Source organism: Paraburkholderia caffeinilytica, assembly GCF_046030355.1.
Lineage (GTDB): Bacteria > Pseudomonadota > Gammaproteobacteria > Burkholderiales > Burkholderiaceae > Paraburkholderia > Paraburkholderia caffeinilytica_B.
The window spans coordinates 1-55,879 of record NZ_JAQQCQ010000004.1 but is presented as its reverse complement, the minus strand read 5'-3'; the positions used below and the strand labels follow the sequence as shown (position 1 = coordinate 55,879).

Genomic DNA, 55,879 nt, shown 5'->3' with positions numbered 1-55,879 from the left:
CCGTTTGGCCAGTAGGGCGGCGTGCATCTGTCACAACCCCGGCACGCAGCATGACACAGTGATGGACTACTCACGATGTCATCGCAATACGGAACGCGCGGGAATCATCTGCGACACGCCGTATTGAGTGCCGGGCTCATCAATTCCATTCCCCGATTTTTTCTTATTCCCAACCTGCCTTTGGAGACATGACATGAACTTTCTCGACGGTTCGCTTTACCCCGAAAACCAGCAACCCCTGGTTATCACAGCCGCGCCCTATGCACCATCGTGGGTGCCCTCCGACTTTCCCGAGGATATTCCCGTCACGATGGAGCAGCAGATCCAGAAGGCCGTGGACTGCTACAACGCTGGTGCTACGGTGCTGCATCTGCATGTACGTGAACTCGACGGCAAGGGCAGCAAGCGCCTCTCGAAGTTCAACGAGCTGATCGCCGGCGTGCGCAATGCGGTACCGGAGATGGTCATCCAGGTGGGCGGCTCGATCAGCTTCGCACCGGAAACCGAAGGGGCCGCGGCCAAGTGGCTATCCGACGACACGCGCCACATGCTGGCCGAACTCGATCCCAAACCCGACCAGGTCACGGTGACGATCAATACCTCGCAGATGAATGTCGTGGAACACTGGGAGGATGCTGACGTCAAGGGAACTTCGATGGAAGACCCCGAGGTCTACAACGCCTACAAGGAGATGACGGTGCCGGCGCAGCCCGGCTGGGCCGAGGAACACATCCGGCGCCTGAACGAAGCGGGCATCCAGAGCGCCTTCCAGTGCTACAACATCAACAGCTTCGAATCGGTGGAGCGGCTGATCCGGCGCGGCATCTACAAGGGTCCGCTGGTCATGAACTGGGTGGCTATCGGTGGCGGCATGGACGCACCGAATATCTACAACCTCGCCAACTTCGTGCGCGCCGTGCCGGACGGCGCGGTGCTGACAGTGGAGAGTTCGATGCGCAACGTGCTGCCGGTCAATATGATGGGCATTGCAATGGGGCTGCACGTGCGCTGCGGAATCGAGGACAACCTGTGGAACCAGGCGCGCACGAAGAGGATGAGCACGGTCGAGCAGATCGAGCAACTGGTGCGCATCTCGCGCGAGTTCGGCCGCGAGGTGGCCACGGCCCAGCAGGCGCGCGCGATCAGCAAGATCGGGGTGTTCTACGACACGGTGGAAGAGACTTTGCTGGCCAACGGTTTCGCGCCCAACCGTAACGGTGGCAATCAGGGCTTTCTGCGCAAGGCCGGGTGAATTGTTGAGCGCAGGTCGGTTTGACGGAGGCGCGCGCCCCAGGTGATGCGCCGGACCGACGGCGGGTTGACTTTCATCATTCGGTCGCAAGGAGAGTCACTCGTGACCCGTCCGGTGTGGGCCACATGGGTATCACGGCTGAGAACCTGGTGACCAAATGGGGCATTACGCGCGAGCAGCAGGACGCGCTGATGGTGGAGTCGCCCCGCTGGGCGGCGCAAACGATCGTCGAAGGGCGCTTAAAATCTCAGATCGTCCGTATCGTCAAACAGACGAAGAAGGGTGAAGTGATATTCGCCACCGACGAACACGTGAAGGCTGGCACGACGATGGAGACGCTCGTCAGGACTCTTCCCGCGGCAGTGTTGATCATGCCACGCGTTGTCTTCGTGATGGCTCAGACACCGTTCACCGGGTCTCGTCGCCCGCAAAAATACCGTTCTCGGGATCCACGCACTCGGTGTCCACACATTGCACGTGCCAGTGACCGCTCATCAGCGTGCGGCCTTCGTTAGCGCACCATTGTGCACGCCCGGTCTCTCCTTCGAACGGACCGTCGGGCGCGTTGAGATCGAGCCCTTCGAGTACGCAGGCGGGTATTGAATCATGCGGGCCGCACACGAGCGTGTTGCCACAGTCGACGTGCAGCGTGCCCCACTCGGGCAGTTCGAGCCCCAGGTGCCCTTCACGCGACCATTGACGCTTTTCCTTATCGAGCCAGAGGATGACAAACGCCATTGGATTGACACGGTCGAAAGTGTCCAGGTGGATGGTGAGGCGCATGAGTTTCTCCTTGTGTAACACGTGCATCTGCAACTTGCGGTGAGCCGGTTCACTGGCTCAGCACCCACTGGATCAGGATATGGGCGTCGTCCCGGGTGATCGGGCCACCGCGGTCCGGTGGCAGCGGCATGGCCGTGTCGCCCCAATGCGCTTTGCCGCCGACACGCAGTTTGTGTTCGAGCATCGCCTGAGCGCCCGGCACGTCGCGATAGCGTTCCGCGATCTGCTGGAATGAAGGCGCGAGGAAGGGCGCGTCGCGGGTGTGGCAGAACATGCAATGTTGCTGATCGACCAGCGCGGTCGGCTCGGACTGCGCGAGCGCTGCGCCATGTGCTGTCAGCAACACGACAAGCAGGTTTGCGGCAAAAAATTGCGAGGACGCGGCATTCACGACACACACTCCACGAGAGGCTCCAAGGCCAGTTTAGGGTGGAGGACGCCGTTGCGATTGACTCAAGTCAATCGGCTTTCGCGAAGATGAATCTGGTTGAAGGCCGAGGTCTGTCATGCCCGCATTACACGCACTACACGCGGGCGAGACCCTCCATATCCAGAATTCTGATCTGCTTGCCATGCGTATCGACCAGACCGTCTTTCTGGAACTTCGACAACATGCGGCTGACGGTTTCGAGTTTCAGACCGAGGTAGCTGCCGATCTCCTCACGCGTCATGCGTAGATGAAACTCGGCCGGCGAGTAGCCGCGCGACTTGAGCTTGCCCGACATATTCAGCAGAAACGTCGCGACCCGCTGGTCGGCGGACATCGTGCCGAGCAGCATCATCAGGGTTGCCTCGCGCACGATCTCGCTGCCCATCAGTCGATGCACATGCTGCTGTACCGCTTTGACATCGCGGCACATGGCTTCGAGAAGGTGGAACGGGATGATGCAGACCTTGCTGTCTTCGATGGCGAGCGCATCGCAGCTATGCCGACCTGAACAGATGCCGTCGAGGCCGAGCACATCGCCGGCCAGATGAAAACCCGTCACGTGTTCGCGGCCGTCACGATGCATCACGACCGTTTTGAAGGAGCCGGCGCGAACAGCGTAGATGCTCTGGAATGAGTCGCCCGCACGGAACAGCGATTCACCGCTTTTGATCGTGCGCGAAGGGCATATCAGCGCCTCGATCCGTTCGGTCTCGGCCGGCGTCAGACCTTCCGGCATGCAGAAGGCGTTCATCGCGCAACTCGAGCAATTGGCGCCGGCGCGTTTCGGTGCGGGCGTCTCCGGTGACGCGGTCCTCGGCGAGGACTGAGGCGCTTGCACGATGAGGGGCAGGGTTTCGGAATAGTCGGCAACGTCAGACATGATGTGCTCCAGGATAATGGAGGCCACGTGCGCAGTGCTCGTGGGCAATCCGCTTGATCGTGTTACAGGCAAGATCGAATTCGCTTGTTTTGTCGAAGAAATACTGTGCGCCATGCGCGACGCACGCTTGGCGGAACCCGGTGCCCGAATGATTCGTCAGCACGATCGTGATGACCGGAGACCGGCTTTGCGCGAGCGCGCGCAGCAGGTCCATGCCGGTGCCGGCGGTCAGATGCAGATCCATGACCACGACGTCGGCGTCGGTCATGCCGATGCCGTCGAGGGCGGGGCCGGGTTCCTCGGCAACACCCACGATCTCGACACCTTCGATCGCCGTAAAGCGCGCCGCCATGCGTTTGCGGATCGAAATCGTGTCCTCGACAAGGAACACGCGCAAGGCTGGCAGTGAGGGGCTTGAGTTCATGGCTCGAAGTATCGTCCGCGCTATCTCGAAATAAAATCGGCAGCGAACGAGCTTCAGGTAGGCAAGCGCGAAGCGGGTGTAGGGAATTTCCTACACGCGCTTCGCGAAGGTATAGAGGCCGCCGACGCGGCGAAAGCAATGACAGCGGAATGGGTGCCGCGACAGAAGGGGTGCGACTGCGCTAGATATCCTCGTCTTCCCCAAGCAGCTTGTGGCGCAGCGCGTAGCGCACCAGCGCGGCTTCGTGCGGCATCTGCATTTTTTCGAGGATGCGGGTTTTATAGGTGCTCACCGTCTTGCTGCTGACACACAATTCGGCGGCAATCTCGGTGAGCGTTTGCCCTGCGGCGACGCGGCGAAATACGTCGAATTCGCGATCGGACAGGCGCTGATGGGGCAGCGTGTCGGCAGGTTCGTTCAGGCTCTGTGCAAAGCGTTCAGCCATCGCCAGGCTGACATAGACGCCGCCAGCGGCCACCTTGCTGACCGCCGTGACCAACTCCGCGCTGGCGCTTTCCTTGGTGAGATAGCCCGAGGCGCCGGCCTTGAAGGCACGCACGGCGTACTGCTGCTCCGCATGCATGGTGAGCACGAGAATGCGCAGCGCCGGCAGTTCTTCCTTGAGTTGTTTGATCAACTCGACACCGTTGCGCCCCGGCATCGACAGATCCAGTACGAGCACATTGGCCGGATGCGAGCGCGCCAACGCAATCGTGCTGACGCCATCGTTGGCTTCACCGACCACCTCGAAGCCCTTGGCGTTCTGCAGGATATGTCGCAGACCATCGCGCACGAGCGCGTGGTCGTCGGCAATCAGCACTCGAATCATGTTTGCGTCTCCTGCTGTTGCACGGTCGCCACTGGAAGCGTGACGATCAGCGCGAAGCCTTTGCCGTTGGAAGTATGAATTTCGACTGTGCCGCCCAGCATGTACGCACGTTCGCGAATGCCGAGCAAGCCAAAGGATTTTTCGGCCGACGGCGTCGATGCAGTGGCCCCGCGGCCGTTGTCCGCGACCTGTACGACGCAGGCGCCGGCTTCGATCCGCACGGTGAGTTCGACGACCGTTGCCTCGGCGTGGCGGGCGACATTGGTCAGCGCTTCCTGGACAATACGGAACAGCGTGGTCGCGCCTGCCGGCGCGAAATGCACGTCGCCGACTTCGATGTCGCGTTCCACGTCGATGCCGTAGCGGTTCGTGAAATCGTTGGCGAGCCATTCGATCGCCGGAATCAGACCGAGGTCGTCGAGCATGACCGGGCGCAGGTCGGCGGCGATGCGGCGTACCGACGCGACAGTGGCGTCGATCAGTCGACGCATACCCCGCAATTGCCGCAGCAGCTCAGGTTCGGCCGTGGATTCGAGCGCCTGTTCGACGGCGGAAAGGTCCATTTTCAGTGCGGTCAACTGCTGCCCGAGATCGTCGTGCAATTCGCGGGCAATGCGGGTCTTTTCCTCCTCGCGAACCTTCTGCAGATTGGCCGAGAGTTCGCGCAACTCCTCGCGTGTTTTACGCTGGGCGTTCTCCGCTTTGACGCGCTCCGTGATGTCACGCAGCATGACCGTATAAAGTTTGCTGTCGCCGTCGCGAACCTGGGAAATCGACGCTTCGATCGGAAATTCCTCGCCGTTGCTGCGCAAGCCGAACAGCACGCGTTGCTGTTTGCCCATCTGCCGCTCGGACACTCCCGTTACGCCGAACTGTTCGACATGTTGCGCGTGCGTTGCGCGAAAACGTTCCGGAATGAAGCGCGAGAGCGAGGCGCCGAGCGCTTCCGCCGCACTGCAGCCGAACACGTGTTCGGCCATGGGATTGAAGATGATGATGTTCTGCCGTTCGTCGACGGTAATGATGGCTTCCATCGACGAGCGGATGATCCCCATCAGGCGTGCCTCGTTGGCGCTCGAGAGGTTGCGCGCCGCGTCCGTGGCGCTGGCGGCGCCGCGTGTCCGGACGGCCAGGAAGGCCGCGACGGCGAAGAGACAGGCGGCAGCGAGGCATGCCAGCAGCAGGCTGTTTTCCCTGACGGGAGCTTCGCGCAGCGACAGGTCCACCGACCAGCGCCATATTTCGAGCGCCAGCGCGAGCGCGACAACCAAGGCGAGTGCCCCGACAAGCAGGGGGCGCCGCACGAGCGCCGCGATTCGCGCTTGCAACGAGGAGCCGGCAGTAAAGGGCGTTTTACCGTGAGGGGGCATGGGCGCCTCTGGGAAGAAAGACGATCCACGGCACGGGCCGATGGCGGCTCCGGGGTAGATCACGAGTGCCACAGTGTTGTCCGCCCGGTCGCATTCAATTTCTACGCCGGTCGTCACAGTGCACGCGCCGCCCATTTTGCGCGATTTGCACGGATCATGCCAGCGGCCATCGATCGATGGCGAAGTCTATCGACTCGGGTTAGTGCGACATCAGTACCGGAACCGTCATCGACTGAAGCATTGTTTGTGTGACGCCGCCAAGGAGCCTCTCCTGAATGCGCGTGTGACCGTATGCGCCCATTACCAGCAGATCGATATGAAGGTCAGTGAGCATGTTCAGGAGCAGGATTCCGGTCGAGATGCCGCCTGCCGGCAGGGCGGTGTCCGCGAAGCCTGCCTGGATGCCGTGCCGCTCCAGCCACGCGGCGACGTCGAGGCCAGTCGGCTTGCCGTCGGACGGATGGCGCTGCACCGTCGCCACGGTGACGAATTTCGCGGCTTTGATGACCGGCAGGGCATCAGCCATGGCCCGGGCGCTCTCGCGGCTGCCGTCCCACGCAATCAGCACACTTTCCGCAAACGAACGGACGGCGCCGGCGTAGGGCAATACGACAGCCGGGCGGCCTGAACTCATGACTACGTCGTCGATAAAGTGGCGGTCGATATACGACGAAGGCTCTTCCGGATCGTACTGGCCGAGAATGAGCAGGTCGGCGTGGCGAGCGTGCAGAACGGCCGTCTCGACCGCCGGCCCCGCCGGTGCGCGCCATTCCACGCTGATGCCGGCCCGCTCGCCGGCCGCGAGGAAGCGCGCTTGTGCGTTCTCCCGCGCGATGTCGCGCTGCGCTTCGTGCGCGGCGGCCCAGACGCCTTCACCGTGTAGAAAGAGCGGCGGCGTCGGATCCTGACATACCACGTACAAGCCGATCAGATGCGCTTCGTAGCGGCGGGCCAGTTCCAACGCGAATTCGGTGCGCGCGGCGCTATAGGGGCTGTCGTCCAGATGCACCAGCAGGGTTTTGCAGCTCATGACGGTTCCTTGGCGGTTTCGGATGCCGGCGTTGTTTCGCTCGTAGCGGGTTGAGCGCAGCGGGCGGGGATCATCAACACAGGACACTCTGCGATGCGCAGAAAATGTTCGGCGACGCTGCCGAGCACCATCCGCCGGAAGCCGCGCCGGCCGTGGGTGCCCATCACCACCACGTCGGCTTTGAAGTCGGCGGCGGCGCGCCGGATGCAATGCGCGACGTCGTCGGTAACCGGATCCGCCTCGATGACGCGCGGTGTGCCTGCTACCCCGGCGCGGCGCATGCGCGCGACCGCGTCGTCGCTCACATGCCTGCCTTCTTCGAGAAGCGCGTCGCGAACGTAGGACGGGTCGTAGGCGGGCACGTCATAGGCCATGACCGGAACGTCCACCACGAACAGCGGCTGTACTTGCGCGCCGGCGTCGTGCGCCAGTTGCAAGGCTGCGTCGAGTGCGCGCAGCGACGTTTCGCTGCCATCGACTGCGACCAGAATCTGCTGGTACATCGTGTTCTCCTGAAAGAGGCCGGTGCCGTAAGGACGCCGGCGTGGTCAATGCGACATCAGCACCGGCACGGTCATCGACTGAAGCAGCGTGCGGGTTGCACCGCCCATCACCAGTTCCTGCCAGCGCGCGTGGCCATAGGCACCCATCACGAGCAGGTCCGCGCCAAGATCGGCCGCTTCCGATAACAGGGTGTCGCCGACCGATGCCCCGGCGCCCGCCTGGACGTCCTTGATCTCGACACGGATGCCGTGCCGCGCGATCACCGTCGCGATGTCGGCGCCTGGTATGCGCAGACGCGCTTCGCCGCGTGCACCGTTGACCGCCACGATCGTGGTGAGCCGGGCTGTGTGCATGAACGGCAGCGCATCGTGCACCGCGCGGGTGGCTTCGCGGCTGCCGTCCCAGCAGACCATCACGTGGCCGCCGGGTGAAACGACGCTGGTGGCATGCGGCACCAGCAGCACCGGACGGCCGGCGGACATGACGAGGTTTTCGGGGAAATAGTCGCCGACGTACGACTCCGGATCATGCGGGTCATCCTGACCGGCAATGATCAGATCGGCGTAGCGTCCGCGATGCGGCACGGCGAGGCTGGCGGGCTGATCGACGGCGATCCACTCGCCCGCGACCTCGGCGCGGCTCAATTCCGCATGAAAGAGGCGTTCGAGCGCGCCGCGCCGCTCGGCGCGCAACTGCTCATTCGCCGCGTAGTAGTCGGCGGTTCCGGACATCACGTATAGCGAGCGGGCATCGGGCGTGAACACGGCAAATACGCCGGTCAGGTGGGCGCCGAAGTGCTTCGCGAGGCGCAGCGCCATTTCGAGCCGCGGATGCGCGCGCTGGCTCGTGTCCAGGTGAACGACGATAGTTTTGTAGCTCATTGCTCAACTCCATCAGTAAGTGAATGGGCAGATGCGGGGCGCACGAACGCGTGATCTGAGTCTATGGGCCGGCGAGTCCGCGGCATTGATTCAGATCAACGGTGCGGTGCCGGCCGATCGACGCCGACGCTCGCTGACGAAGCGCGGCGCTTGATATGGATCATGAGCGCTGCCGCCGCCGCACCTATGCTCGTGGCATGCACTGCGAATCCCGCATGCGGATGCACAACAACGTGCGGTATGGAGGTTGAAATGCCCGAAGCGAAAATTCTCGTCGTCTATTTTTCGCGCACCGGGACCACGCGACTGCTTGCGTCGGTGCTTGCCAGAATGCTGGCCGCCGATCTCGAAGAGATCTGCGACTGCAGCGATCGCGAAGGTCCGAGCGGCTATCTGCGCTCGCTGGCCGATGCGATCCGCCGGCGCCCCGTGGAGATCGTTCCGGCTGGATTGAGCGTGTCGAAGTACGACCTCGTCGTGATCGGGTCGCCGGTGTGGGCCAGTTCGGTGTCGGCTCCGGTGCGTTCCTATCTGATCGAGAACCGTGCGCAGCTTCCGCACGTGGCATTTTTTTGCAGCTTCGGCGGACGCGGCGCCGATAAGGCGCTGCGCGAGATGGGTGAACTCGCGGGCAAACCCGCCGTCGCCTCATGCAAAGTCAAAGCGGCTGCGGCGCATGAGGATGCGCATGCGGCGCTTGCCGCCTTCGTCGGCGGATTGAAGCGGCATCTTGCCCGGTCGAGTGAGCTTGCCTGGATGTGCTGATTGACCGAGGCGGTAGCGCGTCGGCAACATCATTCGTGTTTCCGCAAAGGCTATCGTCAGAGCAGCGATCTGGCGCGTTCACGACCCGCGACCAGTTTGCCGTGAACACACATCGTCCCGCTGCCGGACGGCGACTTTCTTGCCGCCCGGCAAATCGCTGGCTACTGACGCTAGCCGGCTAGTGATCCCGCAGCGCCGAAAACGCCTTGTAGACGACCCGAGGATCATGCTGTCCCTTGTAGACATCCGGTGCGGTCTTATCCAGCCCGAGCAGCGCATAGACGGCGTTCTGCGCTGAGCGCACCGAGTATTCGACGGTGAACACGACGTCGTCGGGCAACTCGCAGAATTGCCCGATGAAGGCGAGGTTGCGCCAGCCATCGGGCACCACGGCGGGCCGATCGCCGCGGAGGCGCGGCAGGAACTGGCTCGTGATGAACGGCATCATGCACGGAATGCAGTTGGCGTGCTCGAGGATTCGGGACGCTTCGGCCTCCACCCTCAAATGACCGAAAAGCTCTGTGAGGATTTCACGGCCGGTGCAGGCGGACATCGGTTTGCCGACGAAATTCCCAGGCTCGTCGACGCGCAAGCCGTACCCCCAGAACACCTGCACGTCCGCAGGCTGACCGATGAAATGCGGCTGATGCGGCAACACGATCGAGGCGAGCCAGCTCGACTCGGGAAAAGTGATCAGGCCGCCTTCGCCAGGCACATTGCCGGTCAGGTCGCGGATCAGCCGGAATAACGTGGGGTCGCGCAGGGTCACGGTGAACGAGAGCCACTTCGACGCGTCGATATGATCGGCGAAGACCGACGGCTGCCCGAATTCGGGCCGGCCGGCCGCGATGTTTTTCCACAGGCTCCAGGCGCCCGTATTGTCTGTTGTTTCCAGTGGCGCGGGACGATCCATCCCGCCCAGGCTGGACGCCGCCGTCATCGAGCCGAGCGTGACGATCACCTTGTCGGCGGCGCCGACCGGCACCTCGACGCGTTGCTGCGCGCGCTCGCAAACAATGCCGCTCACGCGGCTCAACGCACCGCTTTCGTCGAACACGAGATCGGTGACGCGAGTGTCCGGCTGAAACAGGACGCCATGCTCGTCCAGCCAGCGGCGGAGCGGCCGGACCATCGAATCGTACTGGTTGTAGACCGTGCGCATGATGCCGTGCAGCTGGTTGAAGCCCGCGGACATATGCGCGAAACGCAGCAGATAGCGGCGGAATTCGGCGGCGCTATGCCATGGCTGGAAAGCGAACGTCGTGCACCACATCAGCCAGAAATTGGTCTCGAAGAAAGAGGCGTCGAAGTGATCGGCGATCCGGGTTTTGCCGAGCATGATTTCCGGTTCGATCGACAGGCGGCCCAGCGTCATCAAGTGTTTTTCGGCGAGCCCGTAAGCGGGCGCATCTTCGCGTTTGCCGTCTCTCACGAGCCGCGAACTGGAGGACGTGCGGAGGGTCTCGTTCCAGTCGAAGATTTCCTGCGTCACGCTCCTGCTGTCGTCCAGCGTCGGAATCGACGAGAAGAGGTCGTAGGTGCATAAATATTTTTTCTCGAGCATGCGTCCGCCACGCACGACGTAGCCGCTTTCCGCGTTGCCCGCGCCGTCCAGGCTGCCACCCGGCTTGTCGAGCGCTTCGAGAAGGGTGATATCGCAGCCGCGCACGTGACCGTCGCGGATCAGGAAGGCGGCTGCCGCCAGCGAGGCGATGCCGCCGCCGACGAGATAGAACTTGCCGCCTTCTGTCGCATCTCGGCCGAGATCCGCAAGCCGGGCCTGTGCGTGAGTGGGGTCAGATTTTTGCACGTTGTTTTCCTTTTCATGTTCGCCGCGACCGGACTGCAATCGGACTGCGACCGGACCGCCCTGACGTACGGGGCGGACGTTGGTCCAACATACGCGTGGCATCGGCATCTGGATTGAGTTGGATCAAGCGAAGGTCATGCACGAAAACATGCCGGCCGTCGTGAGTGCCTCGTGCCACATGCCGCTGATCCGGGAACCCGCAGTCGCCTGAATGCTGCCCCGCCAGGGCCGGTCCAGCAGAACGGTGCGCTGGCGTGCGCTTGATACAGGTCAAGCGCGCTCGGGCGCGGGCGTCTACATTGAATCGATAACTGCCTCGCGCTGAACGGCAGTGAGAATGGCAAGTGCGCTTGCAAGCCACCGAAACGACCCGAGGATCATCATGGCAACTGACCCCACCATCCCGCTCGATCCGCATCGCGCGAATCCGGGACTTGCACTTCGAATGCAGCGTTCCGGACACAAAGGCCGCCAGCCAGCTTGCCAGTTCGAGATGCCGCGCATCAAACGCGATCTCGCCACGACGGGATGCCGCCGCGCGCCGGAAGGAGAACAGCATGTCGGATAAGCGGGTTGCCTTTATCACCGGTGGCATGGGCGGACTCGGCGCCGCGATTAGCCGGCGTCTTCACGACGCCGGCATGGTAGTTGCCATGTCGCATTCGGAACGCAACGATCACGTGGCCACCTGGCTGACGCACGAGCGCGACGCGGGCCGGCACTTCCATGCCTACGAAGCCGACGTGACAAGTTTCGACTCGTGCGCGCATTGCGCCGAACGCGTGCTCGCCGAATTCGGTTCGGTCGACGTGCTGGTCAACAACGCCGGCATCACACGCGATTCGACCTTTGCCCGAATGAGCAAGGAGCAGTGGGATGCGGTTCTGCGCACCGATCTCGATTCGCTGTTCAACATGACCAAGCCTTTGCTAGGCGGCATGATCGCGCGGCGCTTCGGGCGCATCGTCAATGTCGGATCGGTCAACGGCGCGCGTGGCGCTTTCGGCCAGACCAACTATGCGGCGGCGAAAGCCGGAATCCACGGCTTCACGATGTCGCTGGCATTGGAAGTCGCGAAACATGGTGTGACCGTCAACACCGTCTCACCCGGCTACCTCGCGACCGCCATGACGGCGGCCGTACCGAAGGAGGTGATGGAGACGAAAATTCTGCCGCAGATTCCGCTCGGCCGCCTTGGCCAACCCGACGAGGTTGCCGCGCTGGTGGCATTTCTCTGCTCGGACGACGCGAGTTTCGTGACGGGCGCGGATTTCGCGATCAACGGCGGTATGCATATGGGCTGACGCGGCGTGGCCGGCACGTCAGATCCGCGCGTGTCCGCTCGCCGCCGGTTTGCGGGATCCCGGGCAGCCGTAGCCTCGCAATAGCTATATCGCTTGATACATGTCAATCGCCAGGCCGCGAGCCAACCTAAAGTCGGTCGTATAGCAGGATCGTTCCGATCAATGGAGGTAGCACATGAAAGCGCTCGTGTATCACGGCCCCGGCAAGAAATCGCTCGACGAACGGCCGATTCCCACCTTGCTTGCGCCCACCGATGCGATCGTCAAGATGACGCGCACGACGATTTGCGGCACCGATCTGCATATTCTCAAAGGCGATGTGCCGACCTGCGAGCCGGGGCGCATTCTCGGTCATGAAGGCGTCGGCATCGTGCAGGAGGTCGGCGCGGCGGTGTCGTCGTTCAAACCCGGCGACCGGGTGCTGATTTCGTGTATTTCGTCGTGCGGAAAATGCGCTTACTGCCGGCGTGGCATGTACTCGCATTGCACGACCGGCGGCTGGATTCTCGGCAACAAGATTGACGGCACGCAAGCCGAATACGTGCGTATTCCGCACGCGGAGACGAGCCTGTATCCGATCCACGCGGGCGCGGATGAAGAAGCGCTCGTGATGCTCTCCGACATCCTGCCCACCGGCTTCGAATGCGGCGTGCTGAACGGCAAGGTTCAGCCCGGCAGTACGGTCGCTATTGTGGGTGCCGGGCCGATCGGCCTCGCCGCGCTTCTGACCGCGCAGTTCTATTCGCCGGCGCAGATCGTCATGATCGACCGCGATCCGAACCGTCTTGAAGTGGCAAGCCGTTTCGGCGCCACCGCATGCGTCGATATCAGCCACAACGACCCCGTTGCGGCCGTGATGGAGTTGACTGAGCAGACGGGTGTCGATTGCGCGATCGAGGCAGTCGGCGTACCCGCCACGTTCGAATTGTGCCAGTCGCTCGTTGCGCCCGGCGGCGTGATTGCGAATGTGGGCGTGCATGGCGTCAAAGCCGATCTGCACCTCGACACACTTTGGGATCGCAATATTGCGATCACGACGCGTCTGGTCGACACCATCAGCACGCCGATGCTCCTGAAGACCGTTCGCGCGGGCCGTATCGATCCCGCACGGCTCATCACGCATCGTTTCCAGCTTGAGGATGTAACCGGCGCCTACGACACCTTCAGCCGCGCAGCCGAGACGCACGCGCTGAAAGTGATCATCGACGTGTCGTGAACGGGGCGTCGTGCCGTACGGATAACCGGATCGATCAAACGCGAGGCACGGGTCATACCGTCGGCGCTGCGCTGCGTAGTCGTCATCAGCCGTGCATGCGGTGGTCGACGATCTGATCGTGGGTTAGCTTGCGGCGCGCGGCCCACGCGCGTTGTTGCATGCAGCCTCTTTTTACTTTAAGTGGACGAAGAATCAGGAGCGATTCATGGCGCTTTCCGGAAAAGTTTTCGATGGCGATTGGTCTGTGTCGGCTGAGACGCATCAAACGACGGGTGGTTTCGACTGTACGATCCTGCTCAGCCACAGCACGCCGGAAGGCATGTTCACGCACGAGTTCAGGCACGACAGCATTTTTCCGAGCGAACGTGAGGCCGTGCTCGCCGGGCTGCGTGAAGGGATGGTCTGGGTCCAGCTCAAGATGTCGAAGACGTTGTCGGTTTAGGCAGAAGCGCCATATTCAGGGTTTAGGCGCGGACGTCACACTCAGGGTTTAGGCAAAGGCGCCACACTCAGGCGTCGACGGCGGGGCTGCCCGCGGACAACTCGACGATTTCCGCGGTGATTTCTTCCTGTCTCAACCGACGGAACTCGCCGGTCAACTGGTCAAGTGTGTCGTGAACGTTGGTGCGCGCGGCAATCATCGCGCGCATGCGGGCTTCGTTTTCAGCGGCAAACGACAGCATGAGCGCTTCGCACAGTTGTGCGTAGACATACTCTTCGGCGAGTTCCGCCAGCAGGTGCCGCGGCGCAAGCGTGACGAGCGGTGCGAGGCGACGCACAGGAACGGCGAAGCGCGTGAAATCGAACGGCAACAACGATTTCTGCACGATGTCGATGGCCGTGGACAACTGCGGCACCGCATGGAGCATCGTCACGCGGGTTGTGCGGCCTGTTTCCAGACGTTCGTACAGCGCTTCGGTAATCCGGCTGGCCAGCGCCGCGACCTCGTCGGCGTGGGCGACCATCGGCGCGGACCAGCCGATACTGAGCCCGTGCGCCTCGGCCACCACGGCGCCGCGCCCGCCGATCACGAAGTAATCGCAGGTGTTGGAAGCTGGCAGTTGCGCCGCCGCCTCGATCATGTGTTCGTTGAAGGTGCCGACGAAGCCCTGTTCAGCACACACAACGATCACCACATGCGCACCGGGACCGGCGCCGGCGGGTGTGGTTTGCGCGCCGCGCTCGTCGAGCATCAGCGCGTCGCCGATTGCGGAGCCGATCATATCGGCGCACGCGCGGATGCCATCGAGCCGGTTGCGCGCCTCCTGGGAACGCGCCGCCGCGATGCCGCGCATCGCGCTCACCACGGATTCGAGTTCGTGCACGCTCGCAATGCGTGCCTCGACGTCGCTGAGTTTATTGCTCACGGCGAGACGGCCTCGGTTGTCGTTGTCAACTGCCCGGCGAGGTCGCGTACCGCCACGACGAGCGCGGCGCGCGTTTCATTGTCGAGCGTGCCCGTCGCCGTGAGGGCGGCCGCCGCTGCCGCGCCGCCGTGCGCATCCAGATGCGCGGCCAGCCGCGTGCGCACGAACGGAATGCTGTCGATGGGCAACGCGTCGAAGACGCCGCTGTCGAGCGCGGCGAGCAGGGCGATTTCGTCGACGGGACGCAAGGGGGTAAAGCGCGGTTGCGTAATCAGCGCGCGAATACGCTCGCCGCGCGCGACCTGCGCCTTGACCCGCGCATCGCTGAGCCCGCCGAAGCGCGTGAACATTTCGAGCTCCAGAAACTGCGAATAGTCGAGCCGCAGCCGTCCCGACACGCTGCGCAGCGCGGCGGTTTGCGCCTTGCCGCCGACCCGGCTCACGCTCAGGCCGACGTCCACCGCGGGGCGCTGGTTCGCTGCGAACAGGCCGGAGTCGAGCACGATCTGCCCGTCGGTGATGGAGATCAGATTGGTCGGAATATAGGCGGACAGATTGCCGGCGTCGGTTTCCGCAATCGGCAACGCGGTCAGCGAACCGCCGCCCAGTTCGCCCGAGAGCCTCGCCGCCCGTTCCAGCAGCCGCGCATGCAGATAGAAGATATCGCCGGGGTAGGCTTCGCGGCCGGGCGGCTCGCGAGTGAGCAACGCCAGTTCCCGGTGCGTGGCAGCGTGTCTCGTCAGATCGTCGATCACCACCAGCGCGTGTTGTCCCCGGTCGCGGAAATATTCGGCGATCGTCATTCCCGTAAAAGGTGCGATCCATTGCAGACCGGGCGAGGCCGCCGCCGACGAGACGACGAACACGCATCGTTCAGGCGCACCGTGCTGGCGGACCGCGTCGATTGCGCGCTGCACCGCCGTCGCACGCTGACCGACCGCCACGTACACGCAGATCATGTCGGAGTTTTTCTGGTTGACGATCGTATCGAGCGCAATCGAGGTCTTGCCGGTCGCGCGGTCGCCGATGATCAGCTCGCGTTGCCCGCGGCCGATCGCGAACAACGCGTCGATCAGCAGAATCCCGGTCGCCACCGGCTGCGTGACCAGATCGCGCTCGATGATCGCAGGCGCGGGGCGCTCGATCGGCATACGCGCGGCAGCCGGCACGGCTTCGTCGCGATCGAGCGGCCGGCCGAGCGGATCGACCACCCGGCCAAGCAGACCGGGCCCGACCGGCACCTCGACCACCTGGCCCGTGCCGGCGACGCGCGAGCCCGCGGCGATTGCGTCGCCATTGTCGAGCAGGACCGCGGAGATCGTGCCGGCATCGAGCGTGAGCGCGAAACCGAGCCGGTCGCCGTCGAAGCGCAGCAGTTCGTTCAACCGCACGTCGGGCAGACCCGAGACGAGCGCAATACCGTCGGCGACGTGCTCGACGCGCCCCACCGTTTGCGCATGCGCGGAGAAGCGGGTTTGTGCCAGCGTGGCGCGGCTGCGCGCAAGCCAGTCGTCTGCTGCTGAATCAGGCGGGATGGGTGTCATGGCCGAGCAGTTCCGTTTTGAGGTGCGCGAGGTCATCGCGAAAGCTGTTGCGCACGATCGCATGAGGCGCTTCGAGTTCGAGTCCGGCAATGATGGCCGGGTCGACCGACGCCTCGAGCACGACCTCGCGGCCGAGCACTTGCGCGAGTGCCGCGCGGCAACTGGCCAGTTCGTCGCCGCTCAAGGCGCGCGCGGCGACGAGCCGCAAGCCGTCGCCGCCGTTATCCAGTTGCGCACGGGTGGCGTCCGGCAAGTTGGCGAGCGCGGCAGCGAGGCCGTCGATAAAACCCGCGACGCGCGCTTGCGGCGGCAAGTGGTCAAATAAGCGGTCAAGTAAGCGCGCAGCGATGTCGAGCGCCAGTTGCGAGGCCCGCGCGGCGTCGGACTGGGCCGCGTCGCGGCGCATGGCATCGATCTCGGCCTGGGCGGCGGCCCGCAGGCGGTCGGCGTCGGCGTGCGCGGCGCTCTCGAGCGATGCCTTCAGCGCGGCGGCCTCCGCAGCGGCGGCTTCGAGAATCTGCCCGCGCTGCTGCGCAAGCCGCGCCATTTCCGCGGCGGCCTGGGCCTGCGCGGCGCCGGCCTCCGCTTTGGCCGCGGCGGCATCGTTCATCAGCGAGGCGGCGGCTTGCTGGCGCTCAGCGACCATCCGGGCGACCGGCCGGAATAGAAACCGCGCGAGCAGCCAGATCAGGATCAGCGCATTGACGGTTTGCAGTCCGAGCGTCCACCAGTCGATATGCATGACGGTCTCGCGCTTACTTGATGAACGGATTGGCGAACAGAACCAGCAGTGCGATCACGAGGCAATAGATCGCCATCGTCTCGATCATCGCCAGCCCGACAAATAGCGTGCGCGAAATGGTGCCGGCCGATTCGGGCTGGCGTGCCAGCGCGTCCATGGCGGCGGCGACCGCGCGGCCTTCGCCGAGCGCCGGCCCGATTGCGCCGAACGAGACCGCGATGGCCGCGGCAAGAATACTGACGACCTGGATGAGATTGTTCATGACGTGCCTTATTGTTGATTCGTGGGTTGCGGTGAAGCGTCGGCGAGCGCCGCGCCGATAAAAACCATCGCCAGTACGGTGAAAATGTAGGCTTGCACCGCGCCGGTCAGCAGATCGAGCGCCATTAGCGGAATCGGCACCAGCAGCCCGGCGAGCGACAGCACGATGCCGACCACGAACACGCCGCTCATCACGTTGCCGAACAGACGCACGACCAGCGAAAAGGTGCGCGTGATCTGCTCGACCACGTTCAGCGGGATCATGATCCAGGTGGGCTCGGCAAAGGTCGCAAGATAGCGGCCGAGGCCGCGGGTGCGCACGCCGTAAAAAATCGTCGCGCAGAACACGATCAGCGCGAGCGCGGCGTCGGTCTCGACGTGCGCCGTCGGCGGCTCGACGCCCGGCACGAGCGAGGACCAGTTGCTGATCAGAATGAACAGGAAGAGGGTGCCGATCAGCGAGCGGTAGGCGCCCGGTTCGGTCTGCATCGTGTCGCGGATCTGGTCGTCGACCGTGCTTACCAGCAACTCCAGCACCGTCTGCGCTTTCGACGGCACCAGCGCGAGGCGCCGTGTGATCAGCGCCGCGGCCGCCCCCAGCAACGCGATGATGACCCACGTCGTGACCACCGGCGCCGACACCGGCACGGGCCCCAGGTGAAAGAGCGGCTCGGTGGCAAGTGGAGAATGCATCATGGTTGCACCCTGACCCGTTGCACTACCCAATGCCGCGCGAGCAGCAGCCCGGCGGCGCCCCCCAATAGCGGCCAGGGTCCGAGCCGTGCCAGCACGACGAAGACCACAGCCAGCACGCCGAGGCGGGCCAGTTGCAAACCGATCGCCCGGCCGGGCGCACCGGCGATCAGCAGCCGCACGTTCCAGCGCAAACCCGTGAAATGGATCCAGCCCGCCAGCATCCCGGCGACGAGGCCGATTGCCATCTGGGCGGCGAAAACAGAATGGGATGTCATGGTCATTTTCTCCTCGTTTGCCGGTGCATCCATTTCCATGCGGACCATAAACCGATGCCCGCGCCGATCATCAGCAGTGGCGCGGAAAAGAACACGCCGGTGCCGAAATAACGATCGAGCCAATGACCGAGCGCGAGCGCGAGTAGCGTCGGCACCACGATCGTCCAGCCGAGAATGCCGATCTGGCCGAGGCGCGCGCCGAGCGACGGCTCGGGTTCGTCGCGTGCTTCGCGCTCCCGCAGAGCGGCTTGGCGGGCCGCGCGTGAGACGCGCTCGGCTGAAGGATCGATTGACGGGTTGGCTGCAGGGTTGGACGGGTCGGCCGGTTTGCCGGTCGACTCGCCGGCCGTGTTGCCGCGTTTTTGACCGCGATCCTGGCCGTCATCGCGGTTCATGCTCCCTCCTTGCTGTGCGCGCCGTTATCGTCGCGCAGGGCGGGCGCTGCGCCCGGGCGCAGATAGCGCAACAACTGCCGAACCGCTTGCGCATGCAGACGGGTTTGTTCGACGCGAGCGCGCCGCGCCATATCCAGGCGCTTCGCGCGAGCCGCCTCGACGGCCGCCTGCAATTCCACGAGCGTGTCGCCGCGAATGCCGTCGCGACACGCGATCGTGACGCTGCGACCTTGCGCGACTCTCAGCACGCCACCTTCCACTGCGCAGAAATGCGGCGCGTTATCGGCGCCATGCCAGCGGATCACACACGGCACGAGCACGGTCAGGAAGTCCGCGTGGCCGGGCAGAATGCCGAAGTTGCCGCTTTCGTCTTCCGCGCGTAGCGCCATGACCTCGGTGCTATCGACCAGTACCGCAGCCGGCGTGGCGATCGTCAGGTGGAGAGGTTGGCTCATTTCGCGGCGCCTGTTGTGGCAGGCGGTGGGACCGTGGCCACGGCGGATGCAACGGCGGGCGGCGTGGCCGGGTGCGAAGCCTCTTCCCGTGCGCGTGCTTCGTCGAGCGTGCCCACCATGTAGAGCGAGCTTTCCTGCCACGTATCGCAATCGCCCGCCAGAATCGCCTTGCAACCGGCGAGCGTGTCGGCGACCGCGACGGAGCGGCCGGGTACGCCGGTGAACGCTTCGGTGACGGCGAACGGCTGGGTCAGAAAGCGTTGCAGCCGGCGCGCGCGGCCCACGATGCGGCGGTCGTCGGCGCCGAGTTCTTCCACGCCCAGCAGCGAAATCACGTCCTGCAGTTCACGATAGTGTTCGATGGTGCGCCGTACTTCGGTGGCGATGGCCACATGCGCTTCACCGACGACAAGCGGATCGAGCAGCACCGACGACGACGCGATCGGATCGATTGCCGGATACATGCCTTCGGCGGCCATGGAGCGTGACAGCACGACCATGCTGTCCACGTGCGCGGCGATGGTGGTGACGGCCGGGTCGGTGAAATCGTCGGCCGGCACGTAGACCGCCTCGATGGCCGTCACCGAGACGTCGCCGACCGACACAATGCGCTCCTGCAACGCGGCCACTTCGCTTGCCAGGGTCGGCTGATAGCCGACCCGCGACGGCAGCCGCCCCAGCAGGCCGGACACTTCCGCGCCCGCCTGAACGAAACGGAATACGTTGTCCATCAGCAGCAGGACATTCTGGTGCCGTTCGTCGCGAAAGTATTCGGCCACGGTGAGCGCGGTGAGCGGCACGCGCCAGCGCGCGCCGGGTGGCTCGTTCATCTGCCCGTACACCAGCACGGTGCGCGGCAGGACGCCGGAGCCGCGCATGTCGAGCAGCATTTCATGGCCTTCGCGTGAGCGCTCGCCGACCCCGGCGAAGACCGAGATGCCCTGGTAGCGCTCGACCATCGCGTGAATCAGTTCCATCACCAGCACGGTTTTGCCGACCCCGGCGCCGCCGAACATCGCGGCCTTGCCGCCTTGCGCGAGCGGCGTGAGCAGATCGATGATCTTGATGCCGGTCGCGAAGATCTCCGTGGCGGCGCCCTGCGACGACAGCGGCGGCGGCCGGCGATGGATCGGCCGGCGCGGGACGTCGGCCGGCAAGGGCACGCCGCGATCGCCCGGCGTGCCGGTGACGTCGATCAGACGGCCGAGCATGGCTTCGCCGACCGGCACCTGGATCGGGCCGCCGGTCGCCTGAACGGGCGCACCGCGCCGCAGGCCATTGGTGGATTGCAACGCGAGCGCGCGTACCGTGGCATCGTCCAGATGGGCCTGCACTTCGGCGATGATCGGCGGCCCTTCATCCGTGACGATCGAAAGCGCTTCTTCGATAAGGGGAAGCGCCACGCCGTCGAAAGCGACGTCGACGACCGCGCCGCGCACCGCGATTACGCGACCATGAACCGTCGCAACGGGCGCCTGCCCGGACGGGGCATCTGTTGATGGCGTGTCGGGCCGCATGTCGAAACGTTCTTCGGCCATGGTCATGCTGTGATATGGAAACCGGCGTCCGCGTAAATCGTGGAGCCGGTCAATGTCATGCCGGCCTCGCTTGCCAATACCGCGGCGATGCGTCCAATTTCCTCGATGGTGACAAGGTGTTGCGCTGGCGTGTGCATGCGAACATCGTCGAGCAGCGCGTCGAAATGGTCGATGCCGGATGCCGCGCGTGTCTTCACTGCACCGGCGGAAATGGCATGGACGTGGATGCGGCGTGCGGCCAGATCGGCGGCCAGATAGCGCACGCTCGATTCGAGAGCCGCCTTCACCGGTCCCATCACGTTGTAATGATCGACGGCGCGCTCGGCGCCGTAAAAGCTCACGGTCATCAGGCTGCCGCCCTCGGCCATCAGCGGCAAAGCGAGCTTCGCCATGCGAATGAACGAATGGCACGATACCCCCATGGCGAGCGCGAAGCCCTCGGCCGGGCAGTCGATCAGACTCGCGTGCAGCGCGTCGGCGGGCGCGAAGGCGATTGAGTGGAGCAGGAAGTCGAGCCGTCCCCAATCCTTCGTAATCCGTTCGAATAAAGCTTCGAGCTGGCCCGGAACGGTGACGTCGCACGGTAAAACCAGCGGTGCCTGAAGTGCTTCGGCGACCGGGCGCACATAGGGTTCGGCCTTGTCGTTCAGATACGTCACGGCGAGTTCCGCGCCGGCGGCCCGGAACAGTTTTGCGCAGCCGGTGGCAATGCTGTGCTCGTTGGCAATGCCGACCACGAGGCCTCGCTTGCCCGACAGATCGATGATCGGATTCATGACGTGGATTCCTCACGGTGATGGATAGCCACGGCTTCGTTCGCGATGATCTGTTCTTCGTCGGTCGGCAGGACGAGCACCGTCACCCGGCTGCGTGCGCTGCTGATTACGCGCGCGTTGCCGGCGTTCAACTGGCGGTCGAGTTCGACGCCGAGCCACGCCAGCCGCTCGCATACCGCGCTGCGCACTTCCGGCTGATGTTCACCGATTCCCGCGGTGAACACGAGCGTGTCCAGGCCGCCGAGCGTGGTTGCGAGGCGCGCCGCTTCGCCCGCAATCCGGAAGGCGAAGAGGTCCAGTGCTTCGCGCGCTTCGGGGCGGCGGCTGGCCAGTAATTCGCGGCTGTCCGCGCTCAGGCCCGAGACGCCGAGCAGGCCCGACTTCGTGTACAGCAGGTCCTCGATCTCGGCAGCGCTCATGCGCTGTTGTTCAAGCAGATGCAGCACGACGCCGGCGTCGAGCGCGCCGCAGCGGGTCGACATCGGAATGCCGTCGAGCGTCGAGAAGCCCATGCTGGTGTCGCAGCTCTTCCCGTCATCGAAAGCCGCGAGGCTTGCACCGCTGCCCAGATGTGCCGCGACTACGTTGCTGTGTGCAAGCCGCGGGAACTGCTGCATGAGTTGACCGATGATGAACTGATAGGACAGGCCGTGAAAACCGTAGCGCTTGATACCTTGGTCGAAAAGCTGGCGTGGAATCGCGAAACGGCGCACGAGATCGGTTTGCGTGCGGTGAAACGCGGTATCGAAGGAGGCCGACTGGATCAGGTGAGGCCGCAGATGCCGGATCGCGCGGATCAGCCGCAGGCTTTGCGGTTGATGCAAAGGCGCGAGCGGCACGAGGGCGGTAATCGCGGCGAGCGTGTCGTCGTCGATCGCCACGGGTCCGGTGAAATGGTCGCCGCCATGCACGACGCGATGGCCGACCGAAACGAGATCGTCGAGCGGGAAGTGCGTGGCGAACCAGCCGAGCGTTTCGTCGAGCACGTCGTGCAGATCGTCGGTCACGCGCGAGATGAGCGGAATATCCCTCGTCTCGCCATTGTTGTTGAGATGCAGGCGCAATGGCTGCTGCCGGAAGTCGATCGTGCCCTGGCCGATTCTCACGGCGGCGCCCGACGTGACCCGGAACAGGCCGATCTTGACCGTCGACGAGCCGGGATTGAAGGTGAGCAGAAGCGGATCGTTCATGATGGGGTTGACCCTCCGTGAGCGCGTTCGGATGCGAGCCGGGCGAGGGCGGCGGAAGCGAGACCGACGCGCACGCTGTCGGCGCGGCTCGTCAGAATGATCGGCAAGCGGGCACCGAGCACGATGCCTGCCGCGTCGGCGCCGGCGAAATACACCAGTTGTTTGGCCAGCATGTTGCCGGCTTCGAGATCAGGCACCAGCAGAATGTCGGCCTGGCCCGCGACCGGCGAGGCGATGCCCTTGATCTGCGCCGCCGCCATGCTGATTGCGTTGTCGAAAGCGAGCGGACCGTCCACCATGGCGCCCGTGATTTGCCCGCGTGCGGCCATGACCGTGAGTGCGGCGGCGTCGAGCGTGGTCGGCATGCGCGGGTTGACCGTTTCTTCTGCCGCGAGGACGGCGACCCGCGGCACGTCGACGCCGAGCAGGTGCAACAGGTCGATGGCGTTCTGGCAGATATCGCGCTTCTGATCGAGCGTCGGCGCGATGTTGACGGCGGCATCGGTGACCACCAGCGGTTTTGCATAGGCCGGTATGTCCATTGCGTAAACATGGCTGATGCGGCGCGCGGTGCGCAGCCCCGAGCCGCTGGCGACGACGGCGGAGAGCAGTTCGTCGGTATGCAGGCTGCCTTTCATCAACGCGCCAATCTTGCCCGCCGTGCCCAGTTCGACCGCGCGCGCGGCGGCCGCATGGCTGTGCTCGGTTGATTCGATGTCCACCCCTTCGAGACTGAGGTGAGCGGCTTCGGCGGCAGCGCGGATTCTGGCTTCCGGCCCGATCAGAAGCGGATCGATCAGCCCTTCGTCGCGGGCCGCGAGCGCTGCACGGATTGCATCCGGCGAGCAGGGATGAACAATCGCGGTGCGCAACGCCGGCCGCAGACGCGCCTCGCGGATAAACGCCTCGTAGCGGTCATGCCGGCGGATGGCGGCCTCAGGACGCGGCATGGCCGGCAAGACGATCGGCGTGGCAGGCGCGATGACGGTGGCGAGACCCAGCAGCACCACGTCGCCTTTCTGGTTGGTGCAAACCGTATCGAGCAGCACGATGCGCTTCCCGATACGTTTTTCCTTGACCGTCACGGTGGCGGTGATCGTATCGCCTGGCGTGACCGGGCGACGGAACTGCAAGGTCTGATCGAGATAGATCGTGCCGGGTCCTGGCAAGCGGGTGCCGAGCAGCGCGGAGATCAGCGCTGCGGTCCACATGCCGTGCACCACGACGTGGCCAAACAGGTCGGTCGATGCGAAGGCCGCATCCATATGCGCGGGGTTGACGTCGCCCGACATCGCGGCGAACAGATCGATGTCGTTCTGCCCGGCGATGCGCACGAGCGAGGCGGATTCGCCGATCGCGAGTTCGTCGAAGGTCCGGTTGTGCAGCAGCATGTCGTTCATGGTGTGGCTCCTAGGCTTGCAGGACGTAGGTGCCGGGGGCGTCGGCGAGCGCCTGGGCGCCGTTGCTTCCCGCCATGGCGGGCGGCGCGATGCGTTTCGGATCTGAATGGGCGGCAAGCCAGTCGGTCCATGCGGTCCACCACGACCCCTCCTGCGGTGCCACGGTGTCCACCCATGCATCGGGACCGATGCGCAGATCGTCCGCTGCCGTGTGTTTCAACCTGAAGTGGCGGTGCGGATGTCCCGGTTCGCTGACGATGCCGGCATTGTGGCCGCCGCTCGTCAGCACGAAGGTGATATCGGTGTCGGACAAGTTGTGAATCTTGAACACCGAGTGCCACGGTGCGATGTGATCGCGTTCCGTGCCGACCACGAACAGAGGCACGCGGATATTGCGGATCGACACCGGCCGTCCGTCCACCTGATACCGGCCGCACGCCAGATCGTTGTCGAGAAACAGACGCCGCAGATACTCCGAATGCATCCGGTACGGCATGCGTGTGGCGTCCGCGTTCCATGCCATCAGATCGATCATCGGCGCGCGCTCGCCGAGCAGATAGTCGTGGACGACGCGCGACCAGATCAGATCGTTCGACTGCAGCAACTGGAATGCGCCGGCCATCTGATTGGCCGCGAGATAGCCCTGCGACCACATCATGCTTTCGAGGAAATAGACTTCGCTGTCGTCGATGAACAACTGCAGCTCGCCCGGTTCGCTGAAATCCGTTTGTGCCGCGAACAGTGAAACCGACGCCAGCCGGTCGTCACCGGCGCCGGCCATCGCGGCGGCGGCGATCGACAACAGCGTGCCGCCGAGACAATAGCCGGTCGCGTGAATCCGGTGATCGGGCACGATCGTTGAGATCGCATCGATCGCCGCCATCACGCCGAGTTGCCGGTAGTCGTCGAGGCTGAGATCGCGGTCTTCCGCGCCGACGTTGCGCCACGAGATGCAGAACACCGTGTGGCCCTGTTCGACCAGATAGCGGATCAGCGAATTGTGCGGTGACAGATCGAGAATGTAGTACTTCATGATCCAGGCCGGAACGATCAATACCGGCTCGGCCAGCACCTTGGCGGTAGCAGGGCTGTATTGAATGAGTTCGATCAGGTGGTTGCGAAACACCACCTTGCCGGGCGTGACGGCGAGATTGACGCCGACCTTGAACTGATCGAGTCCGGCCGGCGGCTGGCCGCTCGCCTGACGACGAACATCTTCCAGCGCGTTCCCCATGCCTTGCGCGAGGCTCGTGCCGAGCGTCGCCGCGGCGCGCTGTACGACTTCCGGATTGCTGAGCGGAAAGTTCGTCGGCGCGATGACGTCGAGCCACTGGCGAGCAGCGAACGACACCACATCTTCGTGATGGCGCGTGGTGCCGGGCACGCCGCGCGTGGCCGCGTTCCACCATTGCTCGGTCAACAGGAATGCCTGCTGCCAGAACCGGTACGGCTCGGTTTGCCATACGTCGGCACGGAAACGCTCGTCTGCTGCCGACGGTTCGGCGAGCGGCGTAGCGTAGTCACCCCGCGAAGCGTGAAACAGATAACCGGCGATACGTCTCACGTCCTGAATGCCGAGCGAGGCCAGTTCCAGCTGTTTGCCAGGCGCGGCTGCGAGATGGATGAGCCAGTCGGACCAGGCCAGCGCGAGCGCCGCGGGAGACAGACCCGCGCTCAGGCGGGCGATGAATGCTTCCTTGGCATGATCGAGCGCGCGGAACGGCTCGGCTGATGTGGGGACGGGCAGGGTATTCGGAGCGGCTTGAACGGCGGCGGAAACGGGCCTGAAGCGGGTGTCCATCTGGATGTCCTCGGCGTAGGGTGGCGCGGCGTGTGCTGGAACCCTGCTCTCGCGAGACGCGATGAACGGGCCGGCGGCACGGCCGGCTAAAACCGTTCGCTACGTGAAAAAATCACGCCGCGTGGGTCACCTTCCGCCACACCGTTGTGCGGGGCAGCAAAGCTTGCACCGACCGACTGTAGCTGTCGGATAGCGGTGTACTGTTGATCTGGATCAATCGGGGGTGCGGACGTTTTTAAGCGCTTCAAGGGGCGCTACGTCGCTGACTGGGCGTCGAGCGGTGTGTTGATTGCGATGCGAAAGTTGGCGACGGGTGTGCGAAAGACGAGTTTCTGCATCGCGGCGTTCACATCCGCGATGCCGCCATCGCCAGTTCAATCAGGCTTGGCCCGGCTGTTGTTCGGCCGACGTCGTCATTTCTCCAGGCCGGCGCAGCATCTTGTCGACTTCGCCCGCGTGCATCTCTTCGACGTGGATCATCTGGCGGGCGAACTCCTCGAGCGCAACGGAGCGGTCCTCGACCAGCGCGAGCAGTTCGCGATAAAGCCCCAGCGCGAGGTTCTCGGCCTGCAGCGACTCGCGGAGGATCGACGTGATATCGAAGGTGTGCGAGTCGAGGAGGGGGCCGATCGCAAGCGACGGATAGGCGCCCAAGGTCGTGATCCATTCTCCGACCTGCTGGGCGTGCAACAGCGATTCGTCGGCCTGCTCGCGCAGCCAGGATCTGATCGGAATGCGTCCGAAGCCGAAAACAAGAAACGAGTAGTGCGTATATCGAACGACGCCGGCCAACTCGGATTCGAGAATCCGGTTCAGCACGGCAACGACGTCTTCCTTGTCGATCTCTGCCATTTGGTCTCTCCTTTCAGATCACCGCAACAGACGCATTCCGCGATTCGCCAGTCTTATCACGCCATAGGGTCTCGACGGATATGGATTAAATGTAGTCCCGCAGGTCGATCGCGCAAGGTATTAGTTCGGACGCACGCGTTGGGGAGAGGCGAGCGGCGAGCGGCGAGCGGCGGGAGGCGGCAGGCGAGGGGGAAGGATTCCCTTGGGGCAATCGTTGATACGCGCTTCGCTCGCAGGCTTTCGCATGAAGCAGGGAGTCAATCGGGAAGCAACCGGCGCACCAACGCGGAAAAATGTGACGCATCGAGGTCCTCAACGAAGCTCGCCCGCAGCGCATCCGCCGCCGGGCTGAGCGATCTGCCCGCAAGCTCGACGAAACCCACTGTGCGTTCGATTCGCGGTGCATCGAGTGGAATGAACCGCAGCGTTTCGCGGTAACGCTGCTTTGCGAGGTAGGGCAACACGGTGAGCCCGACGCCGCCCTCGACCGCGGCGAGCAGCGTGGTGGTGTTGGCGATGAAGAGTTCGTCCTGCTCGGCCGCCGCTTCGCGTACCGCGGCGGGCAGGGCGCGCATCGTGCCGTTGCCGATCAACCGGTACCCCGACAGATCGCGCCATTCGATGTGGCGTTGTTTGAACAGCGCGTGTCCGGCATTCACGACCACGCACATCACGTCTGCGATCAGTGGCGTAAAGCTCAGCTCTGCCTCGAGATCCGGCTCGCCGGCAATGCCGAAATCGATCGCGCCGGAGCGTACACGATCGTGGATGTACGCCGCAGTGCCGTCTTCCACATGAAGCTGGATCCCCGGATATCGCGCGGTGAAGCGGCTGATCGCGCGCGGCAACAACTCGTGCGCGATAGACGGCACAGCGGCAACCCGCACGCTGCCGCCACGCACCCGTGCGACGTCGATGGATGCGGCAATCGTGCGTTCGTAGTGCTCGACGAGCTTCTTCGCTTCGCCATAGAACATGGAGCCGAACGGCGTTGGCGTTGCGTGACTGCCCTTTTCGAAGAGCGGCGCGCCGAGCGCGGTTTCCAGTTCCTTGATGGATAGCGACAGCGCGGGCTGGCTGCGGAACACGGCCTTTGCGGCAGCCTTGAAACCGCCGTGCTCGATGACGGAAACGAAGTGCCGCAGCTGCGCGATCTTCACATCAGGGAAATGATCCATGGCCTAGATAAGTTTTGCAAATATTTCTATCAGAACAATTGGTTTTGATTATTTTAACCTTGTTTCTAGAATCGGTCCCATGTCAAACGCATTGAGACCGATGATGAATTCGCAGACCTTTTTGAACTGGATCGACGGCCACTGGGTGGCCGGCGAAACGGTTGTCGAGAACCGCAGTCCGTCCGACACGAACGATCTGATCGGCGGCTACACGCAGGCGACCAGCGCACAGGTGCAGGCAGCCATTTCGGCCGCAGCGGCGGCGCAACCCGTCTGGGCCGCGACCGGGCTGGAAAAGCGGCACGACGTGTTGCGGGCCATCGGCGACGAGCTGATCGCCCGGAGCCCGGAACTCGGACGGCAACTGGCGCGGGAAGAGGGCAAGACGCTCGCGGAAGGCGTCGGCGAAGTCTACCGTTCCGGGCAGTTCTTCCATTACTTCGCCGCCGAGGTGCTCCGCCAGCTAGGCGGCAAAGCCGATTCGGTCCGCCCGGGCATCGAGATCGATATCCAGCGTGAGGCGCTCGGTGTCGTCGGCGTGATCACGCCCTGGAATTTCCCGATGGCAACCGCGAGCTGGAAAATCGCACCCGCGCTCGCGTTCGGTAATGCCGTGTTGTTCAAGCCGGCCAATCTGACGCCCGCCAGTGCCTGGGCGCTCACGGAAATCATCAGCCGCCAGGCGTTGCCGGCCGGCGCGTTTAACCTGCTGATGGGCGCGGGTGCATCCGTTGGCAACGAGCTTGCTGCATCGCAATCTGTCAACGGCATTTCCTTTACCGGCTCGGTGGAGACCGGCCGGCGCATCGCGGGCGTCGCCGCGCCCAATCTCATCAAGCTGCAGATGGAGATGGGCAGCAAGAACGCGCTCGTGGTGCTCGACGATGCGGACCTCGACCTCGCCGTCGAATGCGCGTTTCAGGGCGCCTATTCGGGCACGGGACAAAAATGCACCGCCTCGTCGCGACTGGTGGTGACGCACGCCGTGCACCGGCCGTTCGTCGAACGGCTCGCCGCAAAACTGCGCAGCGTGAAGGTGGGGCGTGCGCTCGACGACGGCGTGCAGATGGGCCCCGTCGTCGACGCACGCCAACTCGAACAGAATCTTCGGTACATCGAGATCGGCCAGCGCGAAGGCGCGCGGCTCGTGCAGGGTGGCGAACATCTCGCGCAGCCCGAACGCGCGTATTGCATGTCGCCGGCCTTGTTCGACGAAGGCCGCAACGACATGCAACTCAATCGCGACGAAGTGTTCGGCCCGATTGCGTGCGTGATCCCGGTGCGCGACTACGAGGAGGCGCTGGCCGTTTCGAACGATACGCCGTTCGGTCTGACGGCGGGCATCGTCACGCAATCGCTCAAGCACGCCACGCATTTTCGCCGCCATGCCCAGGCTGGCTGTGTGATGGTGAATCTGCCGACTGCGGGCACCGACTATCACGTGCCATTCGGCGGTCGTAAGGCTTCGAGCTACGGCCCGCGCGAGCAGGGTCCCAATGCAGCCGAGTTCTATACGACGCTGAAAACTTCTTACACGCGCGCCTGAACGGACTGGGAAACACCATGAGCATCCATAACGCTTTGCTTGTCATCGACGGCACCCAGTACTCGAACTGGAACCGGCAGATTTTTGAAGAGATGCGTGCCGGCGGCGTGGCCGCGGTCAATGTGACGATCGTCTACTGGGAGAATGCACGCGAAACGCTGTCGCGTATCGCCGAGTGGAACGCACTTTATCAGCAGCATAGCGACCTCGTGATGCCGGCGCGCACGATGGACGACGTTGCACGCGCAAAGCGCGCGGGCAAGATCGCGATTCTGTACGGATTGCAAAACTGTTCGCCGATCGAGGACGACATCGGTCTCGTCGAGGTGTTCCGCGATCTCGGCGTGCGCACCATGCAACTGACGTATAACAATCAAAGCCTGCTTGCGACAGGTTGCTATGAGTCCTCCGACAGCGGTGTCACGCGGTTTGGCCGTGTGGTGATCGAGGAAATGAACCGCGTCGGCATGATCGTCGATATGTCGCACAGCGCCGAGCGTTCCACGTTGGAGGCGATCGAGATTTCCGCGCAGCCGATCGTGATCAGTCACGCGAATCCGAGCTTTTTCCACGAAGCCAAACGCAACAAATCGGACCACGTATTACGTGTTCTGGCGTCGCGCGGCGGGCTCGCCGGATTCAGCCTCTATCCGTTTCATCTGAAGAACGGCAGCCGTTGTACGCCCGGCGAATTCACCGACATGGTGGCGCGGACTGTCGATCTGGTCGGTATCGACCACGTCGGCATCGGCAGCGATCTGTGCCAGGGGCAGCCCTATAGCGTGCTCGAGTGGATGCGCAATGGCCGCTGGAGCAAGGAGACGGATTTTGGCGAAGGCAGCGCGAGCAATGCCGCATGGCCGGAACCGGTCAGCTGGTTCCGTTCGAGCGCGGACTTTCCGAACCTGACGGCCGCGCTGGAGCGCGCCGGTTTTGCCGACGCCGACATCGCGAAGATCATGGGCGGCAACTGGATGCGGATTCTGCGTGACGCGGAAAACAGTCGTTACTCGGCCGCGCCCGAGACAGGTGAAGCGCAACGCTGCGCGGTCGCGATGTCCTAGCCGCGCCGCTGACTCATTCCCAACAATTCAAACGGCGCCGCCTTCATACAACAACGTACCGGCGCCATAACGATTTATCCTCCTGGAGGAGACATGGAAATTCCAACCACGGCGAGTATTGCAGCCAAAGGTCATGCAGTGGCCCATCGCAAAGGAAGCATCGACTGGCCCATATTCTGGATCAGCGGCGGCTTCTTCCTGTTGTTCCTGATCGCAGCGCTGGTCAATCTGCCCTGGCTAACCACGGCGGTGGACACGGCTTTCACCTGGGCCACAAGAGGGTTCGGGCTCTACTGGCAAGTGCTGATGCTCGCCACCTTCGCGGTCAGTCTCGGCATCGCGTTTTCGAAGCTCGGGCGCGTGAAACTCGGCGGCATCGCGCAAACGCCATCCAATTCGACCTTCAACTGGGTGGTGATCATCATGTGCGCGTTGCTGGCCGGCGGCGGCGCGTTCTGGGCCGCCGCCGAGCCGTTGATGCATTTCGTCAATCCGCCGCCCTTCTACGGGGTGGCCGGCAAGACCTATGCGGGCGGCGTCGCGGCACTCGCGCAATCGTTCCTGCATTGGGGCTTTCTCGCGTGGGCCGTGCTGGGCAGTCTGCTGAGCATCGTGTTGATGCATCTGCACTATGACAAGGGCTTGCCGCTTGCACCGCGTACGTTGCTGTACCCGTTGTTCGGCGCACGGGCGCTCAACGGGCCGATTGCAGCGATAGCCGATGCAACGTCGATCATTGCGGTTGCCGCGGGGACCATTGGACCGATCGGCTTCCTCGGTCTGCAGATTGCCTATGTGCTCCATTCCGTCTGGAACGTACCCGACACGATCACCACGCAGGCACTCGTCATTCTGGCGGTCACGGCGATCTTCACGGCAGCTTGCATCGCTGGCCTCGAAGGGTTGCGCTTTGTCTGCAAGATCCATGTGTGGCTGATGCTCGGACTCGCCGCATTCCTTTACGTGTTCGGGCCGACCGAATTTCTCACCACGGTCTTTTTCAAGGCGTTCGCCACGCACATCGTCGATTTCGCGCAGACCGCCATGTATCGCGGCGACGGCAAGTGGCTCAATTCATGGACGCTCTTCTACTGGGGCTGGTTTATCGGCTATGCGCCGATCATGGCGATCTACGTCGCGAAGGTCTCGCGCGGCCGCACGATCCGCGAAGTGGTGGTGCTGCTGTCGGTCGCGGCGCCGCTCATCACGATGCTGTGGTTCACGCTGGTCGGCGGCACCGGAATCGGTCTCGAACTGAAGTCACCCGGTGTCGTGATCGGCCATGGCACGCAACCGGAGGCGCTGCTGTTAGGCGTTGCCCAGGCGATGCCGTTGCGTAACCTGATTTCCGCGTTGTTCCTGTTTCTCAGTTTCTTCTCGGTGGTGACGAACGGCGGCTCGATGGCTTACACCATCGCGATGGCGGTGACCGGCGATCGCGGCGAGCCTGGGAACTGGTTGAAGATTTTCTGGGCGGTCGGCATGGGTCTGGTGGGCGCAGTGTTGATTACGATGGGCGCCGGCGGCGTGAGCGCGTTGCAGTCGTTCATTGTGATTACCGCCGTGCCTGTGTCGATCATCATTCTGCCTTCGCTGTGGGACGCGATTCGTATCGCCCGCACGATGGCCGCAGAGCAAGGAGTCAAATGATGGCGCACAACGACGCGATCATGGAAGCGCAACGCGAGCACCTTGCGGGATCCAGCGAACCCGTGGACGCCGCGGCGCATCCCAGCGCACCGCTACGCAGTCCCGACATCACGAACCGCACCGAACGTCTCGGCGCGATGCACGGTACCCGTCTGAGCTTTGTGCGTTCGCTCGTGCGACGGATGGCGCGCGACAACTGGCGGGTCCGCGTCACGCACATGGATCTCGATGACAATGGCTATGGTGTCTGCATCTATACGATCGAAGCCTATGGCGAGCGCTACAGTCAGGTGATTTTCTCGCAGCATCTCGACGATGCCGAGCGCACCGACCGGGTCATCGCCCAGAAGTGGGACGTTACGTCAGCGCTGGTCAGCGGTGTCCCCAATGCCGCCGACATCGAGTATCTACGCGGGAATGTGCCGTTGCAGGAAGCGGGACGTCTGCGTGCAAACGACCTCGTCCTGTGCCGCGCGAACAAGAGCGTACGTAACTTTGGTTACGTGGCGGAATGCCTCGCCGCGGGGCGGCAACCCGATCCTTCGGTTTTTGAACGGGTGGGCTATCTGATCCGAACGACCGCCGTATACGGCAACGGCAAATTCGGCATTGCGGATTATCCGCGGCTGGTCGACAGCCAGGCATTCAGCCGAGGCTTCTCAGCGCAGATGTGCGCCGTATTCGTGTTGCGCGACTTCAGCGTACGGCTGGTCGAGCATGTCGCTGCACGGCGCAATCCCCGCGGGGCGGTCAAGCTCGCACATAGTTTCCGGCGCTATCTCGGCGTGGGCAACGCAACCGGCCTCGGCATGGCGCCGTTTCTTGTGCGCCATCCGGTGCAGGTCGATCAGTGGATAAGCGCTCGCGAAACCGCGCTGGCGCGCGTGCTGGCGGTTGAGTCGGTCGATCGCGAAGCGTTCGCGCGTTGTCTGGGATTGCTCGCGCGGGCGGCGCGCCACGTTGCGCAGGTTCACACCGATCATCCGCCGGAAGCGGCACGCAATGCGCTGATCCTCGCGGAATTGCCGCGTCTTGAACATGAACTTCAAGTCGGCTATGAGCGAAAGCGCGTATTCCGCTGGAGCGAGTTGTTTGAATGGGCAACGCTCCAGCTTTCCTGTGCGACGCAGGAAATCCTCTTTACGGTGTTGCTCGAACTCTATCCCGGCCTCGTGGATTCGATCGAATGCGCGGCGCCGGTCGCCGATGCGCTGATCCTGAACCCGGACATGGGCGTGGGCGACTTGCTGCAACTCGTCGAACGCGACTATCGCTGGGCGCTGGCACAACCCGCCGCGCAACGGGACGACGATCATTTCTTCTGGTACAGATCGGCGGAGAAAGAGGAGCCGAGGCTTGGCGTGCGTGCCGAGGAGGCCGGCGCGGAGCGGGAGCTGCCGTTGGATATCGCGCGTCAGGTATTGCGTTTGCATGCGCAGTTGGAAGCCGAAGCGGACAGCTCACGCAGCGTCGCTGAGTTCGTCGGCGAGTTTGCCGGTTATCGCGCGATTGTGCGGCGAATTCAGACGCTTGCCTCGCATGCCTACGGCGAAATCCGTCACAACCTGCTCGCGCAGGACATGCTGCCCATCGACCTGATGCGCGCCAAGCTGTCGATGTTCGGCGCGAGCAAGTTCGATCCGAAATCGAATCTCTGGGTGCGGGTCACGCTGTTTCAGGGGGCGCCGACGCTCGACGATCTTGCGCCGGACATGGTCGACGATTGGGCGTTTCCGTGTGTGCCAGGCGGAAGCGAGAAACGGAGCGCATAAACATGAAGATGGCGATCAACGAATTGAACTCGCTGTGCCGCAGCGCACTGGAAGGTTGTGGCTGGGCACAAGGCGATTACGAGGACGCAGCGGATGCCGCCGTGTGGCTGCAGGCGATGGGTTTTGACGGCATGGATGCTATTGGCCGCCTGCTCGGCGTCGCGCGTCACGAGGACTACAGCGTCGAGCCGGCGCTGCCGGGCGCGCAGCGGACCGGTTCATCTTCTGGGCTCGCTGGCTGTCTGTTGTCATTCGAACTGGCGTGGGCGAGGGCGACGCGGACGGGCGCGGCAACGGTGCGGATCCCGAATGCATTGTCGCCACGTTTGGCGATCTATGGTCTGAAGGCGATGGGCACACGCGGCCGCCGTTTCGATCTGTCCTGGACGGATCAGGCAGGCCGGCATTTCGCCACCACGTCGGGGCATGACGAGTATCCCCACTACCTGGGTTTCAGCCCGCAGGTTGGGGCGACAGAGCGGGAAATCGTCGTCTGCTGCATGGCGCAGAAGGATGCCTGCGAAACGCAACCGGCTACGGACCGACATCTCGCGGGCGCGATCGATCCGGCAGAACTGGATGCGCGTTATCGCGACGCGCTGTGGCGTGGCATCGAAGTGGATGCGTCGCAGGTCGATCGCCTGGTCGCCTGGAAGAACAAGGTGCTTGTTCCGGCAACGCTGTTGTCGCGAGAACATGGTGCGGGAGGCGCGGATGATGGATTCTGACCTGCATGACGCGATAGCCAGTAGCTGGTAACGTCAAGGCGATCAGTGCGGGGGCTAGAAAGCGGCCTCGGCATCGTTCAACTCGCTGCGTGATTTCCGCTTTCTTTGAAGCGAAGGCGATCGTTCGGTCAAGCGAGCATCTGCGTCTTTATCTGGCAAGCCGGCAGTCGCGAACATCCTTCGATATTCGGCCGGCGTCGTTTGCCTCGCGGCCTTGAACTGCCGATTGAAATTGGCCACGTTGGCGAAGCCCGAACGGGCGGCGATGACGGCAACCGGCAGGGTGGTGTCGGCCAGCATCCGGCACGCGTGCCCGATGCGAACGCGGGCAATATACCGCCCCACGCTCTCACCAATATGTTGAACAAAGTAACGTGTGAGCGTGCGTTCCGACAGGCTGGCCGCCGCGCAGAGTTCAGACAGCCGCAGCGGTTCGGCAAAGCGCGCGTCGATCATCGAAAGGACACGGTTGATCTGCTCGGGTTCATGGCCGGATGGGCCCGCGTTCGCCTGATTGAAGGCTGTCGGTGAAGCGAGCGGCTGGCCGGGTGCGTCGGCCAGTGTGCAGAGAATATCGAGCGCGGCGCTCAGGCGGTCGCGAGCGACGTTCGAAAGTAATTGTTCCAGGCGGCCGCGCATCCATTTGCCGGCGGGTGGTTCGAATGCGAGCCCACACGCGGCCCTGCGCAACAGTTTGCGCAGCGGTTCATATTCGCGGCAACAGTCCGCCATACGTCGCGCCCAATCGCCGTCGAACCAGATAACGATGGCGACCTGTGGCGAGGACGGATCGATCGAACGATTCGACGCCCAGGTGTGCGGCAAATCCGGCGGCACCAGCACGAGATCCTCCGCTTCATATTCGTTGACGGAGTCGCCGATGTAGCGCTTGCCATGACTGTTCATCGTCAGCGTCAACTCGTACTCCGGATGGTGATGCCATTCGAACGGAATACGCGGAAGCCGCCGATGGTAAACCCGGACCGAACAATCCGCACCGAACTCGACGTGCTCGTAAGCTGGTTTCATGGCTGAAAACGCAAATGATTTGCCTGAATAGTATCACCAGGGAGCGCATGCGCGTCATATCCTAGGGCATACGAAATTCAGACGGAGACAATCATGGCGTTGAAAATCGAGGACTTGCCGGGCGCGATCCGGCAAGCGAAAAAGGAACTGCGCGCGGCGTTGCCGAACTACCGGAAGGTCTTCGCCGAAGTCGAAGAAGCGATCAGCACCGAGGCGAAACGAATCGCCGGGCAGCGCGATCGTGGAGAAGACGTCATTCCCGAGATCCAGTTTTCCGACATCACCGAACAGCGCGTTACCGCGGAACAGAACGCACTCGTCAAGGCGCGCGGCGCATGCGTGATTCGGAATGTTTTTCCCCGCGCGTTGGTGCAGAGCTGGGACGAGGATATCGCCAACTATGTCGAGCGCAATAATCTCGACAAGCGCCTCGAAAACCGCGCCGAGGATAAATATTTTGGCCAGCTGGCGTCCAGCAAGCCGCAGATCTACGGCGTGTACTGGTCGAAGCCGCAAGTGCTGGCCCGTCAGTCGCCGTCGCTGACCGAGGCGCGTGTGTTCCTGAACCGCTTGTGGCGCAATGAAAGCGAGGGCCGCGTGCACTTCGATCCGGAACGCGTGCCTGTCTATGCCGATCGTCTGCGTCGCAGGCCACCGGGTTCCGCGTCGCTCGGCTTGTCGGCGCATTGCGACGGCGGGTCGGTCGAACGCTGGATCGAGAGCAATTTCCGCAAGGTGTACCGCCACGTGTTTGCAGGGAACTGGCGCGACTACGACGCGTTCGACGCGGCCTTCCGGCCGGACGTGGAAGAGATTGCGTCGCCCGCTGTATGTTCGATGTTCCGCACTTTTCAGGGCTGGACGGCATTGACGCCGCAAGGCCCGGGCGACGGCACGCTGCAACTCGTACCCATTGCCAATTCGATGGTGTACATCCTGCTGCGCGCGCTTCAGGACGACGTCGCCGAGGACGATCTGTGCGGTGCAATGCCCGGGCGGGCGCTGTCGATCAAGCCGGAATTTCATGCACCGTTGTTCGAGGCGCTGTCGTCGATTCCCAAAATGGAAGCGGGCGACACCGTCTTCTGGCACAGCGACGTCATCCACGCGGTCGAAGATGAGCACAAGGGCGCGGGTTACAGCAACGTGATGTACATCGCTTCGGCGCCCGCGTGCGCCAAGAACGACGCTTACCTGAAGCGTCAGTTGCCGGGCTTCCTGAAGGGGGAAAGCCCGCCTGATTTCCCGACGGATCATTTTGAAGTCGATTTCACAGGCCGCGCGACGGCCGACGACCTGACGCCGCTCGGCAAGGCACAACTCGGGTTTGATCTGTAGTTGAAATGGGCACGCATGCGCGGTCGCGCGGATTGCGCATGCGTCGCTCCATCCATAACGAAAAATTCGGAGACTGCAATGAAACGATCACTGACATCGGTTGCGACGGCTGTCGCGCTGCTCGTGGCTGGGACTCATGCTGTACTTGCCGCCGAACAGCTTTCGGTACTGCACTGGTGGACCTCCGGCGGCGAGTCGAAAGCGATCCGGGTGCTCAAGGACGATATGAGCAAACAGGGCTACGAGTGGAAGGACTTCGCTATCGCGGGCGGTGCGGGCGCAGCGGCCATGACGGCGCTGAAGACGCAGGTCATCTCCGGCAACGCGCCGTCGGCTGCGCAGATCAAGGGACCACTGATTCAGGATTGGGCTGAGCAAGGGTCGCTGGTCACGATCGATCAGGCTGCGACCGATTGGAAAGCGCATACCCCGGCGCAAATAGACAACGCGATGAAGGCAGATGGTCACTATGTGGCGGCTCCTTTCTCGGTACATCGAATCAACTGGCTGTGGATCAACAAAGCTGACCTGGATAAAGTCGGCGGTACGCCGCCCACAACGTGGCCGGAGTTTTTCTCGCTCGCCGACAAGTTTCGCGCTGCGGGTATCACGCCCGTCGCGCACGGTGGTCAACCCTGGCAGGACATGACCATCTGGGAAACCGTGGTGCTCTCGCAAGGCGCGGATTTTTATCGGAAAGCCCTTGTCGATCTCGATCAGAAAACCTTGACCTCGCCGCAGATGGTGCAGGTGTTCGAGACCGTCCAGAAGATCCGGACATACTTCGACAAGGGTTACCACGGCCGTGACTGGAATCTCGCGACTGCAATGGTCATTTCCGGTTCGGGCGGCATGCAATTCATGGGCGACTGGGCAAAAGGGGAATTTGCCAACGCGAACAAGAAGGCGGATGTCGACTACATCTGTGCGGCCGCACCCGGTACGTCGAACGCTTATACGTATACAGCGGATGCATTCGTGTTCTTTCAGCAAAACGGCAAAAAGGACGCGACGCCGGGGCAGCTTGCGCTTGCTAAAACGATCATGTCCGTTGATTTCCAGCAGCAGTTCAGTCTCTATAAGGGTTCCATTCCCGTTCGGCTGGATGTTCCCATGGACAAGTTCGATAGTTGCGCGAAGAAATCACGTGCTGACGAACAGGCCACGATTAAGTCGGGTGGATTCCTGCCGTCGTTGGCCTTCGGCGAACTTCAGTCTTCGGTTACCGCTGGCGCGATTACCGACGTCGTTACGAATTTCATGAACTCGAACGAGGATCCGAAAGAAGGGGTGCGCAAGCTTGCCGCTGCCGCGAAGGTCAAGTGATTGGGAGCGGTGCCGTTTGGACGCAATGAATTGCATGGGGCAGAGTAAGCGCTGAAGCGCTGACTCTGGTCGACCGCAATGGCTTGCATGGGACCGGAGTAAGCGCTAAAGCGCTAACTCTGGTCGACCGCAACGACTTGCATGGGACCAGAGTAAGCGCTAAAGCGCTAACTCTGGTCGACCGCAATGACTTGCATGGGACCAGAGTAAGCGCTAAAGCGCTAACTCTGGTCGACCGCAATGACTTGCATGGGACCAGAGTAAGCGCTAAAGCGCTAACTCTGGTCGACACAGGAGACGAAGATGGATCCGGTAGCAAAGCGAAAGTGGCCGCGTTCAGGGCTGGAGACAACGGTAATGGGCTTCGGCGCGGCGCCGATCGGCAACATCTTCAGGCCGATCAGCGAGGAGGATTCGGCGGCGCTGATCAAGGCAGCGTGGGATGCGGGCGTGCGCTACTTCGACACCGCGCCGATGTATGGCCACGGATTGAGCGAGGCGCGCTGCGGCCAGGGACTGCGCTGGTATCCGCGGGACGAATACGTGCTGTCCACCAAGGTCGGGCGCATTCTGAAACCGCGCAGGCGCGCGGAGATCGATTTCGCGCCGTGGGTTGACGGACTGCCGTTCGAACCTGTTTTCGACTACAGCTACGACGGCACGATGCGCTCGATCGAGGACAGTCTGCAGCGTCTGGCGCTGGAGCACATTGATATTGCGCTGATCCACGACATCGATGTATTTACACACGGCGAGCGGCAGCCTGAGATGTTCGAGGCGGCGATGGCGGGGGCGTCGAAAGCACTGCTGAAGCTGCGCGACGAGGGCGTCGTGAAAGCGGTGGGGCTCGGCGTCAACGAGTGGCAGGTCGCGCACGAAGCGATTCGCCGGCAGGATTTTGACTGCCTGCTGCTGGCCGGCCGCTACACGCTGCTCGAGCAGGACGCGCTGGACGGCTTTCTGCCGATGTGTGAAGAGAAGCAGGTGTCGGTCATTCTCGGTGGTGGCTACAACAGCGGCATTCTCGCGACGGGTGCGGTGCCTGGTGCGAAATACAACTACGCGCCCGCGCCGGAAGCCATTCTGGAACGTGTGCGCAGGATGGAGCAGGTATGCCGGGAATATTCGGTGCCGCTCAAAGCCGCGGCGCTGCAATTCGTTCTCGGTCATCCGGCGATCCCGACCAACATTCCGGGTGTACGCACGGTTGCACAGCTGGAAGACAACCTGCAGACCTTCCGGGCTGAAATACCACCGGCATTCTGGGCCGAACTGAAGCGCCGCGAGTTGATCCGCGAGGATGCGCCGACGCCTCAGTAGGGTTCGTCTGAAAACTGCGCCTGGCGATAGTGAATGCCGCCAGCGCGTCGTTCGCGGTTACCCATTGCATTGCGATGTCTCGGCTACGCGCGGCTCAAGAAAGTATCTGATCGATAACCCGCTGATTGCCGAGTGAATTCTCCAGGGTGAAAGCCAAATTCGCTTTCTGTCCCAGCACTGTGCTTGCAAAGTCTTCGACCATGAGTTGGTATTGGTCGACTTCGTCGAACTCAATGATGCGTGTTTTACCGCTTTCATCCGAACGATGGCGAATTTGCGCGGGGGCATAGACTCCCGGATTAAAGGGCGCATCTACGCTCAACCAGCCCTTCGTTCCGTGAAAAATCATGTGCTGGCGGCGCGATAGTTGCGTGCCGCAGTAGAACGTCATCGAGAACCCGGAAAATTCGGCGGTGCATCGTGCGAACCGGTCGGTGCCGAAGCGTGGATCGAGTAAGACCTCCGCATGCACGCGAGCCGGTTCGAGTCCGGTCGCGAGCCGCGTGGTGACGACGGGGTAGACGCCGATATCGCGAACGCCGCCGCCGCCGAGTGAAAGATTGTTTTTGAGCGCATCAGGATCGTCGTTGAAGTACGTGAACGACCCTTCGATCAGCTTGAGCTCGCCGAGCATTCCCTGAGCAAGGCTGTCGCGAACAAAAGCCCATTGCGGATGGTGCGCCACCATAAATGCTTCGCCGCATACGAGTCCGGTTTTATCGCGCAAGGCGATCAACTCGAGCACCTCGTCGGCATTCATTGCAATTGGTTTTTCGCACAGCACGTGCTTGCCGCCGAGCATGGCCTTCTTGCACCATTCGACGTGGCTGGCCGTTGGCAACGGAATATAGATCGCGTCCACGTCGCTGCTCTTGATCACCTCGTCGTAGGTTGTCAATACATGGTCGATACCATGCCTGGTCGAGAAAACCTGTGCGCGATCACGGTCGCGGCTGGCGACGGTGGTCACGCGGCCGTTGAACGAGCGTTGGATCGCCGGCACCACAAAGTTGTCGGCTATCTTTGCGGCGCCGAGTACACCCCAGCGAATCTTTTCTGTCATTGATGTCGTAGTGTCGTTGATGCGGTTAGTGCCGGGCCGTCAGCAGACAGTCTGCAGACGTTCAGCGCATAGGGCGAGTACGTCGTCCGGTGCGCGTTGCCACCAGTTTTGTGCGGAGAAAATCTCGGTTTCCACCAGTCCGTCGTATCCGGCGCGTTCGACACAAGACCGCACGGCCGGCAGATCGATGACACCGTCGCCCATCATTCCGCGATCCAGCAACATGTCACGTGTTTCGTGCAGCCAGTCGCATACGTGATACGCCAGAATGCGGCCCGCCTGCCCGGCCGTTGCGATCGACGCCGTCAGTTCCGGGTCCCACCAGCAGTGGTAAACATCAACTGCAATACCGATATGCCCTGACCGATCCGGGTCTACCGTTTCACATATATTCACTGCCTGGGCGATGGTGTTGACCACCGCACGATTGGCTGCGTACATTGGATGAAGTGGTTCGAGTGCGAGCGGTACGCCGCATTCGCGTGCCGTCTCCAACAACGTTGAAATCCCATCGGTCACCTGAGATCGCGCGCCCTCCAGATCGCGGCTGGCCGGCACAACTCCGCCGACCACCATTACGAAGCAGCGGGCTCCGAGCACGGCTGCATCACGCAAGGCTGCCCGGTTTGCTGCAACATTCGCGTCGAATTCGGCCTGCGTCGCGGCGGGCAGATAAGTCGAACGGCAATAGCCCGTCACGGTCAGATCGAGCGCCTTGATCTGACGGGCAAGCTGTGCGACGTCGCCTTCCTCGACTTCGCGGCGCCATGGCGCTACGCCGCCGAAGCCCGCGCGGGCAATGCGATCAATCGTGCGACTGAGCGGCTCCCGATGGCCCAGCGTTGCGGTATTGATGGAGCACAGGTCGAGTCTTCCCTGAAGGTTTCTCATGAGTTTCCAGATCGATATCGAAGACGAGCAGGCCTTGCGCACCGCCTTCGAGTGCCTCGAGAAGACGTGCGCCGATGGCTTGATGCGTGGGATGCGCCAGATAGGCAAAGCAGTCGTCGCGGCTCGCGAAATCCATCATGAAGCCGTCAGAGAATGTCATGCCATAGCCTTCTGGCGATACGTTGGGTCCACACTGAAAGTTGCTGAAGGCAATGCCGGGTACTTCCGTCAGTCGCCGGATTTGCTCGAAGAACGCAAGCCGGCGTGCCGGTGTCACTTCGCTACGGAACCGGCAAAACACCATGTGCCGCACGGGTCCTCCAGATCGAGCCATGATCACTCTCCGCAGCCGAGTGGCGCAATGACCTTCCGGATGCGGATAACCGCATCGCCCGGGTCACGCAGCAAACCGGCCTGGTCGGCGAGGCGGAATACGTCGGCCAGATAGGCGGGCGGCCGCATACCGTGGTGGCCGCCGGGCATGAAGAAGTGATCCTGGAAGCCGTTCAGGTAGGCGAGGAATACCACGCCGGTCTTGTAGTACTGCGTCGGTGCGCGAAAGATGTGGCGCGAAAGCGGCACCGTGGGTGCCAGCAGCCGGTTGAAGGTCTCGACGTCGTTCGCGGAAAGGGCAGCCAGCGCTTGAGACGCGGCCGGTGCAATGGCGTCGAAAATGCCGAGAAGCGCGTGCGAAAAATGCGCACCGTCGCCGGCGATCAGCGCGGGGTAGTTGAAGTCGTCGCCGGTGTACATTTTCACGCGTTGCGGCAGGCGACGTCGGAATGTGATCTCCTTCTGCTCATCGAGCAGCGAGATCTTGATGCCGTCCACTTTCGCCGCATTGGCCTCGATGATATCGAGGCAGACTTCCGCTGCATCCGGAAATCCGCTGGCACCCCAGTAGCCCGCGAGTTCGGGGTCGAACATATCGCCGAGCCAATGCAGGATCACCGGTTGATCGCACAGGGCGAGCACTTCGCGATAGACGCGCCGGTAATCGTCCGGCGAGCGTGCCACTTTCGCCAGCGCGCGACTCGCCATCAGGATCACGCGTCCGCCCACGCGCTGCACGGCTTCCAGTTGCTCCGCATAGGCGCGGATCACCTGATCGCAATTCGTCGCCAAAGCGGGCGCGATGTGGTCGGTACCGCAGCCTGAGGCAATGGCCGCGCCGGCAATATCGCGGGTGCCTTCGATACTGCGTGTAATCAGTTCAAGCGCCGTGCTCCATGGCAAACCCATGCCGCGTTGCGCCGTATCCATGGCTTCGGCGATGCCGAGCCCCTGTTCAAGGAGATAGCGCCGGTAAGCGATGGTGCGGTCCCAGTCGATGGCGGGCGCAGCGTTCAGTTCGCCCGCGCGCAGCGGATCGGCTACCACGTGGGCGGCGGAGTACGCGATGCGGTTGAATTCGCGTACGGGCGGCCGTACTTCGAGCGGCACGCCCTGCACGCGATACGTTTCCAATGTGCCGGACGCGGCCGGGAGTCTGATTGACAGGTTCATAGGTAGCTCAGTATTTGGTGACGAGCAGGCCGCCGTCGATACGGATCGCCTGGCCGACGCTGTAGGGGAGGCCGCCGGTTGCAAGCGTTCGCACGGTGATGGCGACTTCCTGCGGCGTGCCCCAGCGTTTGATGGCGGTCAGTCCTTGCTCGATCTGCATGTCGTAGCGCGCGCGGGACGGTGCGGTCATTTCGGTTTCGATCAGGCCGGGCTGCACTTCATACACGCTGATGCCATGTTCGGCGAGCCGCAGCGAGAACAGCGTATTGGCCATCGAAAGACCGGCCTTGGATACGCAATATTCGCCGCGCAGCGGCGAGGCTGCGATCGCATTCGACGAGGTAATGGTAATGATCGACGGATGCGGCGCAACGGTGGCGCCCGAGCGTGCAAGGCAGTGTTTCGCGAATGCCTGCATGAGGAAAAACGTGCCGCGCGTATTCACTGCAATGCAGCGGTCGAAACTTTCCGCTGTGACGTCGAGCAGGTCTCCGCGCGACATCACGGACACGCCTGCATTGTTCACGAGGCAATCGATCTGACCGCCAAGCGCGGCTTCGATGGCGCGCAACGTTGCCGGATGTGAATCGATATCGGCGAGATCGGAGAGCGTTGCGATCGCGCGTGCGCCGGTTTGCTGAACCTCGCGAACGGCATCGTCGAGTTCATCCGACGCCACCGCATCGGTCAGTGCAAGGTCGAACCCGGCGCGACCGAGTTCGATCGCGATCGCGCGGCCGATGCCGCGCCGGCTGCCCGTGACAAGGGCTATTGGGCGCGCGCTCATAATGAGGCTCCGTTGGCGATCAGATCGCGTGCAATGATGGTGCGCTGGATCTGATTCGTGCCTTCGTAGATCTGCGTGATCTTGGCGTCCCGATACAGCCGCTCGACTTCATAGCCGCGAATGTAGCCGCTGCCGCCGAAAATCTGTACGGCGTTGGCGCTGTGCTTGACGGCGGTGTCGCCGGCAAAGCACTTGGCCATTGAACAGGCAATGCTGGCGCGGTCGCCCGATTCGAGCCGTTCCGCGGCGTCGAGGACGAGCAGGCGCGCTGCCTGAATGTCCTTCGCCATATCCGCGAGCATCCATTGAACGCCTTGTAGCTCGGCGATATGACTGCCGAACTGCTTGCGGGTTTGCGAGTAATCGAGTGCGGCTTCGAGCCCTGCCTGCGCGATGCCTACGGCAAGCGAGGCGATACCCACGCGACCTTTGTCGAGCGCACTCATCATCATGTGAAAGCCGCGGCCTTCGATGCCGAGGAGCGCATCTCGCGGCAACTTCACGCGGTCGAAATTCAGTTCGCCGACCTGCGACGCGCGCTGCCCCATCTTGTGCTCCTTGGGACCTTTCGATACGCCGGCCAACGCGCAGTCCACGATGAAAATACTCATGCCGCGCTTCCCTGCCGCGGGATCGGTACGAGCGAGCACGAACGCGACGTCGGCAACCGGCGCGTTGTGAATCCAGAGCTTGGCGCCGTTGAGTTCCCAACCCTCGGCCGTACGGGTCGCGGTGGTCCGGATGCCGGAGACGTCGGTGCCTGCGTCGGCCTCGGTAATGCAATAAGCCGGCCGTAGTTTCGCGCGCAACAGCGGCTCCATGTAGGTCGCGCGTTGTTCTTCGGTGCCGTGTACGGAAAGCAGGGTGCCGACCAGTTCGAGGAGGCCGCATTGGTCCGCGACCGAAGCGTAGCCGCGCGACAGTTCTTCCATCACGAGTGCGTAGGCGGTGACATCCAGTCCTGCGCCGCCGAACGCTTCCGGCACGGTGATGCCGAACAGGCCCAGTTCGCCCATCTGGGCATAGATTTCCGCTGGAAAGCGTTCCTCGCGATCCAGTTCCTCCGCGACGGGGCGAATCACTTCCTGCGCGAAGCGCCGGGTCGTTTCACGAATCTGCTGATGCGTTTCCGAGAGTTTCATGCTGTCTCCTTCCTCATGATCGGCACCTGTTTTGTGCCTGGTTTGCGCGAATGCAGGTAAACCCGAGCGTCGCGCATCACCGCTTGAATTACCTGATTTCCTGTGCCAACATTGGCGTCAAGTAACCATCTGGATGGTTATTTAAAACCAACGAATGACCGATGTCAACGAGCTTTGTGGCCGATCTGATGGGAGGGTGGTTTGAAAAACTGGATGCAAGCCGAAGATGCGGTTGAGCAGATCTTCGATGGCGCGACGATCGCATTGGCCAGTAACGGCGGCGGGATGCTCGAGCCGGACGCCGTGCTCGCGAAGCTGGAGCAGCGGTTTCTTGAGACCGGGCATCCGCGCGATCTGACGGTGGTCCATGCGCTCGGAATCGGCGACGGCAAGGGCAGTGGGCTGGGGCGTTTCGCGCACCCCGGTATGGTGCGACGCGTCATCGGCGGCCACTGGAGCTGGTCGCCGGCGATGCAGCAAATGGCCAAAGAGAATGCGTTCGAAGCGTACAGCTTCCCGGCAGGCGCAATCTCCACATTGCTGCGCGAGATTGGCGCGGGACGGCCGGGGCTCGTCACGCACGTCGGCCTGCGTACCTTTGTCGATCCTCGCATCGACGGCGGCAAGATCAACGCACGCGCTACCGAAGACCTCGTCGAGCTGCTTGAACTCGACGGGCGTGAGTACCTGCGCTACAAGCCGTTCAAAGTCGACTTCGCGATTGTGCGCGGCTCTTCCGCGGACGCGGCCGGCAATGTCACGTTGCGTCGCGAGCCCGTCGATCTCGACACCTATGCAGCGGCGCTGGCGGCCCACAACAGCGGCGGCCGTGTGATCGTCCAGGTCAAGGAGCGCGAGCCGGCTGGCTACGTGCCGGCGCGGCTGGTACGCATTCCGGGTGTGCTGGTTGACACGCTCGTCGAGACGCCGGCGGCGCCGCAGTGTGCGATCGCCGATTACGACGCCACGCTAAGTGGCGAATCGCTGGGAATCATCGCCGACGGTTTTTATGAAGTGCCCACGGGCATTCGCCGCATCATTGCAGCGCGCGCGGCGCAGGAACTGCACGAGGGGCATTCGGCGAATTTCGGTTTCGGCATCCCCGGCGGCATTCCGGGTTTGCTGGCGCAACAGGGCCGACTCGGCACGTTCTGGGGAACAGTCGAGCAGGGCATCCACAACGGCGCAATGGTCGACGGTCCCATGTTCGGCTCTGCGCGTAATGCGGAAGCGATCCTGTCAAGCGTCGATCAATTCGATTTCTATAGCGGCGGCGGTGTCGACATCTCGTTTCTCGGCATGGGTGAAATGGATGGAGACGGAAATATCAACGTGTCGAAACTCGGCTCGACCGTGGTGGGGCCCGGTGGCTTTATCGACATCACCCAGGGCGCCCGCAAGATCGTCTTCTGCGGCAGTTTCGAAGCAAAGGGCCTCCGGGTCGAGCAGATGGGAGAGCGCCTGAATATCGTGTCGCCGGGCAGTGTGCCGAAACTCGTCGAGCGCGTGCAGCACATCACGTTCAGTGGGGCGCAGGCGCGTATCGCGAAGCAGGAAGTGCTGTACGTGACGGAGCGCGCGGTCTTCAGGCTCGAAGAGAACGGCGTGCGTCTGATTGAAGTGGCGGAGGGAGTGGATGTGGAGCGGGACGTGCTGGCGCGGATGGGGTTTCGCCCGCTGGTCGACGACGCATTGTTCGCACGCTGTAACGGCGGTGCGGATAAGCCGCGCGAGCAGGCGGCGTGATGAACGGTTGCGAAATCCGGAGCGCCGGACGCAGGCGCTCCGCATGCGGAGGTTCAGGGGCGCAGGAGCCGGAGAATGGTCTCGATGTTGAAGTCGAGCCTTGCTTTCAACGCGTCCTTGCTCATGAAGTCGATGTCGAAAATGAGGCCGCTGGTGTGACGATTGGTCAGGTAGTAGTAACCGATCGCAGCCATCGTAATGTGCAGTTGCCGGGCGTCCACGCCGCTGCGGAATACACCCGTTGCGACGCCACGGTCGAGTATGCGTTGCAGCATCGAGATGAAATCATGATGCAGTTCCTTGAATCGTTCGGACTTCTTCAGATGGCGCGCCTTGTGAAGGTTCTCGCTGTTCACGAGCGTCATGAACTCCGGGTTCTTCAGATAGTAGTTCCACGTATGCGTGGCGAGCGCGACGATCGCATCTTCGGGAGAAAGATGATCGAGATTGAGCTTCAGTTCGGCGGTGCGAATGTCGGCATAGGCGTCTTCGAGCACGGCCACGAACAGCTCCTCCTTGCTTCCGAAGTAGTGATAGATCATCCGCTTGTTGGCCTTCGACCGCGTTGCAATAGCTTCCACGCGTGCGCCGGCAAGACCGAGTTTCGCAAACTCCATTTTCGCGGCTTCCAGAATGCGCGCCCGCGTCACTTCGGGATCGCGCTGCCGCGGCGGCTGCGCGGCGCCTGCCTTGGCGGTTTTGGACGGCCGGCTGGGGGGCGTGGACACAAGAGTCATGTTCGGTGTTCGCTGCAAAAAGAGTCAGTGGGAACGGCGTCGTTCGCAGCCGCGTTGTGTCAGCGACTATAGACCAAAAAGGCATTGTCAGGAAGTAACCGGATGGTGCAGAATGGGAAAAAAATGGGCGGCGCATTGCATGGCCCGCACAATTTTCCGCACGGATCACGCGCTTTCCGCGTCCGCGCGGGAGCAAACTCTGGAGGCAGGAATGAGCAATCTGAATGAACTGGCGGCAACGCTTCGTCTTCCGTCGGAACCCGTGCGCACGCCGATGTTCATCGACGGCAAGGACTACGCCGGGCTCGCCGGCGAATTCGTGACGCGTAAGAGTCCGGGCCACGGCGTGCCGGTGACATCCACGGCGCGTGCGTCTGTCGAGGATCTGAACGTGGCGGTCGCCGCGGCCCGTCGTGCGTTCGACGACGGGCGCTGGTCGCGTCTGTCGGGTGAGCAGCGCGCGACGGTGTTGCTGAAAACCGCGGCTCTTATCCGGGAAAACGTGGAGACGCTCGCGTACCTTGAAACGCTGGAGAGCGGCAAACCGATCGGCCAGTCACGCGGCGAGATCAACGGCGCCGCGGGCATCTGGGAATACGCGGCAGGTCTCGCACGTGTTGCGCACGGCGATTCACATGACAACCTGGGCAGCGACATGTTCGGTCTTGTCGTACGCCAGCCGGTCGGCGTGGTGGGCATCATCACCCCATGGAATTTCCCGTTCTTCATTCTGTCCGAGCGTCTGCCGTTCGTGCTGGCGGCGGGGTGTACCGCGGTCGTCAAACCTGCCGAACTCACCTCGACCACCACGCTCAAGCTCGCTGCGCTGCTGACGGAAGCCGGCCTGCCGGACGGCGTTGTGAATGTGGTGACCGGGCTCGGTTCGAAGGTGGGCCAGGCACTCGCCGAACACATGGATGTCGACATGGTGTCCTTCACCGGTTCCACGCCAGTGGGTCGTTCCGTGCTGACGGCAGCGGGCGGCAACATGAAGAAAGTCGGGCTCGAACTGGGCGGCAAGAATCCGCAGATCGTGTTCGCGGACGCCGATCTCGCCGACGCCGCGGATGCCATTGCCTTTGGCATCTGTTTCAATGCGGGCCAGTGCTGTGTGTCGGGCAGCCGTCTCGTCGTGCATCGATCGGTGGAGGAAGAACTCGTCGCGCGGGTCAAGCATGTGCTCGAGAAGGTGCGGGTGGGCGATCCGCTCGATGCGTCGAACCATGTTGGCGCGATTGTCGAAGCGCGTCAGTTTGACAAGATTTGCGGGTTCATCGAGGCAGGCAACCGCGACGGCGCGCAACTGGTGCATGGCGGCACGTCGAGCCGGGATGGCGAGCGCTTCTTCATCGAACCCACGATGTTCCGCAACGTCGAGCCGCACAGTGCTTTGGCGCAGGAGGAAATTTTCGGACCCGTGCTGTCGGTCACATCATTCGATACATTCGACGAGGCGATCCAGATTGCGAACGGCGTACCGTACGGTCTCGCAGCCAGCATCTGGACGCGCGATCTGCAAGGTGCGATCAAGAGCTTCCGCGATGTGCAGGCCGGCCGGATCTGGGTCAATTGCACCATTACCGGTGGCCCGGAAATGCCGATCGGTGGCGTCAAGCAGTCGGGGATTGGGCGCGAAACGGGGCGTTACGGCGTCGAGGAGTACACCGAACTGAAGTCGGTTCATGTCCAGTTGGGCAAGCGGCCACGCTGGATCGCCTGACGCGATCCGGCTCGAATCAGGCGGCCGCGATGAGCCCTGAGAGCCTTGGGAATTGCGAAGCCACGCAGGGCGTGTGGCAACAGAACACAGTATCGGAGACAGCAATGTATGACTATGTGATCGTAGGTGGCGGCGCGGCGGGTTGCGCGCTGGCGGCGCGCCTGAGCGAGGATGCCGGCAACCGTGTGCTGCTTCTCGAAGCAGGACCCGCCGATACGGATCCGTATATTCACATGCCGGTTGGCTTCTTCAAGATGACGGGTGGTCCGTTGACGTGGGGTTACCGCACGGTTGCGGCGGCCGAAACACAAGGACGGCAGATTCCGTTCGCGCAGGGCCGCGTGCTCGGTGGTGGCGGCTCGATCAATGCCATGGTCTACACCCGTGGGCAGCCTTCGGACTATGACGGCTGGGAGCGCGACGGCTGCACGGGCTGGGGCTTTCGCGATGGCGTGCTGCCGTACTTGCGCCGCATGGAAGACAACGAACGCTTGTGCAACGAGTATCACGGCGTCGGCGGCCCGCTCGGTGTCTCGGATCTCATTAGCGTCAACGAGTTGACCAAGGCATTTGTCCTTGCCGGGCAGGAAGCCGGCATGCCCCACAACAGCGACTTCAATGGCGCACAGCAGGAAGGCGTGGGTGTTTATCAGGTCACGCAGCGCAATGGCAGGCGCTGCAGCGCGGCTGTCGGCTATCTGCGCGACGCGCGTACGCGACCCAATCTGACGGTGCGCACCGGTTGCCTCGTTTCGCGTGTGGTCATCGAAAACGGCCGGGCAATCGGCGTTGAATTTGCACCCGGGGACGATCGCTCGAATGTGACCATTGCACGCGCCGAACGCGAAGTTATCGTGACCGCGGGGGCCATCGGTTCACCCAAGCTGCTGATGCTCTCCGGCATCGGACGGGCGCAAGAGCTGGAACGCGCCGGCGTGAAGCCTGTGCATGCGCTGAACGGTGTCGGACAGAATCTGCAGGACCATTTCGACATCGATATCGTCTACGAGCTGAACGGTGCGTACAGTCTGGACAAATATTCGAAGAAGCACATGATGCTGCTCGCGGGTCTGGAGTACAAACTCTTCAACAAGGGGCCGGTCACGTCCAACATCGCCGAAGGCGGCGCCTTCTGGTATTCGGACAGCAGCGTACCGACACCCGACCTGCAGTTTCATTTCTTGCCCGGCGCAGGGGTCGAGGCCGGCGTGCCACCGGTGCCGTCGGGCTCGGGCTGTACGCTCAACTCCTATTTCCTCCGGCCGCGCAGCCGCGGTAGCGTCAAGCTGCACAGTGCCGATCCCGCCGACGCGCCGGTGATCGATCCGGCTTATATCCGTGACCCGTATGACCTGAAGGTGGCCGTCGACGGCATCCGGCAGAGCCGCGAAATCATGAGTCAGAGGGCGCTGAGCAAATACATAAAGAGCGAGCACTTTCCTGGCGCCAACGTGTGCACGCAGGCCGAGTATGAAGCCTACGCGCAGCAATACGGACGCACCGGCTATCACCCGGTCGGCACCTGCAAGATGGGGATCGACGAATTGTCGGTCGTCGATCCGCAATTGCGCGTGCATGGCATCGAAGGGCTGCGGGTCGCCGATTCTTCAGTCATGCCGCGAATCGTGAGCTCGAATACGAATGCGCCCACGCTGATGATCGCGGAAAAAGCCGCGGACCTGATTCGCGGCCTGCCGGCAACACCGGCGCCCGCGCCGGGCCGGCTCGCGAGAACCTCAAGCCGTGTGGCGCACGAGGCCGCAGTGGCGGCAGTCTGACGGCAGGCAAAGAGTTTTGACAGGAAACACCCGGATAAATCGGGTCTTTCTAACATTGTAGTAAATATCCGGTTATTTATAACCAGCCCTGATGCAAAGGGCGTTTTTTGACTCGGAGGAGACATCATGTCGAAACAGGATCAACACACAGGCGTATCGCGCCGCGACTTTATCAAGCTCGGCGCGGGTGCGGCATTTGCGGTCGCGGGTGGCGGCATGTCGAGCCTTTCGTTCGGTGCGGGGCAGACCACGCTCGCCTGTTCGTTTCGCTCGCTGACCAATCCGTACTACACCGCGTTCAACAAGGGCGCACAGAGTTTCGCGAAGAGCGTTGGTCTGCCGTACGTGCCGTTGACGACCGAAGGCAGTTCGGAAAAAGGCATCGCGGATATCCGCGCGCTGCTGCAGAAGACCGGCGGCAACCTTGTGCTGAATGTCGACCCCAACGATTCGGCCGACGCCCGCGTGATCGTCGAAGCATGCTCGAAAGCCGGTGCGTATGTCACGACGATCTGGAATAAACCCAAGGATCTGCATCCGTGGGATTTCAACCCGAACTACGTTTCGCACATGTCGTTTGACGGCGTGGCGTACGGCGAATCGACCGCGACCGAGCTGTTCAAGGCAATGGGCGGCAAGGGCGGCGTCGTGGCGATTGGCGGCATTTTCAGCAACGTGCCGGCCATCGAGCGCAAGGCGGGTCTGATGGCGGCGCTGAAGAAATTCCCCGATATCCAGTTGCTGGACTTCCAGGTGGCGGACTGGGATTCACAAAAAGCCTTCCCGATCATGCAGGCATGGTTGACGCGCTTCAATTCGAAGATCAAAGGTGTGTGGGCGGCGAACGACGACATGGCGCTGGGTGCGATCGAAGCGCTGCGCGCCGAAGGGCTTGCGGGGCAACTGCCGGTCTCCGGCATGGACGGCACGCAACCGGGGCTCGCTGCGATCAAGGTGGGCGAACTTGTGACGACGGTCGACTGGGACCCGTACTGGCTTGGCGGCATTGGTCTCTCGATGGGCCTTCAGGCGCAGCAGAAGAAGCTGCAGGTCGCTTCTTTGCCTAAGGAGCAGCGCGAATCGTTCTGCAAGGCGACCCTCGTGACCCGGTCGAATGTCCAGGCAGTCATAGCACGCGAGTCGGCGCCAGGCGCGGATTGGAACAGTCTTTACGCCCGCGTTGCGGGGCCAGTGGTGTATCGATGAGCAAGCTAACCGCAGCGCCCACCCGGCCGGCCGTAAGCACAACAACAACCGGGATCAGGTTCATGCCGATGCATTCCCTGCTACAGCGCTTTGCGCCGCTGCTGGTCTTGCTGGCGCTCGGCCTTTGCATCGGCGCGTTCAATCGCGACTTCTTCGATCCGATGAATCTGGCGCGAATCGCAATCTCTGCGGCGATTCCGCTCACCATCGCGCTCGGCGGTACGTTCGTGATTCAACTCGGCAGCATCGACCTGTCGGCGGAAGGGATTGTCGCGGTTTCCGCGATCACGGCGTCGATGCTGGTAGAGAACTCGTACAACGACAACCACTTCGGACTGTGGGTGCTGGCGGTTGCGATCGCCGCCGGCGTGGTGCTGGGGTTCGCCAACGGCATGCTGCACGTGTTCCTGCGCATTCCTTCTTTCATTGCCACGCTCGCAGTCGGCTTTGTGGCGACCGGAATCGGGACGGCATGGTTATCGGGCAACACGATCCGCGTGAGCGACCCGGCGCTGCGTTCGATTGCGATTACGCGTTACGTGGGCTTGCCGTTGTCGGTATGGATTGGCTTGCTCGCGCTCGCCGTCGCGTGGTTTATCTACCGGCACACGTTACTCGGACGGCACACGCTGGCAATCGGCGGCGGCGAGGATCTTGCCCGTCTGAACGGGGTACGGGTGCGGCGCGTGCGGATTGCGGTCTTTGCACTGGCGGGCGCCTTCTATGGTGTGGCCGGCATCCTCGCGGTCGCGCAATACGGGCAAGGTCATGCGCTCATAGCCGACGGCCAGTTGTTTGTCGCGATCACGGCCATCGTGGTGGGCGGGACCTCGCTGGCCGGCGGCAACGGCAGCCCGTTGAACACGCTCATCGGGACGTTGATCGTAGTGGTGCTTGGCAACGGCATGGTGCTGCTCGGCGTGCCGCCCTATGTGCAACAAGGCATTCAGGGCGTGCTGATTATCGCTGCAGTGACGCTTGCGCTCAATCGCTCGCACCGGCGCATCGTCAAATGAGGCTGGGAGATTCGACATGCTGAAACTCAAGAACATCACGAAACGCTTCCCAGGTGTGCTCGCTCTGGATGACGTATCGGTCGAAGTCCGGCCCAATGAAATCGTCGGCCTGATCGGTGAGAACGGTGCGGGCAAATCGACGCTGATGAAGCTGCTGACCGGCGCCTACCGCCAGGACGCCGGCGAAATCACGCTCTCCGGCCAACCCCTGGTGATTCGCAATCCGCGCGATGCTACCGCGAAGGGCATCGCGATGGTGTATCAGGAACAATCGATCCTGCCCAACCTGACGATTGCCGAAAATCTGTTTCTCGGCCGTGAGGAAAACTTCACTACGTTTGGCCGCATGAACTGGTCGGCGCTCAAACGCGCAGCGCAGGCAGAACTTGCCACTGTGCATCTCGACGTCGATCCGTTGACGGTATGCGAGGACCTGTCGTTCGGGCAACGGCAGATGGTGGAACTGGCGCGTGCGCTGTCGCTGGCGAGCCGCACCGGCGGCACGCCGGTCATTTTGCTCGACGAGCCGACGTCTGTTCTGGAAGCTGCCGAGATCGAGATTCTGTTCAGGCTGGTGCGCGAACTCAAGTCGCGGGCGTCATTTGTGTTCGTTTCGCACCGTCTGGACGAACTGCTTTCGCTGAGCGACCGCGTGTACGTCATGAAAGACGGCAAGGTGGTGGCGGAGATGGCTTCGGCTGATGCCTCCGTGAAGCAGCTTCATGAACTGATGGTGGGCCGTTCGATGCACGGTGAGTACTACCGCGAGAACCTGCAAAAACCGTGTCGCGATGAAGTGGCGCTGTCGGTCTCGCATGCATCGCTCGGTCATGCGCTGAACGATGTGTCGTTTGAAGTACGGCAAGGCGAGGTCTTCGGTGTGGCGGGCGTGGTGGGTTCGGGGCGCGAAGAACTGTGCCGCGTGATCGCCGGTCTGGACAAGCTCGATGCCGGCGAAGTACGGATAGGCGGCACGCTGCTCAAGCCGCAGGCGAATCACGCGGTGACGTTGGGAGTGGGTTATGTACCACGCGAGCGCAAGGTGGAAGGGCTCGTCACGCAGATGAGTGTCGCGGAAAACCTCACGTTGCCACGACTGCGTGCCGTGAGCCGGGGTGGTGTGGTACGCAAAGGGAACGAGCGCAAGATTGCCAACGAATGGATCCAGCGTCTGCGTATCAAAACACCGGGTCCGGATGCCTCATGCCGCAATCTTTCGGGGGGCAACCAGCAAAAGGTCGTGCTGGCGAAGTGGCGCTTTGCCGGCAGCCGGATTCTCGTGCTCGACCATCCGACCCGCGGCCTTGACGTTGGCGCGAAGGAAGAGGTCTATCAACTGATTCGCGAGTTGACGGCTGAAGGTGTGGCGGTCGTGCTGACGGGCGATACGCTCGAAGAGATTCTCGGCCTGAGCCACCGCATCATGGTGATGCGCGATGGTCGCGCGCAAAAGGTTCTGCCGTGCGAAGTGGGCTCGAAGCCTTCGCAGGTTGAAATCGTCGAACATATGGTGTGAGGCTGCTATGTCATTACTGAAATCACCCTCGCGGGCGACGCTTCGCGACAACGCGCCATTCGCGGCACTCGTGGTGTTGTACGTGCTGATCGAAATCGCCCAGCCGGGTTTTATGGCGTTATCGACGCAACTCGGATTGCTCGCGGACAGTTCTACGCTGTTCATCATGGCCGCCGGTACGACCTTTGTGGTGCTTCTGGGCAGTATCGATTTGTCGCTTCAGTCGGTGGCGTCGCTGGCGAGTGTGATGGTCGCGCTGTGCTTGCCTCGCTACGGTGCGTGGGCGGCGGTTATTGCACTCGCGGCTTCGTTTGCGATTGGCCTCCTGAGCGGTGTGATCCAGACCGTGCTCCGCATTCCGTCCTTCATTGCGACGCTTGCAATCAGTGGCATTGCATCGGCCGCGGCACTCACGCTGTCGGGCACGCGTTCCATTGCGATCGGCGACGATATGCGCAACGCTTCGCTGGGCTGGACGACGGGGACTTCGTTCGGCATTCCGCATGAAATTCTGCTGGCTGTGGCGGTATTCGCATTTTGCTGGTTTCTGCATCGTTCGACTGTTTTTGGTCGTCATACCGATGCGATCGGTGCAGGCGAGCCTGCCGCCATTGCGTCGGGCGTGCGTGTTTCCGTGACGAAATGCCTGGTGTTCGCGACCTCGTCCTTCTTCGCTGGCCTCGCGGGCGTTGTGATGGCGGGCCGTCTTGGCAGCGGTTCGCCCACGCTGGCCAATCAGTTTCTGTTGCCGGCCATCGCCGCGGTGATCGTCGGCGGAACGGCGCTGACGGGTGGGGCGGGCGGCATTGTGCGCACGCTGATCGGTGCGCTGCTGGTGTCGGTTGCGCGCGTGGGCATGACCTTTGTCGGCATTAGCGTGTTTGCACAGCAGATCGTATTCGGCGTGATTCTGATCATCGCGGTGACGGTGGCGTTCGATCGCTCGAAGGTGTTGGTCATCAAATAAGTTTACGCGTGTCAGTTTCGACTGACATGGGAAATCTGGCAGAGAAAGGTGGTTGCGAATGAAAGTGCTAATAGCAGTGAAGC

At 62.7% G+C, this 55,879-nt stretch carries 56 protein-coding genes (1 of these 56 cut by a window edge); 23 read left to right on the top strand and 33 right to left on the bottom strand.

What is annotated here, in order from left to right:
• The 3 genes from PQQ95_RS07235 to PQQ95_RS07225 form a co-directional block, all read left to right on the top strand.
• On the top strand, positions 1–15 hold the 3' end of the coding sequence (locus PQQ95_RS07235; RefSeq protein WP_408436302.1) for a BON domain-containing protein. The gene continues 360 nt to the left of window position 1, outside the view; only the last 15 of its 375 coding nucleotides appear in the window; its start codon lies off the left edge, out of view; its stop codon occupies positions 13–15.
• 178 nt (positions 16–193) lie between these two features.
• Positions 194–1,252, top strand: coding sequence for a beta-keto acid cleavage family enzyme (locus tag PQQ95_RS07230; protein WP_408436300.1), 1,059 nt, complete (start codon positions 194–196; stop codon positions 1,250–1,252).
• A gap of 125 nt (positions 1,253–1,377) precedes the next feature.
• A complete protein-coding gene (locus PQQ95_RS07225) occupies positions 1,378–1,767 on the top strand; it encodes a thiolase family protein (protein ID WP_408436297.1) in 390 nt (129 codons plus the stop codon).
• Here the strand turns inward: PQQ95_RS07225 and PQQ95_RS07220 are convergent.
• The 9 genes from PQQ95_RS07220 to PQQ95_RS07180 all read right to left on the bottom strand — a co-directional run bounded on the left by PQQ95_RS07220 (position 1,661) and on the right by PQQ95_RS07180 (position 8,383).
• On the bottom strand, positions 1,661–2,035 hold the full coding sequence (locus tag PQQ95_RS07220; RefSeq protein ID WP_408436294.1) for a DUF3564 domain-containing protein: 375 nt from the start codon (positions 2,033–2,035) through the stop codon (positions 1,661–1,663). The genes PQQ95_RS07225 and PQQ95_RS07220 overlap by 107 nt on opposite strands.
• A 49-nt stretch (positions 2,036–2,084) precedes the next feature.
• Positions 2,085–2,426: a c-type cytochrome gene (locus PQQ95_RS07215; protein WP_408436291.1), complete on the bottom strand. Its 342-nt coding sequence runs from the start codon at positions 2,424–2,426 to the stop codon at positions 2,085–2,087.
• A 133-nt stretch (positions 2,427–2,559) separates the two neighbouring features.
• Complete coding sequence (locus tag PQQ95_RS07210; protein WP_408436288.1) at positions 2,560–3,345, bottom strand: helix-turn-helix domain-containing protein; 786 nt, start codon at positions 3,343–3,345, stop codon at positions 2,560–2,562.
• Positions 3,338–3,769, bottom strand: a complete 432-nt coding sequence (locus PQQ95_RS07205; RefSeq protein ID WP_408436285.1) for a response regulator — start codon at positions 3,767–3,769, stop codon at positions 3,338–3,340. The genes PQQ95_RS07210 and PQQ95_RS07205 overlap by 8 nt, the downstream gene beginning before the upstream one ends.
• Positions 3,770–3,950: 181 nt before the next feature.
• On the bottom strand, positions 3,951–4,598 hold the full coding sequence (locus PQQ95_RS07200) for a response regulator (RefSeq protein WP_408436282.1): 648 nt from the start codon (positions 4,596–4,598) through the stop codon (positions 3,951–3,953).
• Positions 4,595–5,968 carry a PAS domain-containing sensor histidine kinase gene (locus PQQ95_RS07195; RefSeq protein ID WP_408436279.1) on the bottom strand — a complete coding sequence of 458 codons (1,374 nt, stop codon included), beginning with the start codon at positions 5,966–5,968 and terminating at the stop codon, positions 4,595–4,597. The genes PQQ95_RS07200 and PQQ95_RS07195 overlap by 4 nt, the downstream gene beginning before the upstream one ends.
• 199 nt (positions 5,969–6,167) lie before the next feature.
• Entirely contained in the window at positions 6,168–6,998 is an 831-nt protein-coding gene (locus PQQ95_RS07190; protein ID WP_408436276.1) for a universal stress protein, read from the bottom strand.
• Positions 6,995–7,501, bottom strand: a complete 507-nt coding sequence (locus tag PQQ95_RS07185) for a universal stress protein (protein WP_408436273.1) — start codon at positions 7,499–7,501, stop codon at positions 6,995–6,997. Before PQQ95_RS07185 ends, PQQ95_RS07190 begins: the two co-directional genes overlap by 4 nt.
• Positions 7,502–7,546: 45 nt before the next feature.
• Positions 7,547–8,383 carry a universal stress protein gene (locus tag PQQ95_RS07180; protein WP_408436270.1) on the bottom strand — a complete coding sequence of 279 codons (837 nt, stop codon included), beginning with the start codon at positions 8,381–8,383 and terminating at the stop codon, positions 7,547–7,549.
• Positions 8,384–8,635: 252 nt separating this feature from the next.
• On the opposite strand from PQQ95_RS07180, the gene PQQ95_RS07175 reads away from it, so the two are divergent.
• Entirely contained in the window at positions 8,636–9,148 is a 513-nt protein-coding gene (locus tag PQQ95_RS07175; RefSeq protein WP_408436267.1) for a flavodoxin family protein, read from the top strand.
• 178 nt (positions 9,149–9,326) lie between these two features.
• Here the strand turns inward: PQQ95_RS07175 and PQQ95_RS07170 are convergent, their stop codons facing one another.
• A complete protein-coding gene (locus tag PQQ95_RS07170) occupies positions 9,327–10,958 on the bottom strand; it encodes an oleate hydratase (protein ID WP_408436265.1) in 1,632 nt (543 codons plus the stop codon).
• Between the two features lie 382 nt (positions 10,959–11,340).
• Here PQQ95_RS07170 and PQQ95_RS07165 point away from each other — a divergent pair, with 382 nt between their 5' ends.
• From PQQ95_RS07165 to PQQ95_RS07150, 4 genes are all read left to right on the top strand, one after another.
• Positions 11,341–11,526, top strand: a complete 186-nt coding sequence (locus tag PQQ95_RS07165; RefSeq protein WP_408436262.1) for a hypothetical protein — start codon at positions 11,341–11,343, stop codon at positions 11,524–11,526.
• A complete protein-coding gene (locus PQQ95_RS07160; protein ID WP_408436259.1) occupies positions 11,516–12,262 on the top strand; it encodes a beta-ketoacyl-ACP reductase in 747 nt (248 codons plus the stop codon). The genes PQQ95_RS07165 and PQQ95_RS07160 overlap by 11 nt, the downstream gene beginning before the upstream one ends.
• A gap of 175 nt (positions 12,263–12,437) precedes the next feature.
• On the top strand, positions 12,438–13,478 hold the full coding sequence (locus tag PQQ95_RS07155) for a zinc-dependent alcohol dehydrogenase family protein (protein ID WP_408436256.1): 1,041 nt from the start codon (positions 12,438–12,440) through the stop codon (positions 13,476–13,478).
• 205 nt (positions 13,479–13,683) lie between these two features.
• Positions 13,684–13,920, top strand: a complete 237-nt coding sequence (locus PQQ95_RS07150) for a UDP-glucose 4-epimerase (protein ID WP_408436254.1) — start codon at positions 13,684–13,686, stop codon at positions 13,918–13,920.
• 67 nt (positions 13,921–13,987) lie between these two features.
• Here PQQ95_RS07150 and PQQ95_RS07145 read toward each other — a convergent pair whose 3' ends face one another.
• The 15 genes from PQQ95_RS07145 to PQQ95_RS07075 all read right to left on the bottom strand — a co-directional run bounded on the left by PQQ95_RS07145 (position 13,988) and on the right by PQQ95_RS07075 (position 27,948).
• Positions 13,988–14,845, bottom strand: coding sequence for a F0F1 ATP synthase subunit gamma (locus tag PQQ95_RS07145; RefSeq protein WP_408436251.1), 858 nt, complete (start codon positions 14,843–14,845; stop codon positions 13,988–13,990).
• Positions 14,842–16,389 (bottom strand): F0F1 ATP synthase subunit alpha, encoded by a 1,548-nt coding sequence (locus PQQ95_RS07140; RefSeq protein ID WP_408436248.1) that lies wholly within the window; start codon positions 16,387–16,389, stop codon positions 14,842–14,844. Before PQQ95_RS07140 ends, PQQ95_RS07145 begins: the two co-directional genes overlap by 4 nt.
• A complete protein-coding gene (locus tag PQQ95_RS07135) occupies positions 16,370–17,131 on the bottom strand; it encodes a F0F1 ATP synthase subunit delta (protein ID WP_408436245.1) in 762 nt (253 codons plus the stop codon). The genes PQQ95_RS07140 and PQQ95_RS07135 overlap by 20 nt, the downstream gene beginning before the upstream one ends.
• A 13-nt stretch (positions 17,132–17,144) precedes the next feature.
• Positions 17,145–17,393: a F0F1 ATP synthase subunit C gene (locus tag PQQ95_RS07130; protein ID WP_408436242.1), complete on the bottom strand. Its 249-nt coding sequence runs from the start codon at positions 17,391–17,393 to the stop codon at positions 17,145–17,147.
• An 8-nt stretch (positions 17,394–17,401) separates the two neighbouring features.
• Entirely contained in the window at positions 17,402–18,088 is a 687-nt protein-coding gene (locus PQQ95_RS07125) for a F0F1 ATP synthase subunit A (RefSeq protein ID WP_408436239.1), read from the bottom strand.
• Entirely contained in the window at positions 18,085–18,363 is a 279-nt protein-coding gene (locus tag PQQ95_RS07120; RefSeq protein WP_408436236.1) for an N-ATPase subunit AtpR, read from the bottom strand. The genes PQQ95_RS07125 and PQQ95_RS07120 overlap by 4 nt, the downstream gene beginning before the upstream one ends.
• A 2-nt stretch (positions 18,364–18,365) precedes the next feature.
• Positions 18,366–18,758: an AtpZ/AtpI family protein gene (locus PQQ95_RS07115; RefSeq protein WP_408436234.1), complete on the bottom strand. Its 393-nt coding sequence runs from the start codon at positions 18,756–18,758 to the stop codon at positions 18,366–18,368.
• Positions 18,755–19,213, bottom strand: a complete 459-nt coding sequence (locus PQQ95_RS07110; protein WP_408436231.1) for a F0F1 ATP synthase subunit epsilon — start codon at positions 19,211–19,213, stop codon at positions 18,755–18,757. Before PQQ95_RS07110 ends, PQQ95_RS07115 begins: the two co-directional genes overlap by 4 nt.
• Positions 19,210–20,730: a F0F1 ATP synthase subunit beta gene (gene atpD / locus PQQ95_RS07105; protein ID WP_408436981.1), complete on the bottom strand. Its 1,521-nt coding sequence runs from the start codon at positions 20,728–20,730 to the stop codon at positions 19,210–19,212. Before atpD ends, PQQ95_RS07110 begins: the two co-directional genes overlap by 4 nt.
• A gap of 23 nt (positions 20,731–20,753) precedes the next feature.
• Positions 20,754–21,515: an enoyl-ACP reductase FabI gene (gene fabI / locus PQQ95_RS07100; RefSeq protein ID WP_408436980.1), complete on the bottom strand. Its 762-nt coding sequence runs from the start codon at positions 21,513–21,515 to the stop codon at positions 20,754–20,756.
• An 8-nt stretch (positions 21,516–21,523) separates the two neighbouring features.
• Complete coding sequence (locus PQQ95_RS07095; protein ID WP_408436228.1) at positions 21,524–22,717, bottom strand: acetate/propionate family kinase; 1,194 nt, start codon at positions 22,715–22,717, stop codon at positions 21,524–21,526.
• A complete protein-coding gene (locus tag PQQ95_RS07090; protein ID WP_408436225.1) occupies positions 22,714–24,117 on the bottom strand; it encodes a bifunctional enoyl-CoA hydratase/phosphate acetyltransferase in 1,404 nt (467 codons plus the stop codon). The genes PQQ95_RS07095 and PQQ95_RS07090 overlap by 4 nt, the downstream gene beginning before the upstream one ends.
• 10 nt (positions 24,118–24,127) lie before the next feature.
• Positions 24,128–25,918: a PHA/PHB synthase family protein gene (locus PQQ95_RS07085; protein WP_408436222.1), complete on the bottom strand. Its 1,791-nt coding sequence runs from the start codon at positions 25,916–25,918 to the stop codon at positions 24,128–24,130.
• A gap of 378 nt (positions 25,919–26,296) precedes the next feature.
• Positions 26,297–26,770 (bottom strand): ferritin-like domain-containing protein, encoded by a 474-nt coding sequence (locus tag PQQ95_RS07080; RefSeq protein ID WP_408436220.1) that lies wholly within the window; start codon positions 26,768–26,770, stop codon positions 26,297–26,299.
• Positions 26,771–27,027: 257 nt separating this feature from the next.
• Complete coding sequence (locus PQQ95_RS07075) at positions 27,028–27,948, bottom strand: LysR family transcriptional regulator (RefSeq protein WP_408436217.1); 921 nt, start codon at positions 27,946–27,948, stop codon at positions 27,028–27,030.
• Positions 27,949–28,051: 103 nt separating this feature from the next.
• Here PQQ95_RS07075 and PQQ95_RS07070 point away from each other — a divergent pair, with 103 nt between their 5' ends.
• The 5 genes from PQQ95_RS07070 to PQQ95_RS07050 all read left to right on the top strand — a co-directional run bounded on the left by PQQ95_RS07070 (position 28,052) and on the right by PQQ95_RS07050 (position 34,708).
• The gene (locus PQQ95_RS07070) at positions 28,052–29,494 is read left to right on the top strand and encodes an aldehyde dehydrogenase family protein (RefSeq protein ID WP_408436979.1); all 1,443 of its coding nucleotides are present in this window, start codon (positions 28,052–28,054) and stop codon (positions 29,492–29,494) included.
• A gap of 17 nt (positions 29,495–29,511) precedes the next feature.
• Positions 29,512–30,558, top strand: coding sequence for a dipeptidase (locus PQQ95_RS07065; RefSeq protein ID WP_408436214.1), 1,047 nt, complete (start codon positions 29,512–29,514; stop codon positions 30,556–30,558).
• A 93-nt stretch (positions 30,559–30,651) separates the two neighbouring features.
• Positions 30,652–32,208, top strand: a complete 1,557-nt coding sequence (locus tag PQQ95_RS07060) for a BCCT family transporter (protein WP_408436211.1) — start codon at positions 30,652–30,654, stop codon at positions 32,206–32,208.
• Complete coding sequence (locus PQQ95_RS07055; RefSeq protein ID WP_408436208.1) at positions 32,205–33,980, top strand: hypothetical protein; 1,776 nt, start codon at positions 32,205–32,207, stop codon at positions 33,978–33,980. The genes PQQ95_RS07060 and PQQ95_RS07055 overlap by 4 nt, the downstream gene beginning before the upstream one ends.
• Before the next feature lie 2 nt (positions 33,981–33,982).
• On the top strand, positions 33,983–34,708 hold the full coding sequence (locus PQQ95_RS07050; protein ID WP_408436205.1) for a DUF3726 domain-containing protein: 726 nt from the start codon (positions 33,983–33,985) through the stop codon (positions 34,706–34,708).
• 54 nt (positions 34,709–34,762) lie between these two features.
• Here PQQ95_RS07050 and PQQ95_RS07045 read toward each other — a convergent pair whose 3' ends face one another.
• On the bottom strand, positions 34,763–35,737 hold the full coding sequence (locus tag PQQ95_RS07045; protein WP_408436203.1) for a helix-turn-helix domain-containing protein: 975 nt from the start codon (positions 35,735–35,737) through the stop codon (positions 34,763–34,765).
• Positions 35,738–35,830: 93 nt separating this feature from the next.
• Here PQQ95_RS07045 and PQQ95_RS07040 point away from each other — a divergent pair, with 93 nt between their 5' ends.
• The 3 genes from PQQ95_RS07040 to PQQ95_RS07030 all read left to right on the top strand — a co-directional run bounded on the left by PQQ95_RS07040 (position 35,831) and on the right by PQQ95_RS07030 (position 39,721).
• Positions 35,831–37,075: a DUF1479 domain-containing protein gene (locus PQQ95_RS07040; RefSeq protein WP_408436199.1), complete on the top strand. Its 1,245-nt coding sequence runs from the start codon at positions 35,831–35,833 to the stop codon at positions 37,073–37,075.
• Positions 37,076–37,153: 78 nt separating this feature from the next.
• On the top strand, positions 37,154–38,401 hold the full coding sequence (locus PQQ95_RS07035) for an ABC transporter substrate-binding protein (RefSeq protein WP_408436196.1): 1,248 nt from the start codon (positions 37,154–37,156) through the stop codon (positions 38,399–38,401).
• Between the two features lie 303 nt (positions 38,402–38,704).
• The gene (locus PQQ95_RS07030; RefSeq protein ID WP_408436193.1) at positions 38,705–39,721 is read left to right on the top strand and encodes an aldo/keto reductase; all 1,017 of its coding nucleotides are present in this window, start codon (positions 38,705–38,707) and stop codon (positions 39,719–39,721) included.
• Positions 39,722–39,815: 94 nt separating this feature from the next.
• On the opposite strand, the gene PQQ95_RS07025 is transcribed toward PQQ95_RS07030, so the two are convergent.
• The 6 genes from PQQ95_RS07025 to PQQ95_RS07000 are packed head-to-tail and all read right to left on the bottom strand — an operon-like array spanning position 39,816 to position 45,110.
• On the bottom strand, positions 39,816–40,784 hold the full coding sequence (locus PQQ95_RS07025; protein ID WP_408436190.1) for a Gfo/Idh/MocA family protein: 969 nt from the start codon (positions 40,782–40,784) through the stop codon (positions 39,816–39,818).
• A gap of 39 nt (positions 40,785–40,823) precedes the next feature.
• Entirely contained in the window at positions 40,824–41,675 is an 852-nt protein-coding gene (locus tag PQQ95_RS07020; protein ID WP_408436187.1) for a sugar phosphate isomerase/epimerase family protein, read from the bottom strand.
• Positions 41,590–42,009 carry a Dabb family protein gene (locus PQQ95_RS07015; protein ID WP_408436184.1) on the bottom strand — a complete coding sequence of 140 codons (420 nt, stop codon included), beginning with the start codon at positions 42,007–42,009 and terminating at the stop codon, positions 41,590–41,592. The genes PQQ95_RS07020 and PQQ95_RS07015 overlap by 86 nt, the downstream gene beginning before the upstream one ends.
• 2 nt (positions 42,010–42,011) lie before the next feature.
• Positions 42,012–43,181, bottom strand: a complete 1,170-nt coding sequence (locus PQQ95_RS07010; RefSeq protein WP_408436181.1) for a dihydrodipicolinate synthase family protein — start codon at positions 43,179–43,181, stop codon at positions 42,012–42,014.
• Positions 43,182–43,188: 7 nt separating this feature from the next.
• On the bottom strand, positions 43,189–43,968 hold the full coding sequence (locus tag PQQ95_RS07005) for a 3-ketoacyl-ACP reductase (RefSeq protein ID WP_408436178.1): 780 nt from the start codon (positions 43,966–43,968) through the stop codon (positions 43,189–43,191).
• On the bottom strand, positions 43,965–45,110 hold the full coding sequence (locus PQQ95_RS07000; protein ID WP_408436175.1) for an acyl-CoA dehydrogenase family protein: 1,146 nt from the start codon (positions 45,108–45,110) through the stop codon (positions 43,965–43,967). Before PQQ95_RS07000 ends, PQQ95_RS07005 begins: the two co-directional genes overlap by 4 nt.
• Before the next feature lie 213 nt (positions 45,111–45,323).
• Between PQQ95_RS07000 and PQQ95_RS06995 the strand changes: the two genes are divergently transcribed.
• Positions 45,324–46,856, top strand: a complete 1,533-nt coding sequence (locus tag PQQ95_RS06995) for a CoA-transferase (RefSeq protein WP_408436172.1) — start codon at positions 45,324–45,326, stop codon at positions 46,854–46,856.
• Between the two features lie 53 nt (positions 46,857–46,909).
• Here the strand turns inward: PQQ95_RS06995 and PQQ95_RS06990 are convergent, their stop codons facing one another.
• Entirely contained in the window at positions 46,910–47,593 is a 684-nt protein-coding gene (locus PQQ95_RS06990) for a TetR/AcrR family transcriptional regulator (RefSeq protein WP_408436169.1), read from the bottom strand.
• A 211-nt stretch (positions 47,594–47,804) separates the two neighbouring features.
• Between PQQ95_RS06990 and PQQ95_RS06985 the strand changes: the two genes are divergently transcribed.
• From PQQ95_RS06985 to PQQ95_RS06960, 6 genes are all read left to right on the top strand, one after another.
• A complete protein-coding gene (locus PQQ95_RS06985; protein WP_408436166.1) occupies positions 47,805–49,313 on the top strand; it encodes an aldehyde dehydrogenase family protein in 1,509 nt (502 codons plus the stop codon).
• A 104-nt stretch (positions 49,314–49,417) separates the two neighbouring features.
• Positions 49,418–51,091 carry a GMC family oxidoreductase gene (locus PQQ95_RS06980; protein ID WP_408436163.1) on the top strand — a complete coding sequence of 558 codons (1,674 nt, stop codon included), beginning with the start codon at positions 49,418–49,420 and terminating at the stop codon, positions 51,089–51,091.
• Positions 51,092–51,217: 126 nt separating this feature from the next.
• The gene (locus PQQ95_RS06975) at positions 51,218–52,297 is read left to right on the top strand and encodes a sugar ABC transporter substrate-binding protein (protein ID WP_408436160.1); all 1,080 of its coding nucleotides are present in this window, start codon (positions 51,218–51,220) and stop codon (positions 52,295–52,297) included.
• Positions 52,298–52,359: 62 nt separating this feature from the next.
• Complete coding sequence (locus PQQ95_RS06970) at positions 52,360–53,313, top strand: ABC transporter permease (RefSeq protein ID WP_408436157.1); 954 nt, start codon at positions 52,360–52,362, stop codon at positions 53,311–53,313.
• A gap of 16 nt (positions 53,314–53,329) precedes the next feature.
• A complete protein-coding gene (locus PQQ95_RS06965; RefSeq protein WP_408436154.1) occupies positions 53,330–54,829 on the top strand; it encodes a sugar ABC transporter ATP-binding protein in 1,500 nt (499 codons plus the stop codon).
• 7 nt (positions 54,830–54,836) lie between these two features.
• Complete coding sequence (locus PQQ95_RS06960) at positions 54,837–55,796, top strand: ABC transporter permease (RefSeq protein ID WP_408436151.1); 960 nt, start codon at positions 54,837–54,839, stop codon at positions 55,794–55,796.
• Positions 55,797–55,879 lie beyond the last annotated feature (83 nt).

Excerpts from the sequence above, each read along its gene's own strand:
- PQQ95_RS07230 (WP_408436300.1), top strand. The coding sequence starts at position 194 with ATGAACTTTCTCGACGGTTCGCTTTACCCCGAAAACCAGCAACCCCTG.
- PQQ95_RS07225 (WP_408436297.1), top strand. The coding sequence starts at position 1,378 with ATGGGTATCACGGCTGAGAACCTGGTGACCAAATGGGGCATTACGCGC.
- PQQ95_RS07220 (WP_408436294.1), bottom strand. The coding sequence starts at position 2,035 with ATGCGCCTCACCATCCACCTGGACACTTTCGACCGTGTCAATCCAATG.
- PQQ95_RS07210 (WP_408436288.1), bottom strand. The coding sequence starts at position 3,345 with ATGTCTGACGTTGCCGACTATTCCGAAACCCTGCCCCTCATCGTGCAA.
- PQQ95_RS07205 (WP_408436285.1), bottom strand. The coding sequence starts at position 3,769 with ATGAACTCAAGCCCCTCACTGCCAGCCTTGCGCGTGTTCCTTGTCGAG.
- PQQ95_RS07200 (WP_408436282.1), bottom strand. The coding sequence starts at position 4,598 with ATGATTCGAGTGCTGATTGCCGACGACCACGCGCTCGTGCGCGATGGT.
- PQQ95_RS07195 (WP_408436279.1), bottom strand. The coding sequence starts at position 5,968 with ATGCCCCCTCACGGTAAAACGCCCTTTACTGCCGGCTCCTCGTTGCAA.
- PQQ95_RS07190 (WP_408436276.1), bottom strand. The coding sequence starts at position 6,998 with ATGAGCTGCAAAACCCTGCTGGTGCATCTGGACGACAGCCCCTATAGC.
- PQQ95_RS07185 (WP_408436273.1), bottom strand. The coding sequence starts at position 7,501 with ATGTACCAGCAGATTCTGGTCGCAGTCGATGGCAGCGAAACGTCGCTG.
- PQQ95_RS07180 (WP_408436270.1), bottom strand. The coding sequence starts at position 8,383 with ATGAGCTACAAAACTATCGTCGTTCACCTGGACACGAGCCAGCGCGCG.
- PQQ95_RS07175 (WP_408436267.1), top strand. The coding sequence starts at position 8,636 with ATGCCCGAAGCGAAAATTCTCGTCGTCTATTTTTCGCGCACCGGGACC.
- PQQ95_RS07165 (WP_408436262.1), top strand. The coding sequence starts at position 11,341 with ATGGCAACTGACCCCACCATCCCGCTCGATCCGCATCGCGCGAATCCG.
- PQQ95_RS07160 (WP_408436259.1), top strand. The coding sequence starts at position 11,516 with ATGTCGGATAAGCGGGTTGCCTTTATCACCGGTGGCATGGGCGGACTC.
- PQQ95_RS07155 (WP_408436256.1), top strand. The coding sequence starts at position 12,438 with ATGAAAGCGCTCGTGTATCACGGCCCCGGCAAGAAATCGCTCGACGAA.
- PQQ95_RS07150 (WP_408436254.1), top strand. The coding sequence starts at position 13,684 with ATGGCGCTTTCCGGAAAAGTTTTCGATGGCGATTGGTCTGTGTCGGCT.
- PQQ95_RS07140 (WP_408436248.1), bottom strand. The coding sequence starts at position 16,389 with ATGACACCCATCCCGCCTGATTCAGCAGCAGACGACTGGCTTGCGCGC.
- PQQ95_RS07135 (WP_408436245.1), bottom strand. The coding sequence starts at position 17,131 with ATGCATATCGACTGGTGGACGCTCGGACTGCAAACCGTCAATGCGCTG.
- PQQ95_RS07130 (WP_408436242.1), bottom strand. The coding sequence starts at position 17,393 with ATGAACAATCTCATCCAGGTCGTCAGTATTCTTGCCGCGGCCATCGCG.
- PQQ95_RS07125 (WP_408436239.1), bottom strand. The coding sequence starts at position 18,088 with ATGATGCATTCTCCACTTGCCACCGAGCCGCTCTTTCACCTGGGGCCC.
- PQQ95_RS07120 (WP_408436236.1), bottom strand. The coding sequence starts at position 18,363 with ATGACATCCCATTCTGTTTTCGCCGCCCAGATGGCAATCGGCCTCGTC.
- PQQ95_RS07115 (WP_408436234.1), bottom strand. The coding sequence starts at position 18,758 with ATGAACCGCGATGACGGCCAGGATCGCGGTCAAAAACGCGGCAACACG.
- PQQ95_RS07110 (WP_408436231.1), bottom strand. The coding sequence starts at position 19,213 with ATGAGCCAACCTCTCCACCTGACGATCGCCACGCCGGCTGCGGTACTG.
- atpD (WP_408436981.1), bottom strand. The coding sequence starts at position 20,730 with ATGCGGCCCGACACGCCATCAACAGATGCCCCGTCCGGGCAGGCGCCC.
- PQQ95_RS07095 (WP_408436228.1), bottom strand. The coding sequence starts at position 22,717 with ATGAACGATCCGCTTCTGCTCACCTTCAATCCCGGCTCGTCGACGGTC.
- PQQ95_RS07090 (WP_408436225.1), bottom strand. The coding sequence starts at position 24,117 with ATGAACGACATGCTGCTGCACAACCGGACCTTCGACGAACTCGCGATC.
- PQQ95_RS07085 (WP_408436222.1), bottom strand. The coding sequence starts at position 25,918 with ATGGACACCCGCTTCAGGCCCGTTTCCGCCGCCGTTCAAGCCGCTCCG.
- PQQ95_RS07080 (WP_408436220.1), bottom strand. The coding sequence starts at position 26,770 with ATGGCAGAGATCGACAAGGAAGACGTCGTTGCCGTGCTGAACCGGATT.
- PQQ95_RS07075 (WP_408436217.1), bottom strand. The coding sequence starts at position 27,948 with ATGGATCATTTCCCTGATGTGAAGATCGCGCAGCTGCGGCACTTCGTT.
- PQQ95_RS07070 (WP_408436979.1), top strand. The coding sequence starts at position 28,052 with ATGAATTCGCAGACCTTTTTGAACTGGATCGACGGCCACTGGGTGGCC.
- PQQ95_RS07065 (WP_408436214.1), top strand. The coding sequence starts at position 29,512 with ATGAGCATCCATAACGCTTTGCTTGTCATCGACGGCACCCAGTACTCG.
- PQQ95_RS07060 (WP_408436211.1), top strand. The coding sequence starts at position 30,652 with ATGGAAATTCCAACCACGGCGAGTATTGCAGCCAAAGGTCATGCAGTG.
- PQQ95_RS07055 (WP_408436208.1), top strand. The coding sequence starts at position 32,205 with ATGATGGCGCACAACGACGCGATCATGGAAGCGCAACGCGAGCACCTT.
- PQQ95_RS07050 (WP_408436205.1), top strand. The coding sequence starts at position 33,983 with ATGAAGATGGCGATCAACGAATTGAACTCGCTGTGCCGCAGCGCACTG.
- PQQ95_RS07045 (WP_408436203.1), bottom strand. The coding sequence starts at position 35,737 with ATGAAACCAGCTTACGAGCACGTCGAGTTCGGTGCGGATTGTTCGGTC.
- PQQ95_RS07040 (WP_408436199.1), top strand. The coding sequence starts at position 35,831 with ATGGCGTTGAAAATCGAGGACTTGCCGGGCGCGATCCGGCAAGCGAAA.
- PQQ95_RS07035 (WP_408436196.1), top strand. The coding sequence starts at position 37,154 with ATGAAACGATCACTGACATCGGTTGCGACGGCTGTCGCGCTGCTCGTG.
- PQQ95_RS07030 (WP_408436193.1), top strand. The coding sequence starts at position 38,705 with ATGGATCCGGTAGCAAAGCGAAAGTGGCCGCGTTCAGGGCTGGAGACA.
- PQQ95_RS07025 (WP_408436190.1), bottom strand. The coding sequence starts at position 40,784 with ATGACAGAAAAGATTCGCTGGGGTGTACTCGGCGCCGCAAAGATAGCC.
- PQQ95_RS07020 (WP_408436187.1), bottom strand. The coding sequence starts at position 41,675 with ATGAGAAACCTTCAGGGAAGACTCGACCTGTGCTCCATCAATACCGCA.
- PQQ95_RS07015 (WP_408436184.1), bottom strand. The coding sequence starts at position 42,009 with ATGGCTCGATCTGGAGGACCCGTGCGGCACATGGTGTTTTGCCGGTTC.
- PQQ95_RS07010 (WP_408436181.1), bottom strand. The coding sequence starts at position 43,181 with ATGAACCTGTCAATCAGACTCCCGGCCGCGTCCGGCACATTGGAAACG.
- PQQ95_RS07005 (WP_408436178.1), bottom strand. The coding sequence starts at position 43,968 with ATGAGCGCGCGCCCAATAGCCCTTGTCACGGGCAGCCGGCGCGGCATC.
- PQQ95_RS07000 (WP_408436175.1), bottom strand. The coding sequence starts at position 45,110 with ATGAAACTCTCGGAAACGCATCAGCAGATTCGTGAAACGACCCGGCGC.
- PQQ95_RS06995 (WP_408436172.1), top strand. The coding sequence starts at position 45,324 with ATGCAAGCCGAAGATGCGGTTGAGCAGATCTTCGATGGCGCGACGATC.
- PQQ95_RS06990 (WP_408436169.1), bottom strand. The coding sequence starts at position 47,593 with ATGACTCTTGTGTCCACGCCCCCCAGCCGGCCGTCCAAAACCGCCAAG.
- PQQ95_RS06985 (WP_408436166.1), top strand. The coding sequence starts at position 47,805 with ATGAGCAATCTGAATGAACTGGCGGCAACGCTTCGTCTTCCGTCGGAA.
- PQQ95_RS06980 (WP_408436163.1), top strand. The coding sequence starts at position 49,418 with ATGTATGACTATGTGATCGTAGGTGGCGGCGCGGCGGGTTGCGCGCTG.
- PQQ95_RS06975 (WP_408436160.1), top strand. The coding sequence starts at position 51,218 with ATGTCGAAACAGGATCAACACACAGGCGTATCGCGCCGCGACTTTATC.
- PQQ95_RS06970 (WP_408436157.1), top strand. The coding sequence starts at position 52,360 with ATGCCGATGCATTCCCTGCTACAGCGCTTTGCGCCGCTGCTGGTCTTG.
- PQQ95_RS06965 (WP_408436154.1), top strand. The coding sequence starts at position 53,330 with ATGCTGAAACTCAAGAACATCACGAAACGCTTCCCAGGTGTGCTCGCT.
- PQQ95_RS06960 (WP_408436151.1), top strand. The coding sequence starts at position 54,837 with ATGTCATTACTGAAATCACCCTCGCGGGCGACGCTTCGCGACAACGCG.